The organism is Streptomyces sp. MCA2, from assembly GCF_023544705.1.
Classification (GTDB): Bacteria; Actinomycetota; Actinomycetes; order Streptomycetales; family Streptomycetaceae; genus Streptomyces; species Streptomyces decoyicus.
On record NZ_JAMJFM010000012.1, the window covers coordinates 110680 to 165884 of the forward strand.

55 protein-coding genes and 1 riboswitch (2 of these 56 only partly in view) are annotated in these 55205 nt (G+C 71.8%); of the genes, 30 read left to right on the forward strand and 25 right to left on the reverse strand.

Annotation, left to right across the window (positions count from 1 at the left end):
* The 4 genes from M8I34_RS12740 to M8I34_RS12755 form a co-directional block, all read right to left on the reverse strand.
* A protein-coding gene (locus M8I34_RS12740; RefSeq protein ID WP_250049574.1) for a CHAD domain-containing protein crosses the window boundary here: on the reverse strand, nt 1-1283 show its 5' portion. The gene continues 58 nt to the left of window position 1, outside the view; only the first 1283 of its 1341 coding nucleotides appear in the window; the start codon lies at nt 1281-1283; its stop codon lies off the left edge, out of view.
* Entirely contained in the window at nt 1246-3528 is a 2283-nt protein-coding gene (locus M8I34_RS12745; RefSeq protein WP_250049575.1) for an RNA degradosome polyphosphate kinase, read from the reverse strand. Before M8I34_RS12745 ends, M8I34_RS12740 begins: the two co-directional genes overlap by 38 nt.
* Nucleotides 3529-4054: 526 nt before the next feature.
* Nucleotides 4055-5098 (reverse strand): ABC transporter permease, encoded by a 1044-nt coding sequence (locus M8I34_RS12750; RefSeq protein WP_250049576.1) that lies wholly within the window; start codon nt 5096-5098, stop codon nt 4055-4057.
* Entirely contained in the window at nt 5095-6186 is a 1092-nt protein-coding gene (locus M8I34_RS12755; protein WP_374210901.1) for an ATP-binding cassette domain-containing protein, read from the reverse strand. Before M8I34_RS12755 ends, M8I34_RS12750 begins: the two co-directional genes overlap by 4 nt.
* A 102-nt stretch (nt 6187-6288) precedes the next feature.
* Here M8I34_RS12755 and M8I34_RS12760 point away from each other — a divergent pair, with 102 nt between their 5' ends.
* Nucleotides 6289-6936: a GNAT family N-acetyltransferase gene (locus M8I34_RS12760; RefSeq protein ID WP_250049578.1), complete on the forward strand. Its 648-nt coding sequence runs from the start codon at nt 6289-6291 to the stop codon at nt 6934-6936.
* Between the two features lie 132 nt (nt 6937-7068).
* Here M8I34_RS12760 and mshD read toward each other — a convergent pair whose 3' ends face one another.
* Nucleotides 7069-8007 carry a mycothiol synthase gene (gene mshD / locus M8I34_RS12765; RefSeq protein WP_250049579.1) on the reverse strand — a complete coding sequence of 313 codons (939 nt, stop codon included), beginning with the start codon at nt 8005-8007 and terminating at the stop codon, nt 7069-7071.
* 154 nt (nt 8008-8161) lie between these two features.
* Here mshD and M8I34_RS12770 point away from each other — a divergent pair, with 154 nt between their 5' ends.
* On the forward strand, nt 8162-9970 hold the full coding sequence (locus M8I34_RS12770; protein WP_250049580.1) for a bifunctional UDP-sugar hydrolase/5'-nucleotidase: 1809 nt from the start codon (nt 8162-8164) through the stop codon (nt 9968-9970).
* Nucleotides 9971-10164: 194 nt separating this feature from the next.
* On the opposite strand, the gene M8I34_RS12775 is transcribed toward M8I34_RS12770, so the two are convergent.
* Nucleotides 10165-10770, reverse strand: coding sequence for a CGNR zinc finger domain-containing protein (locus M8I34_RS12775; RefSeq protein WP_250049581.1), 606 nt, complete (start codon nt 10768-10770; stop codon nt 10165-10167).
* Nucleotides 10771-10836: 66 nt separating this feature from the next.
* Between M8I34_RS12775 and M8I34_RS12780 the strand changes: the two genes are divergently transcribed.
* Nucleotides 10837-11670 (forward strand): alpha/beta hydrolase, encoded by an 834-nt coding sequence (locus tag M8I34_RS12780; protein WP_250049582.1) that lies wholly within the window; start codon nt 10837-10839, stop codon nt 11668-11670.
* Nucleotides 11671-11882: 212 nt separating this feature from the next.
* Here the strand turns inward: M8I34_RS12780 and M8I34_RS12785 are convergent, their stop codons facing one another.
* Nucleotides 11883-12809, reverse strand: a complete 927-nt coding sequence (locus M8I34_RS12785) for an aminoglycoside phosphotransferase family protein (RefSeq protein ID WP_250049583.1) — start codon at nt 12807-12809, stop codon at nt 11883-11885.
* A 189-nt stretch (nt 12810-12998) separates the two neighbouring features.
* Here M8I34_RS12785 and M8I34_RS12790 point away from each other — a divergent pair, with 189 nt between their 5' ends.
* Nucleotides 12999-13574, forward strand: coding sequence for a hypothetical protein (locus M8I34_RS12790; protein ID WP_250049584.1), 576 nt, complete (start codon nt 12999-13001; stop codon nt 13572-13574).
* On the opposite strand, the gene M8I34_RS12795 is transcribed toward M8I34_RS12790, so the two are convergent.
* A complete protein-coding gene (locus M8I34_RS12795) occupies nt 13553-14410 on the reverse strand; it encodes an SDR family oxidoreductase (RefSeq protein WP_250049585.1) in 858 nt (285 codons plus the stop codon). The two genes, M8I34_RS12790 and M8I34_RS12795, sit on opposite strands and share 22 nt — an antisense overlap.
* A gap of 306 nt (nt 14411-14716) precedes the next feature.
* Between M8I34_RS12795 and M8I34_RS12800 the strand changes: the two genes are divergently transcribed.
* The gene (locus M8I34_RS12800; RefSeq protein ID WP_250049586.1) at nt 14717-16096 is read left to right on the forward strand and encodes a DUF2993 domain-containing protein; all 1380 of its coding nucleotides are present in this window, start codon (nt 14717-14719) and stop codon (nt 16094-16096) included.
* A gap of 57 nt (nt 16097-16153) precedes the next feature.
* On the opposite strand, the gene M8I34_RS12805 is transcribed toward M8I34_RS12800, so the two are convergent.
* From M8I34_RS12805 to M8I34_RS12835, 7 genes are all read right to left on the reverse strand, one after another.
* Nucleotides 16154-17644, reverse strand: coding sequence for a HAMP domain-containing sensor histidine kinase (locus M8I34_RS12805; protein ID WP_250049587.1), 1491 nt, complete (start codon nt 17642-17644; stop codon nt 16154-16156).
* Complete coding sequence (locus M8I34_RS12810) at nt 17641-18378, reverse strand: response regulator transcription factor (protein WP_244419411.1); 738 nt, start codon at nt 18376-18378, stop codon at nt 17641-17643. Before M8I34_RS12810 ends, M8I34_RS12805 begins: the two co-directional genes overlap by 4 nt.
* Nucleotides 18379-18538: 160 nt before the next feature.
* Entirely contained in the window at nt 18539-19651 is a 1113-nt protein-coding gene (locus M8I34_RS12815; protein WP_250049588.1) for a S1C family serine protease, read from the reverse strand.
* Between the two features lie 115 nt (nt 19652-19766).
* Nucleotides 19767-20792, reverse strand: coding sequence for a LacI family DNA-binding transcriptional regulator (locus M8I34_RS12820; RefSeq protein WP_250049589.1), 1026 nt, complete (start codon nt 20790-20792; stop codon nt 19767-19769).
* Between the two features lie 78 nt (nt 20793-20870).
* On the reverse strand, nt 20871-21725 hold the full coding sequence (locus M8I34_RS12825) for a response regulator transcription factor (protein ID WP_250049590.1): 855 nt from the start codon (nt 21723-21725) through the stop codon (nt 20871-20873).
* 1056 nt (nt 21726-22781) lie between these two features.
* Complete coding sequence (locus M8I34_RS12830; RefSeq protein ID WP_250049638.1) at nt 22782-24683, reverse strand: ABC transporter ATP-binding protein; 1902 nt, start codon at nt 24681-24683, stop codon at nt 22782-22784.
* Nucleotides 24684-24793: 110 nt separating this feature from the next.
* Nucleotides 24794-26527, reverse strand: a complete 1734-nt coding sequence (locus M8I34_RS12835; protein ID WP_250049591.1) for an ABC transporter ATP-binding protein — start codon at nt 26525-26527, stop codon at nt 24794-24796.
* 204 nt (nt 26528-26731) lie between these two features.
* On the opposite strand from M8I34_RS12835, the gene M8I34_RS12840 reads away from it, so the two are divergent.
* The 7 genes from M8I34_RS12840 (at nt 26732) to M8I34_RS12865 (ending at nt 31364) form a co-directional block, all read left to right on the forward strand.
* Complete coding sequence (locus M8I34_RS12840; protein WP_279614458.1) at nt 26732-26977, forward strand: MoaD/ThiS family protein; 246 nt, start codon at nt 26732-26734, stop codon at nt 26975-26977.
* A gap of 10 nt (nt 26978-26987) precedes the next feature.
* Nucleotides 26988-28385: a hypothetical protein gene (locus tag M8I34_RS12845; RefSeq protein ID WP_250049592.1), complete on the forward strand. Its 1398-nt coding sequence runs from the start codon at nt 26988-26990 to the stop codon at nt 28383-28385.
* 105 nt (nt 28386-28490) lie between these two features.
* The gene (locus M8I34_RS12850; RefSeq protein ID WP_250049593.1) at nt 28491-29192 is read left to right on the forward strand and encodes a DUF2993 domain-containing protein; all 702 of its coding nucleotides are present in this window, start codon (nt 28491-28493) and stop codon (nt 29190-29192) included.
* A 227-nt stretch (nt 29193-29419) separates the two neighbouring features.
* Nucleotides 29420-29527: a putative leader peptide gene (locus M8I34_RS41875; RefSeq protein WP_350252853.1), complete on the forward strand. Its 108-nt coding sequence runs from the start codon at nt 29420-29422 to the stop codon at nt 29525-29527.
* A gap of 194 nt (nt 29528-29721) precedes the next feature.
* Complete coding sequence (locus M8I34_RS12855; protein WP_250049594.1) at nt 29722-30567, forward strand: sulfurtransferase; 846 nt, start codon at nt 29722-29724, stop codon at nt 30565-30567.
* Between the two features lie 42 nt (nt 30568-30609).
* Nucleotides 30610-30897: a DUF1416 domain-containing protein gene (locus tag M8I34_RS12860; RefSeq protein ID WP_030085405.1), complete on the forward strand. Its 288-nt coding sequence runs from the start codon at nt 30610-30612 to the stop codon at nt 30895-30897.
* A gap of 179 nt (nt 30898-31076) precedes the next feature.
* Complete coding sequence (locus M8I34_RS12865; protein ID WP_030085403.1) at nt 31077-31364, forward strand: DUF3099 domain-containing protein; 288 nt, start codon at nt 31077-31079, stop codon at nt 31362-31364.
* Between the two features lie 91 nt (nt 31365-31455).
* Here M8I34_RS12865 and M8I34_RS12870 read toward each other — a convergent pair whose 3' ends face one another.
* Nucleotides 31456-31821, reverse strand: coding sequence for a DsrE family protein (locus tag M8I34_RS12870; protein WP_250049595.1), 366 nt, complete (start codon nt 31819-31821; stop codon nt 31456-31458).
* A 318-nt stretch (nt 31822-32139) separates the two neighbouring features.
* On the opposite strand from M8I34_RS12870, the gene M8I34_RS12875 reads away from it, so the two are divergent.
* From M8I34_RS12875 to M8I34_RS12900, 6 genes are all read left to right on the forward strand, one after another.
* On the forward strand, nt 32140-32727 hold the full coding sequence (locus M8I34_RS12875; RefSeq protein WP_030992653.1) for an FABP family protein: 588 nt from the start codon (nt 32140-32142) through the stop codon (nt 32725-32727).
* A gap of 41 nt (nt 32728-32768) precedes the next feature.
* Nucleotides 32769-32842: riboswitch (cobalamin riboswitch) on the forward strand.
* 122 nt (nt 32843-32964) lie between these two features.
* On the forward strand, nt 32965-34059 hold the full coding sequence (locus M8I34_RS12880; RefSeq protein WP_250049596.1) for an iron ABC transporter permease: 1095 nt from the start codon (nt 32965-32967) through the stop codon (nt 34057-34059).
* Nucleotides 34059-34883: an ABC transporter ATP-binding protein gene (locus M8I34_RS12885; protein WP_250049597.1), complete on the forward strand. Its 825-nt coding sequence runs from the start codon at nt 34059-34061 to the stop codon at nt 34881-34883. The genes M8I34_RS12880 and M8I34_RS12885 overlap by 1 nt, the downstream gene beginning before the upstream one ends.
* A 10-nt stretch (nt 34884-34893) precedes the next feature.
* The gene (locus M8I34_RS12890) at nt 34894-35931 is read left to right on the forward strand and encodes an ABC transporter substrate-binding protein (protein ID WP_250049598.1); all 1038 of its coding nucleotides are present in this window, start codon (nt 34894-34896) and stop codon (nt 35929-35931) included.
* Between the two features lie 48 nt (nt 35932-35979).
* Nucleotides 35980-36417 carry a Fur family transcriptional regulator gene (locus M8I34_RS12895; RefSeq protein WP_030085386.1) on the forward strand — a complete coding sequence of 146 codons (438 nt, stop codon included), beginning with the start codon at nt 35980-35982 and terminating at the stop codon, nt 36415-36417.
* Between the two features lie 31 nt (nt 36418-36448).
* Nucleotides 36449-37429: a folate-binding protein YgfZ gene (locus tag M8I34_RS12900; RefSeq protein WP_250049599.1), complete on the forward strand. Its 981-nt coding sequence runs from the start codon at nt 36449-36451 to the stop codon at nt 37427-37429.
* Between the two features lie 59 nt (nt 37430-37488).
* Here M8I34_RS12900 and dtd read toward each other — a convergent pair whose 3' ends face one another.
* The gene (dtd, locus tag M8I34_RS12905) at nt 37489-37914 is read right to left on the reverse strand and encodes a D-aminoacyl-tRNA deacylase (RefSeq protein WP_250049600.1); all 426 of its coding nucleotides are present in this window, start codon (nt 37912-37914) and stop codon (nt 37489-37491) included.
* 175 nt (nt 37915-38089) lie between these two features.
* On the opposite strand from dtd, the gene M8I34_RS12910 reads away from it, so the two are divergent.
* The 4 genes from M8I34_RS12910 to M8I34_RS12925 all read left to right on the forward strand — a co-directional run bounded on the left by M8I34_RS12910 (nt 38090) and on the right by M8I34_RS12925 (nt 41318).
* A complete protein-coding gene (locus M8I34_RS12910) occupies nt 38090-38824 on the forward strand; it encodes an ABC transporter substrate-binding protein (protein WP_250049601.1) in 735 nt (244 codons plus the stop codon).
* Between the two features lie 51 nt (nt 38825-38875).
* Nucleotides 38876-39895 carry an asparaginase gene (locus tag M8I34_RS12915; protein ID WP_250049602.1) on the forward strand — a complete coding sequence of 340 codons (1020 nt, stop codon included), beginning with the start codon at nt 38876-38878 and terminating at the stop codon, nt 39893-39895.
* A 154-nt stretch (nt 39896-40049) separates the two neighbouring features.
* Nucleotides 40050-40481: an ankyrin repeat domain-containing protein gene (locus tag M8I34_RS12920; protein ID WP_244419426.1), complete on the forward strand. Its 432-nt coding sequence runs from the start codon at nt 40050-40052 to the stop codon at nt 40479-40481.
* Nucleotides 40482-40751: 270 nt separating this feature from the next.
* On the forward strand, nt 40752-41318 hold the full coding sequence (locus M8I34_RS12925) for an NADPH-dependent FMN reductase (RefSeq protein ID WP_250049603.1): 567 nt from the start codon (nt 40752-40754) through the stop codon (nt 41316-41318).
* 203 nt (nt 41319-41521) lie between these two features.
* Here M8I34_RS12925 and M8I34_RS12930 read toward each other — a convergent pair whose 3' ends face one another.
* Both M8I34_RS12930 and M8I34_RS12935 read right to left on the reverse strand, forming a co-directional pair.
* Entirely contained in the window at nt 41522-42352 is an 831-nt protein-coding gene (locus M8I34_RS12930) for a class I SAM-dependent methyltransferase (protein WP_250049604.1), read from the reverse strand.
* A 33-nt stretch (nt 42353-42385) separates the two neighbouring features.
* Entirely contained in the window at nt 42386-42796 is a 411-nt protein-coding gene (locus tag M8I34_RS12935) for a VOC family protein (RefSeq protein WP_250049605.1), read from the reverse strand.
* A 203-nt stretch (nt 42797-42999) separates the two neighbouring features.
* Between M8I34_RS12935 and M8I34_RS12940 the strand changes: the two genes are divergently transcribed.
* Nucleotides 43000-43602 carry a TetR/AcrR family transcriptional regulator gene (locus tag M8I34_RS12940; protein ID WP_250049639.1) on the forward strand — a complete coding sequence of 201 codons (603 nt, stop codon included), beginning with the start codon at nt 43000-43002 and terminating at the stop codon, nt 43600-43602.
* On the forward strand, nt 43602-44030 hold the full coding sequence (locus M8I34_RS12945) for a VOC family protein (protein ID WP_250049640.1): 429 nt from the start codon (nt 43602-43604) through the stop codon (nt 44028-44030). The genes M8I34_RS12940 and M8I34_RS12945 overlap by 1 nt, the downstream gene beginning before the upstream one ends.
* Nucleotides 44031-44124: 94 nt before the next feature.
* Here the strand turns inward: M8I34_RS12945 and M8I34_RS12950 are convergent, their stop codons facing one another.
* The 3 genes from M8I34_RS12950 to M8I34_RS12960 all read right to left on the reverse strand — a co-directional run bounded on the left by M8I34_RS12950 (nt 44125) and on the right by M8I34_RS12960 (nt 46064).
* Nucleotides 44125-45117, reverse strand: a complete 993-nt coding sequence (locus M8I34_RS12950) for an aldo/keto reductase (protein ID WP_244419431.1) — start codon at nt 45115-45117, stop codon at nt 44125-44127.
* A gap of 213 nt (nt 45118-45330) precedes the next feature.
* Complete coding sequence (locus M8I34_RS12955; protein WP_250049606.1) at nt 45331-45648, reverse strand: transcriptional regulator; 318 nt, start codon at nt 45646-45648, stop codon at nt 45331-45333.
* Nucleotides 45645-46064, reverse strand: a complete 420-nt coding sequence (locus M8I34_RS12960) for a hypothetical protein (protein ID WP_250049607.1) — start codon at nt 46062-46064, stop codon at nt 45645-45647. Before M8I34_RS12960 ends, M8I34_RS12955 begins: the two co-directional genes overlap by 4 nt.
* A 461-nt stretch (nt 46065-46525) precedes the next feature.
* On the opposite strand from M8I34_RS12960, the gene M8I34_RS12965 reads away from it, so the two are divergent.
* Complete coding sequence (locus M8I34_RS12965) at nt 46526-47389, forward strand: putative protein N(5)-glutamine methyltransferase (protein ID WP_250049608.1); 864 nt, start codon at nt 46526-46528, stop codon at nt 47387-47389.
* An 86-nt stretch (nt 47390-47475) separates the two neighbouring features.
* Here M8I34_RS12965 and M8I34_RS12970 read toward each other — a convergent pair whose 3' ends face one another.
* Nucleotides 47476-48732: an MFS transporter gene (locus M8I34_RS12970; RefSeq protein ID WP_250049609.1), complete on the reverse strand. Its 1257-nt coding sequence runs from the start codon at nt 48730-48732 to the stop codon at nt 47476-47478.
* Nucleotides 48733-48799: 67 nt separating this feature from the next.
* On the opposite strand from M8I34_RS12970, the gene M8I34_RS12975 reads away from it, so the two are divergent.
* From M8I34_RS12975 to M8I34_RS12990, 4 genes are all read left to right on the forward strand, one after another.
* Entirely contained in the window at nt 48800-49804 is a 1005-nt protein-coding gene (locus M8I34_RS12975; RefSeq protein ID WP_250049610.1) for a helix-turn-helix transcriptional regulator, read from the forward strand.
* Nucleotides 49805-49973: 169 nt separating this feature from the next.
* On the forward strand, nt 49974-50420 hold the full coding sequence (locus tag M8I34_RS12980) for a helix-turn-helix domain-containing protein (RefSeq protein ID WP_250049611.1): 447 nt from the start codon (nt 49974-49976) through the stop codon (nt 50418-50420).
* Between the two features lie 33 nt (nt 50421-50453).
* Nucleotides 50454-51089 (forward strand): hypothetical protein, encoded by a 636-nt coding sequence (locus M8I34_RS12985; RefSeq protein ID WP_250049612.1) that lies wholly within the window; start codon nt 50454-50456, stop codon nt 51087-51089.
* A 189-nt stretch (nt 51090-51278) separates the two neighbouring features.
* Nucleotides 51279-51623 carry a DUF2516 family protein gene (locus tag M8I34_RS12990; RefSeq protein WP_030992697.1) on the forward strand — a complete coding sequence of 115 codons (345 nt, stop codon included), beginning with the start codon at nt 51279-51281 and terminating at the stop codon, nt 51621-51623.
* A gap of 85 nt (nt 51624-51708) precedes the next feature.
* Here the strand turns inward: M8I34_RS12990 and M8I34_RS12995 are convergent, their stop codons facing one another.
* Entirely contained in the window at nt 51709-53103 is a 1395-nt protein-coding gene (locus M8I34_RS12995) for a PP2C family protein-serine/threonine phosphatase (RefSeq protein ID WP_250049613.1), read from the reverse strand.
* 328 nt (nt 53104-53431) lie between these two features.
* Nucleotides 53432-54511, reverse strand: coding sequence for an NlpC/P60 family protein (locus M8I34_RS13000; protein WP_250049614.1), 1080 nt, complete (start codon nt 54509-54511; stop codon nt 53432-53434).
* A gap of 415 nt (nt 54512-54926) precedes the next feature.
* Between M8I34_RS13000 and pstS the strand changes: the two genes are divergently transcribed.
* On the forward strand, nt 54927-55205 hold the 5' portion of the coding sequence (pstS, locus tag M8I34_RS13005; RefSeq protein ID WP_250049615.1) for a phosphate ABC transporter substrate-binding protein PstS. The gene runs 834 nt beyond the window's last position; only the first 279 of its 1113 coding nucleotides appear in the window; its start codon is at nt 54927-54929; the stop codon falls past the right edge of the window.

The following is a 55205-nucleotide window of genomic DNA, read 5'->3' on the forward strand; positions in this document are numbered from 1 at the left end:
GCCTCCACCTCGTGCCGCTGGTCGGCATGCAGCACTCCCAGGGCGTACGCCGTGGCCGGGGCGATCCGCGGGGTGCGGGCCGCCGCGGCGGCGGCCGCGGCGGCCTCCGCGGCGTCGCGGTGCCACTCCAGCGCCCGGCCGGCCTCCGCCAGGCGGGTGTCGGCGTACTCCGGCGCGAGCACCTCCCGGGCGTAACGGCTCAGCCGCACCAGCATCCGGACCTGGTGCCAGGGTGCGTCCTGGCGCTGGTCGGCGGAGAGCGCCGCGGCGTTGTACGGGTAGCCCGCGCGGGACAGCGGCAGTGCGGCGACCGCCTCGACGAGCTGTCGGTGCGCCTGCTCGGCGAGTGGCGGCAGCGCCTCACCGGCCGAGCGCTCGGCGGCCGTACGGGCCAGCGGCGCCTCGGAGGCGAGCACCGCCACGGAGTCGGCGACGGCGTGGAAGCGGGACGAGCCCAGGGCCTGCAACGCGGCGGAGTGGGCGCGGGTGCGGGCGAGGGTGAGCTGGCGGTCCAGCAGCGCTCCGGCCCGCGCGGCACCGGCCGACAGCGCGCCGTCATCCGGTTCGGCGGCGGGAGCCGACGACGTGGCGGGCGTACCGGCGGCCCGTGCGGCCGGTCCGGTGGCGGAGCTCGTGGTCGTACGGTCGCCCCGTTTGCCGCGGTCCGGCCGGCCCTGGCGGTCGGACCGGTCGGGGCGCTCGCCGCGGCCCGTCAGCCGCTGAAGTGCCGCCATGAGCCGCTCGCGGCGGGCGGCGCAGGCCTGTTCGCGGGCGAGGGTGCCGGACAACCAGCCCAGTTCGGAACGGAGTTGGTCGGCCCAGGCCTCCTCGGTCAGCGGGCGGAAGGTGTGCAGGGTGGCGCTGATCCGGCGGGCGGCCCGGCGCAGCTGCCAGGCGGCCTCGCCGGCGCCCTCCGCGTCGGAACCGCTCTCCCGGTGCAGGCGCAGGCTGCGCAGGAAGTCCGCGGACTGCTGGTGCAGATACCCGGCGAGCACCTCCTCGGCCGTACGGGCGGCGAGGACGGTGCTGATGTCGCCGCCGGGGCCGGTGCCGTCGTCGCCGGGGGAGCCGGTGTTCATAAGCGGCCGGTGCACGGAGCCGTCCCGTCCGCAGGAGGCGCCGTCCGGCCCGTGGATGCCGTCGTCGCCTCCGTACGGGCCGTCCACCACCGCGGAACGGGCTCCGGGCGCTGCGCCGAAGTCGTATCCGGTTCCGATGAGGCCCGCCGGCCCTCCGGTCGGCTGGTCATGTCGCTGGGCCACGCCGGCGCCTCCGGGCGTCAATGAGCATTTCCTGAATGTTGCGCAGCGGCGCGCCGTCCGCGTCCACCGCATGCCGGGTCCAGTCGCCGTCCGGGCCCAGGTGCCAGGAGGACGTGGAGCCGGACATCCCCGTCTCCAGCATCCGGTTCAGGGAGGCGCGGTGCGCCGGGTCGGCGACCCGCACCAGTGCCTCGATCCGGCGGTCCAGGTTCCGGTGCATCATGTCGGCGCTGCCCAGCCATACTTCGGGCTCGCCGCCGTTGCCGAAGATGAAGACCCGGGAGTGTTCCAGGAAGCGGCCGAGGATGCTGCGGACGCGGATGTTGTCGCTCAGGCCGGGGACTCCCGGGCGCAGCGCGCAGATTCCGCGTACCAGGACATCGACCGGCACGCCGGCCTGGGAGGCGCGGTAGAGCGAGTCGATGACGGCCTCGTCGACCATCGAGTTGACCTTCATGCGGACGTAGGCAGGACGGCCCGCCCGCTGGGTCGCGATCTCCTTCTCGATGCGCTGCACCAGGCCGTCCCGCAGGGACTTGGGGGCGACCAGGAGACGGCGGTAGGTCTCCCGGCGGGAGTAGCCGGAGAGCCGGTTGAAGAGATCGGAGAGGTCGGCGCCGACCTGCGGGTCGGCGGTGAGCAGGCCGAGGTCCTCGTAGAGCCGGGCCGTCTTGGGGTGGTAATTGCCGGTCCCCACATGGGAGTAGCGGCGCAGCATCTCGCCTTCCTGGCGGACGACGAGGGAGAGCTTGCAGTGTGTCTTGAGGCCGACCAGGCCGTAGACGACATGGCAGCCGGCCTCCTCCAGCTTGCGCGCCCACTTGATGTTGGCCTGTTCGTCGAAACGGGCCTTGATCTCGACGAGGACGAGCACCTGCTTGCCGGATTCCGCGGCGTCTATCAGGGCGTCCACGATCGGCGAGTCGCCGGAGGTGCGGTAGAGCGTCTGCTTGATCGCGAGCACGTCCGGGTCGGCGGCGGCCTGCTCCAGGAACGCCTGGACGGAGGTGGAGAAGGAGTCGTAGGGGTGGTGGAGGAGGACGTCGCGGTTGCGCAGGGCGGCGAAGATGTCCGGCGCGGACGCCGACTCCACCTCGGCGAGGTCGCGGTGGGTGCCGGCGACGAACTTGGGGTACTTGAGCTCGGGCCGGTCCAGCGCTCCTATGCCGAAGAGGCCGGTCAGGTCCAGCGGGCCGGGCAGCGGATAGACCTCGGCGTCGGAGATCTTCAGCTCCTGGACGAGCAGGTCGAGCACGGCCGGGTCGATGGACTCCTCGACCTCCAGGCGCACCGGGGGCCCGAAGCGCCGCCGCATCAGCTCCTTCTCCAGGGCCTGGAGGAGGTTCTCCGCGTCGTCCTCCTCGACCTCCAGGTCCTCGTTGCGGGTGACCCGGAACATGTGGTGCGCGCGCACCTCCATGCCCGGGAACAGCTCCTCCAGGTGGGCGGCGATGACGTCCTCGATGGGGACGTAGCGCTGCGGGGAGGCCTCCAGGAAGCGGGAGAGCAGCGGCGGCACCTTGACCCGCGCGAAGTGGTCATGGCCGCTGACCGGGTTGCGGACGACGACGGCCAGGTTCAGCGAGAGGCCGGAGATGTACGGGAAGGGGTGCGCGGGGTCCACGGCCAGGGGCGTGAGCACCGGGAAGATCTGCTGGCGGAAGAGGGTGAACAGGCGGGCCTGCTCCTTCTCGGTCAGCTCGGGCCAGCGGATCAGATGGATGCCGTGGTCGGCGAGCTCGGGGGCGATGTCCTGCTGGAAGCAGGCGGCATGCCGGGCCATGAGCTCGCGCGAGCGGGTCCAGATCAGGTCCAGCACCTCGCGGGGCTGGAGTCCGGACGCGGAGCGGGTGGCGACGCCGGTGGCTATCCGTCGCTTGAGTCCGGCCACCCGGACCATGAAGAACTCGTCCAGGTTGCTGGCGAAAATCGCAAGGAAGTTCGCCCGTTCGAGGAGGGGGGTGGCCGGGTCCTCGGCGAGTTCGAGGACGCGCTCGTTGAAGGCCAGCCAGCTGCGCTCACGGTCGAGGAACCGGTCGCCGGGCAGCTCCTCGCCGTCCGCGCCCACCACGCCCTCGTCCTCGTACGCATCGGGATCGGCGTCCAGGTCGGGCTCCAGTCCGGGCACCGTGCCCCGGACCGCCTGCGGGCGGTGCGCGGCGATGGAGCCCACGGAAGGCTGAGCCGAGGGGGCCGCGGCCCGCGGGGGCTGCGGGGTCGGCGTCTCGGGCTGGGCCTGTGCCTCAGCGCTGGGCTGCTGGTTCATGACCTTATTCTTCCGCGTCCTGGGGGTTCCAGGCGCGTCAGGGAATGGCGGCGGCGCGAGATGGAGCCTCGGGTGGGGGACGTTCGGCACAGCGGGCTGCATTCACCGATGCTCGCAAGCGACATTGAATCGCCGGTAAAGCGGATATGGCGGCCAGGCAAGCGGGGTGCTACTCCCAGGCGTTTTCCGGGGCGGCCGGAGGCTGTTGCCGGGGGCCGGTGGCCGTGCCCGGGGCCGGGAGGGCTCCTGGGGCGGTGCGGTCCGGGGACCGGTACCGGGTGCCGCCGCCGGGGCGCGTCCCCCTGTGCTTCCCCCGGGGCAGCCTTTGTCACACGCATGGTGCCTCCCGGGATGCGGAGCGCCGTGGCCCCGCGTCCCGGGCGGCGTGCGGGGGCTGCCGCGGCAGCCCCCGTTTCCCGTCTTTGTTTCCCGTCTTTTGCGCCCGGGTCCGGCCGCCGCCCGGACCCGGGCCCGCCCGTTTTTCGGCCGGACCGCCCCCCGTTCCGTTTCAGCCGGGCCGCCCGTTTCAGCCGTGCCGGCGCCGCATCACCCGGAAGGCGATCACCGTCAGCACCGCCGCCACCGCCAGCACGATCCCGGCCTCGGTCCACGCCAGCGGCCAGTGGTGCGACACCGGGTGGTGCTCCATGTACTGGCCGGCCACATCGTGCTGCCGCAGACAGGTCTCGTAGCCGGGGGAGGGATCACACGGGGAGTCGGACAGCCGGGCGCCGGACCGGGTGTAGTTCCCCTGGCCCACCTTCCACGCGTCGTCCGGCAGCTGGCCCGCCCGGCCGTTCGGGAACTCGGCCGTCTCGGCCGGCAGCAGGTACGGCCTGAGCTGGGACAGCGCAACCTGTACCACCACCACGGCGGCGAGCGTGACGCCCATCGACAGCACCGTACGGCGCAGCAGCAGACCGGCCAGTACGCCGACCGCCAGGGCCAGCAGGGAGTAGGCGACCGGCACCGGGCCGAGCGACGGGAAGCCTAGGGCCGAGTACCAGTAGAAGCCGGAGACCTCGTCGCCGGCGACCTGCCAGAGCCAGCTGAAGACCAGCGAGAGCCCCGTGGTGGCGGTGAGGACGATCAGCGCGGGCAGGCCGGTCTTGGCCGCCAGCCAGCGCAGCGGGCCGACCGACTGGGTCAGTACGAGCTTGTCGGTGCCGGCCTCCAGCTCCCGGGCGATCAGCGGGGCGCCGAGGAACAGCCCGATCAGTGCGGGCAGCAGCACCAGGCCCACTTCGACGAGCCGCAGGGGCGAGCCGTAGGTGTTGCGGAACTCGGTGACCGCCTCCTGGGTGTCGGCACAGCGCGGGACGAGGGAGATCTGCGAACAGCCGGCGATGTGGTGGGAGTCGATGAACCCGGCCATCTGGCCGCGCAGCACCGCGCAGAAGACCGCGCCGGCGACCGCCGCGGCCAGCAGTACGCCGAAGACCAGGCGGTGCTGGCGCCAGACGAGCCACACGAGCCCGCCCAGCGGCCCACGGCCGTCCGCCTGGCGGGTGCCGCCCGGATCGCCTGTGGTGCCGCGCCCGTTCGTGCCGGGGTGTGCCGTGGTGGTCATGCTGCCGCTCCCTTGCCGCTGTGGTGGTCGTACCGTGTGCCCGCCGCGCCGCCCGGCGGGCCTTTCCAGCCGCCCGTACGGCCTGTGGGGCCGGGCGGTCCGTTGCGCGGCATGCCGGGAATCCCCGGCTTGTTGCCCGGCCGGCGGCGCCACCGCGCCGAGACCGGCTCCGCGCTCGGCGCTATCAGTGCGGGCGCGTCGGGCGCGCGCAGATAAGCGAGCAGAAGTTCCTCCAGGGACGGTTCCACGGTCTCCCAGGGCCCGGCGGCGACCGCACCCTTGCGCCGTACGACGGCGGTGAAGTGGCGCCCTGACGTCTGTGTGTCGATGACCGTGTGCGCCGCGACCGCGGGCGGCAGCGCCCCGTCCCGGTGCGCCCCCAGCACCAGGGCATGCGCCCCGATGACGTCGTCGATCTCGCCCGCGAGCCGCATCCGGCCGCCGCCCAGCACCAGCAGATAGTCACAGACCCCGTCCAGCTCGGCGAGCAGGTCCGAGGACAGCACGACGGTGGTGCCGTGCTCGGCGGCCTGGGCCAGCAGCAGTGCGGTGACCCGGTGCCGTACGAGCGGATCGAGGCCGGCCAGCGGCTCGTCCAGCAGCAGGAGTTCGGGCCTCCTGGCGAAGGCGAGGGCGAGCCCGAGGAGGGTGCGCTGCCCGCCGGAGAGGGCGCCGACCCGAGCGTCGAGGGGCATCCGGCCCTCCTGGACGACGCGCTCGGCGCACCGCCCGTCCCAGCGGCCGGGGTTGAGCTCGCGGCCCAGCCGCAGCGTCTCGGCGACCGTCAGCCGGGGGTAGAGCGGCTTGCCCTGGGTGAGGTGGGCGACCCGGGCGCGGCCCGCGGCGGTGTCCGGGGCCGCGCCGCCGACCCGTACGGTCCCCTCGCTGGGGCGGATCAGGCCGGAGGCCAGCGAGAACAGGGTGGTCTTCCCGGCGCCGCCGGGCCCGACCAGGGCACAGATACGGCCGGCCGGCAGCCGGAAGGTGCAGTCGCGCAGCGCCCAGCGGCGGCGGTGGCGCCGGCCGAGGCCGATCGCCTCGATGGCGGTGCGCCCCGAGGCCCGGCCGGTCACCTCGTCCGTGGCCATCGGCCGCATCACCCGTCCCCCTAAGCCATTCCACTAATTAAGTAGTGAAAGGGTGGGGGAAATGGGCTGCACCTGTCAACCTCCGCTGCATACGCTTCCGATGTGCCCCCTACTTCCGCACCTGTGACGCCGCCGCTGCCGTACACCCCCGGCTACCCGATACGCACCGAACGCCTGGATCTGCGCCCCGTCCTCCACGACGACTTCGCCGCGATCCACGCCTACCAGCGCCGCCCCGAGGTCTGCCGCTACCTCTACTGGGGCCCCTACGACGAGGCCGGTTCGCGGACCTCCGTCGACGCCAAGACCACCCGCACCACGCTGCGCGAGGACGGCGACGTCCTCCAGCTCGCCGTCGTCGTCCGCGAGAGCGGCACCCTGGTCGGCGACGTCACCTTCTTCTGGAAGAGCCGGGCACACCGCCAGGGCGGCATCGGCTACGTCTTCCACCCGGACCACGCCGGTCACGGCTACGCCACCGAGGCGAGCCGGGCGCTGCTGAAACTGGGCTTCGAGGAGCTGCACCTCCACCGCATCCAGGCCGAGTTGGACGGGCGCAACACCGCCTCGGCCCGGGTGCTCGAACGGCTGGGAATGCGCCGGGAGGGCCATCTGCGGGAGAACGAGTTCCTCGACGGGGAGTGGAGCGACGAGGTCGTCTACGCGATGCTGGCGCGCGAGTGGCGGGCGCAGCAGGAGGAGCGGGAGGAGCAGCGGCAACAGCCGGACGAGCACGCCCGGCAGCAATGACAAACGGGGCGGGCCCTGGTGGGCCCGCCCCGCGGCAATCGCCTTCCGTCCCTCTCAGGTCTCCGAGCGGTACATCAGAGCCGTCTCACGTCTCCGAGCGGTACATCAGATCCCTCTCACATCAGAGCCGTCTCACGTCTCCGAGCGGTACATCAGATCCGTCTCGTGCGTGGCGAACCCCATCCGCTCGTACACGCTCACCGCCGCCGCGTTGTCCGCGTCGACGTACAGCATCGCCGTCGGCAGCCCCTGACCGGCCAGATGCCGCAGTCCGACCGACGTCAGCGCCTTGCCCAGACCGCCGCCCTGGGCGCCGGGGCGCACCCCGAGCACATAGACCTCACCGAGGCCGTCGTCGGCGTGCACCTTGGTCCAGTGGAAGCCGATCAGCCGCCCGTCCTTCTCCGCCAGGAAGAAGCCCTTCGGGTCGAACCACCCCGCGGCCTTGCGGTCGTCCAGATCGCGCTGGATCAGCGAACCCTGCTCCGGGTGGTGCGCGAAGGCCTCCGCGTTCACCTCCAGCCAGGCCGCGTCATCGGTGCCGGGCTGGAAGGTCCGTACGGACACCCCCTCGGGCAGCACCGGCTCCGGCAGCTCCAGGTCCGTCAGCGAGCGCCGCATCTGCCGCAGCTCCCGGAACATCGTCAGCCCCAGGGTCTGGGCGAGATGCCGGGCGGCCGGATGCCCGCCGTGCGCCCACACCCGCAGCCGGCGCCCGGACTGCTCCAGCAGCTCGCCGCCCAGCGCCCGGCCGTGCCCGCGGCCGCGGTGCCCCGGGTGCACCACCAGCTCGGCGGCCGGTGCCTCCACCGGGTCGTTGTCCTCCAGTTGCCCGTAGGCGACCAGCTCATCGGCCTCGTCGCCGTGCGAGTACACCAGCACATGGCGCACGCCCGCGCGGACGCCTCCGCGCAGCTGAAGCCGCCCCTGCTCGGACACGGCGGGCTGCCCGTCCGTACGCGCGGCCCGCTCGATCAGATCGAGGACGGCCTCGGCCTCTTCCGGCGCGAGCTCGTCGACCACCTGGATCCTGCGGCCGGCCCGGCCCATCTCCTGTGCAGCGTCAGTCATGTGTGAAGCGTACGACCCTGCCGGGTTCCCGGCGGGGCACCACCCGCGGCTCCTCGCCCTCCCGGCAACCAGCTCGTAACCCGGAGACCCCTGTTGCGCTACGCGCGTCGACAATAAGCTGCCGTCCGCTCAGGACCATCCAGGAGGGGAACACATGCCAGCGACTCCGCAACGGCGCCGCACCGTACGAAGATTGACGATCGGCGCCGCCGTACTGGCCGCCGCCGGGCTCACCGCCACCGCCCTGCCGGCCGGTGCCGACACCGGCCACGCCGCCCGCGCCGGCCGCACCGTCGATGTGCAGCTGCTCTCCTTCAACGACTTCCACGGCAATCTCGAACCGCCGCAGGGCTCCTCCGGCACGGTCGAGGAGGTGCAGCCGGACGGCAGCAAGAAGAGCGTGGCGGCGGGCGGTGCCGAGTACCTCGCGCAGTCCCTGCGGACGGCCCGTAAGGGCCACCCCTACTCGGTCACCGCCGCGGCCGGCGACCTGGTCGGCGCCAGCCCGCTGCTCTCCGGTCTGTTCCACGACGAGCCGACCATCGAGGCGATGAACAAGCTGGGCCTGGACGTCACCTCCGTCGGCAACCACGAATTCGACGAGGGCCGGGCCGAATTGACCCGCCTCCAGAAGGGCGGCTGTCACCCGAAGGACGGCTGCTACGAGAAGGGCAAGAAGTTCCGGGGCGCGGGCTTCCCGTACCTGACCGCCAATGTCACGGACGAGAAGTCCGGCAAGCCGCTGCTCAAGCCGTACACCGTCTGGAAGCACAAGGGCGTCAAGATCGGCTTCATCGGGGTGACGCTGGAGGGCACCCCGGACATCGTCAACGCCGACGGCGTCAAGGGCCTGAAGTTCCACGACGAGGTCGAGACGATCAACAAGTACGCCAAGGTGCTGAACAAGCAGGGCGTGAAGTCGATCGTCGCCCTCATCCACGAGGGCGGCCTGCCCGCCTCCACCTCGTACAACTACCAGTGCGACAGCCCCGGCCCCGGCGACGGCATCTCCGGGCCGATCACCGACATCGCCAAGCACGTCACGCCGAAGGTCGACGCGCTGGTCACCGGCCACACCCACCAGGCCTACAGCTGCACCATCCCGGACCCGTCCGGCAGGCCGCGCACCGTCACCTCCGCCGCGTCCTACGGCAAGCTCTACACCGACACCACGCTGACCTACGACCGCCGCACCCGCGACATCGTGCGGACCACGGTCAAGGCGCCCCATGCGGCCAACCACGTCGTCGACCGCACCCAGCCCAAGGCCGCGGACATGACGTCGCTGATCACCCGCTGGAACAAGCTGGCCGCGCCGGTCGCGGGCCGCCCCGTCGGCCATATCTCCGCCGACATCGCGGGCCGCGGCGCCAACGCCCCCGAGTCACCGCTCGGCGACGTCATCTCCGACGCCCAGCTGGAGGCCACCAAGGCGGACGGCAAGGGCGGCGCCCAGCTCGCCCTGATGAACCCCGGCGGGGTGCGCTCCGACCTCGCCTTCAAGGCGTCCGGCTCGGAGGGCGACGGCGTGGTCACCTACGGCGAGGCGTTCACGGTCCAGCCCTTCACCAACATGATGAACGTCGTCGACCTCACCGGCGCCCAGCTCCTCACCGGGCTCCAGCAGCAGGTCAGCGGCCCCAACGAGGCCTCCCCGAAGATCCTCCAGGTCTCCGAGGGCCTGGCCTACACCCTCGACATGACCAAGTCGGGCGCCGCGCGCGTCGTCAAGGACTCGGTGAAGCTGGACGGCGCCGCCCTCGACCCGGCCAAGACCTACCGCGTCGCGATGAACGAGTTCCTGGCCGGCGGCGGTGACGGCTTCGCCGCCTTCAAGGACGGCAAGAACAAGTACGTCGGCCCCTCCGACCTGGACGCCTTCACCGCCTACCTGACGGCCCACTCCTCGGCGGACAAGCCCCTCACCCCGCCCAAGGCGGACCGCATCACGGTCGTGAAGTAGCCAGCAACCCGCTCAGAACCTCCCACCGGCGTCGGGCACCGCCTCGACTCCCTCGGACACCACGTCCCCGCTCCGGCCATGCGCCGGGGCGGGGGCGTGTTCGTCGGTGGGGCCGCTCGCTGTCTTTCGTGAACACACGAGGGCAGTGGGGCGACGCACTCGCGGGGCGACGAAGCCCTGCGCATGACCGACCGTCAAGAAGACACGCTCCGGGTGGTGTCCGGGCTGTTGCGGGACCGTCGGGCGCGGTGGTTGGCGACGTTGCGCCGGTTGCCGCACACCTCGGGCATGCAGTAGCGACGCTTGCCGGCCTTGCTGGTGTCGACGAACATGCCCTGGCATCCGTCGGCAGCGCAGTGCCGGAAGCGGCCATGGCTCAGGGTGCGCAACGCTCCCAGCAGCCCGACGCCCGCGAGGACGGCCAACTCGTCGGCGAGCGAGGCCTCCGGCCGTGCCGCGACGCACCACTGCCATCGACCTTCGCCGTCACGGAACAGGGAGGGGCCGAGACCCGCGCGGGCGACCAGTCCGGCCGCGGCGTCCACGACGTCCTCTTCGGCGGGCGTCTCCAGGAGGGCGCGGATCTCCTGCCGCAGCGCTCGCACCTGATCGAGGTCGTCCTGCGTCGGTCCGCGCCCGTCGGCCAACGCGTCCGGGTGCAGACCGCGTTCCGCCAGAAACGTGGTCAGGGCGGCCGGGTCGGCCAGCACTTCGCCGGCGCTGCGCACGCTGGGGGAGGTGTTGACGAGGTCGGTCGCGACCCCTGCCCCCAACGCGTAATCGGAAAAATCGAATTTCACGCCTTACTCCATGCTAGGGTAACCGGACAAAGTCAATTTTACCCCTTAGCTAGGGAGTGGGTTGCCGTGCTCGCGCAGACTGCTGCGATGTGGAAGCTGGACCAGCGCGTCAGTGTCTCGGGAGGCGAGGTCGCCACCGGCGTCTTCGGTCAAGGCCCCCCGGTCGTCCTCGTTCACGGCACGCCGGCCTCGTCCTACCTGTGGCGGGGCGTGGTCCCCCTCCTCGCCCGCGAGCACACCGTGCACGTATGGGACCTGCTCGGCTTCGGCGGCTCCCGCACGGCCCCGGGCGCCACCCCCTCGATCGCCCGGCAGGCCCGCACCCTGGCGGAGCTGACCGAGCACTGGGGCCTGGCGGAGCCCACCCTGGTCGGCCATGACATCGGCGGCGGGATCGTGGCACGGGCCCATCTCGTCGAGCGGGTACCCGTCCGCCGGCTGGTACTGCTGAACGCCGCCCTCCTGGGTCCCTGGAACACCCCGTTCACGGAGCACCAGCAGCGTCACTCGGACGTCTACCGCACGATGCCGGCCGACATCTTCGGCGACCTCATCGCCGCCCGCTTCCGCACCGCCACCCACCACCCGATGACCCAGGAGACGGCCGACGGCTATCTCGCCCCGTGGGCAGGCCGCGACGGACAGCAGCGCTGGCTCGACCAGGTCATCGCCGTCAGCCACGAGGACACCCGCGAAGCCGTGGCCCGCCTCGGCGAGATCACCGTTCCCACCCTGGTCCTGTGGGGTGAACAGGACGAGTGGCTCGACCCCGCCACCAGCGACCGCATCGCCGCCGCCATCCCCGGCGCCGTCCAGGAGACCCTCCCCGGAGCGGGCCACTTCGCTCCCGAGGACGACCCCCGGGGCACCGCGAAGGCGCTGCTGCGTTTCTTCGCCTGAATTGGGTTGTGGAGGACGTGGGTTGTGGGTGACGTGGGTTGTGGATGACGTGCGGATGCGGGTGACGCGCGTTGCGGAGGACGTGGGGTGCGGAGAACGTGCGTGTGACGCAGGGTGCGGAGGAAGCGCGTTGCGGAGGACGCAGGCGCAGAAAGGTGGCGGCGGGCAGGGCAGGGCCGGTTGTCTCTGGCCGGCCCGCCGCCGCACCACTCTCAGCTCGCCCCGAACCACGTCTCCGCGAGGGACTCCAGGGTCGGCTCGGGCGGGGCGGGGAGTTCGCGGAGGTACCAGGGCAGATTGCTGTAGACGTGCAGCAGGGTGTGGGCGAGGAGTTCGCCGGGGGTGAAGGACTCCCCGTAGGCGCGGAAGATGCGCGACAGCAGACGGGGGTCGCCCCGGGAGACGAAGAGGCCGACGGCGACGAAGTCATAGGCGCGAGGCCCGATCATGGCCGGTTCGAAGTCGAGGAGTCCCGTCAGGCGCCAGTCGTCCGAGGGGTCGACGGTCAGATGCTGACGCATGAACTCGGTGTGCAGCAGGACGCCGGGCGGCCCGGCGGGCAGTGCCGCCGACGCGAGGAAGCCGGGGATCTGTGCCAGCCAGGGTTCGGGCAGGTCATGGGCGCGCTGCCGGTCGGCCGCCGTGCCGCGCTGCCGGTCGGTGAAGGCCCCCCAGTCGCCGGGGCCGAGCACATCGGCGAGCGGTGCCGGGTCCAGGGCGTGCAGGGCGGCCAGGGTCTCACCGGCCTCGGTGGCGATCCGGTCCTGGTCGGCCGCGGGGATACGGGGCCAGGCGACGGCCAGGTCCGTGCCGCGCAGCCGGGACATCAGCACATAGCGCCAGCCGTTCTCGTACTCACCGGCGTCGTGGACATAGGGCGTGGGGACGGGGAGGCGCCCCTGGAGGTGGGCGAGCACCCGCGCCTCGGCGATCCCGTCGTCGGCAGCGGCGGCGGGGAAGAGCTTGAGGACGTAGCGGTCCCCGACGGCGTAGACGGGCTGGGAGCCCGTGGGGAAGCGGGACAGGGGGCCCGCGCGGACGCCGAGCCGGGCGCACAGGGCGGCGGCGCCGGGCCGCATCACCGCTTCGTCGGGGACGATCGCGTCCCATTCTTCGTCCGTGTCCACGCGAGGCAGCATGCGCGGACGGTAAGGCGGTGAACGGGGAGGCGGCAAAGGCTTTTCCCGCGCGACGGCAAAGGGCTCTGCGGCGCGGCATCGGGGGCATCAGGGCTCCACCTAGGGGGAGTTGGGGATCCGCCGTACGGGGGAAGGAGCCGGGCCCGGAGGAGGACGCCGCTCGACCGCGGCGCTCGTAGCGTGCGGGACATGACTTCTGTGCGGAGCAAGGCTCCGGTGGTACCTGCGGCTTCGGCGCGGCACCTGCGCCGGCGGACGGCGTTGTGGGCGTATGCGGCCTTCGGCTGGCTGACCGCCTCGTTCGTATGGCATCTGTGGATGGGCATCGACTACCGGTCGGCGATGGGCGGGCAGGACAGCGTCCCCGTGTGGGGATTCCTCGCGTACGACGGGCTGATCACCGCGATGTCCGCGGCCGGCGCGGTCCTCTCACTGGCGACCGTCCGGCCGTGGGGCCGCCGCCTCCCCCCGTGGGCGGTGACCGTCCCCCTCTGGTTCGGGGCGGTCCTGCTGGTGGTACGAGGAGTGCCGGGCCTCGTGGAAGACCTCACCATGGTCACCGGGCTCACCCCGTACGGCCTGCTGGGGCTGGCGGAGCGGCCGGCCGACCTCTCGTCCGGGGAGTTCTGGACGGGCATGGTGATCAATGCGTATTTCTTCGTGGGCGCGGTGGTACTGCTGCCGCTGGCCGTGCTCCATGGGCGGAGCCTGCGGGCCGCCGGGCGCGCCGGCGGCCCGGCCGTTCAGGAGAAGTCGGCGGCGTGACCCTGTGCCCAGCGGGCGAACGTCCGGCCCGGCCGGCCGGTGACCCGCTCGACGGCGTCCGAGACGGGGAAGGGCGGCGCGTCGACCGTCCGGCCGAACATCCGGACGAGTTCCAGCGCGGCCTCCCTGGTCAGATGCCGCCCGGTCATCGCCTCGGCCGCTTCCTCCTCGGAGATCCGCTCGACGCGGGTCGCGCGCCCGGCCGCCCGCCCGATCTCGGCGACCTGCTGCGCCACGGTCATCCGCTCCGGACCGGTGACGACATACGCCTTGCCCAGATGCGCGCCGCTGCGGTCGAGCAGGGCGACGGCCGCGACATCGGCGAGGTCGGCCTCATGGACGGGGACCCCTTGGGCGTCCGGGTGCGCCTCGCGCACCACACCCGACGCACGGATCGACGGGGCCCAGGCAAGGGCGTTGGTGGCGTAGTTGCCGCCGCGCACGAAGGTCCACTCCAGGCCGGAGTCGCGCACCGCGCGCTCCAGACCGGCGTGCAGCCGGGCGATGAAGTTGTCCTCGTCGGCCGGGGTATCGGTCACGGCCATCGAGGAGTTGAGCACGACCCGGCGCACCCCGGCCTTGACGGCGGCGTCGAGCAGCGCGGCCGCGGCCCGGTCGCCGCCGGCCGCGAGGTTGAGGAACAGCGCCTCCGCGCCGGCCAGCAGCGGTCCGAGGTCGTCCGTGCCGGTGAGGTCGGCGCGGACCGTCTCGGCCTCGGCCGGCAGGCCCGCGCGCGCCGGATCGCGGGTCAGCGCGCGTACCGCGGCGCCTTCCGCGAGGAGCCGGCCGACAAGACTGCGGCCGATATTGCCCGTTGCGCCGGTTACCACGATCATGGAACTGCCTTCGTGAGACGTCATGGGATGACTACCGTCTTCCGTTTGTCGGTCGAGAGCGGAATGAGCGGAATGAGTGGAAGGGAAGGAGTAAGTGCGGTAGATAAGGCGGAGAGTGCGACAGATATCAACAGACCCCAACAAGGTGCGCACGGCCGCTCAGGTCACCAAGAGAGGTGACGGTAGTTCAGGTCACCCCACAAGCGCGGCAATTTTTTATCAAGTCCGGCGGGACAAGCTTCGCGTATCCGACTTACCACCAGTACAACTTGCATTCAAGGGTCCCGCCCGTGGTGGGATGTACGGATGCGAACCCCCACGCGCATATCGTCGCCGCCACCCTCGCCCGCCACCCGGCACCACTCCGCCGACGCCGCGACGGGCGCCGCGAACGACCCCACGGGCGACACGAGAAAGCTCGACACGGTCAACCCCTACGCCGATCTGGCAGCCCTCGCCGACCCCGAGCCGGAGCCCGAACCCGACCCGGCAGCCGACGCGTTCGACGCCGCCGGCGCGCCCCGCCGCCGCACCTACCTCAACGAGCGCGACGACAGCGACGACCCGCTGGGCCTCGGACTGCGCTCGGACGACGACACGGACGGCCCGGCCTGGAAGCCGCCGAACCACCGCCGCAAGAAGCGCGGCATCAGCCGTTTCGCCGCCATGTCGATCACCGTGAAGCTGCTGGTCGCCGTCCTCGTCGGGACGTCGTTCCTCGCGCTCTTCGACCGGTTCGCGGTGCTGTACGCGCAGAACAAGGCCGCGGAAAAGGTGAAGGATGCCCTGCATCTGAACGCCACTCCCGAGGTCGACATCGCGGGATTCCCCTTCCTCACCCAGGTCATGGGCAAGCACGTCGACCAGGTGAAGGTGACGATTCCCGACCTGGCCGCCGACCGGGTTTCCCTGGCGAAATTCGAGGCCACCGCCAACGACGTCCGTATCGACGGCGATCTGCCCACCTCCATCAAGGGCGCCACGATCGGCACCATGCACGGCAGCGTGCTGCTCGCCTTCGACGACATGAATCGCGAACTGGGCGCCTCGCAGGTGAAATTCAGCGAAATGGGCCCCAATGCGGTCCGCGCGGTCGGACAACTGCCGATCGCCGGCCATGAATTGCGGGTACGGGCCGAGGCACGCATTCAGCGGGCCGGTGACCGCGGTATCTCCACCGACATCAGCCGGATGCGCCTGGACATCGGCGATATCGCCGTCTACCGCCCCGGCACCGGCAAGGAAGAGGGCCTGCGGCTGACCCGCAAGACCGCCGCCGAGCTCAGCCACCAGGCCGCCAAGATCAAGGCGATGCTGGGCGTCCCGGCGATCGCGGACCGGATCGGCATCCCCAAGGCGTACATCCAGGACGCGCTGAACAACGAGCAGAAGCTGCACGAGCTGACCGGGTCGCCGCGCTTCATCCAGAAGCTGATGAAGGTCAACCTCGTCGACGTGGTGGCGGACCACCCCTGGATGCTTCAGAAGGTCGGCATCGACCCGAAGATCCTCGGCGCGCTGACCGGGCTCACCAAGCCGCAGCTCGCGGACCGGCTGTCGCTGTCCTTCCAGCTCCCCAAGGCGCCCGGGGACGTCCGGCTGCGGCATATCTCCGTCGAGCGGGACGGCATCCGCGCCGACCTCTCGGGGTCGAATCTGCCGTTCGGGGACGCCGCGAAGAAGTAGGGAACACCGCAGGGGCCGCAGGAGCGGCGGCGTGCGTGGGGCACGCCGCCGCTCCTGCTATTGCGGCCCCTGAGGCGGTTCCTGGGGCCGCGGCGGCTCCGGAATCCCGGGCGGCGGTGTCGCGGCGCCCGGCAGCGTCAGGACCGCCTCCGTGCCGCCGACGTCCGCGGACCGCAGCCGCACGGCGCCGCCCGCCTGCTCCGCCGTACGCGCCACGATCGACAGCCCCAGACCACTGCCCGGCAGGCTGCGGGCGGACGGGGAGCGCCAGAACCGCTCGAAGACATGCGGCAGTTCGTCCTGCGGAATACCCGGACCGTGATCGCGCACGGTCAGCTCGCCGCCGGCCAGCCGGACCTCGACGGTGCCGCCGGGCGGGCTGAACTTCACCGCGTTGTCCAGCAGGTTCACCACCGCCCGCTCCAGCGCGGCGGGCTCGGCCCGTACGTACCAGGGGGCGAGGTCCGCCGCGATGGTCAGCGACGGGCCGCGCAGCCGGGCCCGCTCCAGCGCCGATCCGACGATCTCGTGCAGCGCCACGACCTCGACGGCGCTCTGCCCCGGCTCGGAGGGCCGCGACAGCACCTGGAGATCGCCGATCAGCGCCGCCAGCTCCCCCATCTGCGCCTTCACCGACGCCAGCAGCGCCACCTTGTCGGCGGACGGGATCGGCCGGCCGGACTGCTCGCTGCGCACCAGCAGATCGATATTGGTACGCAGCGAGGTCAGCGGCGTACGCAGCTCATGGCCCGCATCCGCGATCAGCTGCTGCTGGAGATCACGGGAGGCGGCCAGCGCCGCGGTCATGGAGTTGAAGGAGCGGGAGAGCCGGGCGATCTCGTCCTCGCCGTCGACCGGAATGCGGATGGCGAGGTCCTGGGTGCGGGCGACGTGTTCGACGGCGTCGGTGAGGCGGTCGACGGGCTTCAGACCCGCACGGGCCACCCACAGGCCGGCCGTCGCCGCACCGAGCACCCCGACCCCGGCGACGATCAGCAGCACCAGCGCGAGCTGGTCGAGCGGCTGGGTGACCTGCTCCATGGGCACCGCCACCGAGATGGCCAGCCGTTTGCCCTGGGCGTCGGTGAGCGGGCCGCCGTACTGCTTGGTCCACACCCGCATCTCGGCCCCGCCCTCGGCCTTCGTGGTGTGCACCGTGCTCTCCAGCCGCCCGTCGGCCACCGCCGTGTCCGGGCGCTGCGCGGGGATGGCCGCCTTCTCCGGCGAGGTGCAGACATAGCCGCCCGCCGACACCAGCTGGATGGTGTACGGCGTGGGCTGGAAGCGCACCCCGTCGTCCGGGTTGGCGCAGTAGGCGCTGAGCGCCTGGACGTAGCTGGGGTTCACCTCGACGCGGCTGAGCTGCGCGTCGAGCTGCTCGGTGAGCCGGTCACGGGTGATCAGCCAGCAGGCGGCGGCCGAGAGGGCCACCGCGATGGCGACCGCCACGGCCGTGAGCATCGCCAGCCGGGAGCGCAGCGGCAGCTGCCGGAAGCGGTCCATGGGACTCGGCCGCCTGTTGTTCCGCGTGGTCTCGCTGGTGCTCATTCCGCACCGCCGTCCGCCCGCAGGACGTAGCCGACCCCCCGCACGGTGTGCACCAGCCGCGGCTCGCCGCCCGCTTCCGTCTTGCGGCGCAGATACATCACGTACACATCGAGGGAGTTGGAGGTGGGCTCGAAGTCGAAGCCCCATACGGCCTTCAGGATCTGCTCACGGGTGAGGACCTGCCGCGGATGGGCGAGGAACATCTCCAGCAGGGTGAACTCCGTACGGGTCAGCTCGACCTGCCGGCTGCCCCGGGTCACCTCGCGGGTCGCCAGGTCCATCCGCAGATCGGCGAAGCTCAGCGTCTCGCCCTCCTCGGGCGGCGCACCGGCCGCCGCCGCGTACGAGCTGCGGCGCAGCAGCGCACGGATCCGGGCGAGCAGTTCGTCCAGCTCGAAGGGCTTGACGAGGTAGTCGTCGGCACCGGCGTCCAGACCCGTGACACGGTCGCCGACCGTGTCACGGGCGGTCAGCATCAGGATCGGCACCCGCACCCCGCTCGCCCGCAGCCTGCGGGCGGCGGTCAGCCCGTCCATCCGGGGCATCAGGACGTCCAGCACGATCAGTTCGGGGTCGTAGGACGCGACCTTCTCGACCGCGTCCAGACCGTCGACCGCCTGCTCGGTCCCGTACCCCTCGAAGACCAGCGAACGTTGCAGGGCCTCCCGGACCGCGGGCTCGTCGTCGACGATCAGGATGCGGGCGGGATGGTCACCGTGCTCGGCGGGGCTCATGCGTGACTACCTCGGGTGGGATACGGAACGGCTGGCCTTCAGCCTTGCACGGCGCGGGGCGCTCCGAGAGGGGTAACGCGACGGGGGCCCTCCGGACGACGTCCGGCCGGTCCGTCCCGGGGTGTCCCGTGCCGGGGTGACGGGGGTGACGGGTGGGCGGTCAGACGCCGCTGTTGCTGCCGCCGTCCCCGCCGCCGCGCAGCGCGTCGAGGTCGGCCTTGACGGTGTTGATCGGGATGGCGAAGCCGAGGCCGACGCTGCCTGCCGTGCTGCTCGTCGCCGAACTCGGCGAGTACATCGCGGAGTTGATGCCGACGATCTGCCCCTGCATATTGATCAGGGCGCCGCCGGAGTTGCCCGGGTTGAGCGAGGCGTCGGTCTGGATGGCCTTGTACGAGGTCTTCGACGAGCCGGTGTCGCCGTTGTACTCGTTGCCGCCGAACTCGAACGGCCAGCCGCCCCGGCCGCCCTGCCCCCCGTCCTGGCCCCCGCCCTGTCCCCCGTCCTGGCCCTGTCCCTGCTCCTTGGGGACGGTCACATCCCGGTTGAGGGCGGAGACGATGCCGCTGGTCACGGACCCGGTGAGGCCCTCGGGGGAGCCGATCGCCACCACCTGGTCGCCGACCGAGATCTTGTCGGAGTCGCCGAGCGAGGCCGCGGTCAGGCCCTTGGCACCGCGCACCTTGATCAGCGCCAGGTCCTTGCCGGGGTCGGTGCCGGTGACCTCGGCCGTCTTCCGGCTGCCGTCGCTGAAGGTCACGGTCACCGTGTTCGCGCCGGCCACCACATGGTTGTTGGTGACGATCTCGCCGTCACTGGTGATGACGACACCGGAGCCGGTGGACTCGCCCCTGCCGGTCTGCGCCTTGATCTCCACGATCGCCGGGCTGACCGCCTTGGCCACCCCCGAGACGCCGCTGCCGCCGGTCCTGCCCGCGTTGACGAGCGGGGTGGAGGGGCCGTTCTGCGCCGACTGGGTGGTGGCGCCGGCGATCAGTGCCGCGCTGCCACCGCCGATGAGACCGGAGGCGAGTGCCACCGCCGCGATCAGCGCGACCGGCCGGCGGACCCGGCGCCGCGCCCGGGGCGCCTGCGGCTCGGGGTCGTACGGGGGCGGCGGCGGAGGCGGCGGGAATGCCCGCTCCCCGGCGCCCGGGGCGCCCTGCGCGGCCCCGCCCGCCTCATGGCCGGAGGGGTGGCCGTAGTCGTTGCCGTCTGCGTACGGCCGGTCCTGGGGCAACTCATCGCCGCTTCGGCGGTAGCTCTCGGTCATGGTGATGACTCTGCCGCCGGTCCATGAGAACGGCCTGAGAGTGTCCTGAGAGACCCGACAGAAGCGAATATGCCCGGAATAAAGACCTCCGGATCAGCGGTGCTTCCCGGCTCCCTCAGCCACCGCAGCCGCAGGAGCGCCGCACCACCAGCCGCGACGGGAACTGCCGCAGCCGCTCCCGCCGGGAGCCCACCACCCGCAGCCCGTCGTCCAGCACCAGGTCCACCGCCGCCCGCGCCATCGCCTGACGGTCCGAGGCGACCGTGGTCAGCGGCGGATCGGTCAGCCCGGCTTCCTTCACGTCATCAAAGCCGGCGACCGCCAGCTCGCCGGGCACATCGATGCGCAGCTCGCGGGCGGCCCGCAGCACCCCGATCGCCTGGTCGTCCGTCGCGCACATGATGGCCGGCGGCCGGTCCGGGCCCGCCAGCAGCTTCAGCGCGGCCTGGAAGGCGTCGTAGCGGTTGTACGGCGCCTGGAAGTAGCGCCCGTCCGTGGGCTTCCCGGACTCCAGCATGGCCCGCCGCCAGCCCTCGACGTGGTCGGTGACCGGGTCGCCGGACTTCGGGGTCTCCTCCGTGCCGCCGAGGAAGGCGACATAGGGGTGGCCGTGCTCCAGCAGATGCCGCGTCGCCAGCTGCGCGCCCCAGATGTCGTCCGTCATCACGGCGACATCGTCGATGGCGTCCGGGCGCCGGTGCAGCAGCACCACCCGCGCGTCCCAGGCGTCGATCTCTGCGGCGGCATGCTCACTGGGCCCCTGGCTGATCAGGATCAGCCCCGACACCCGCATCCCGAGGAACGCGCGCAGGTAGTGCACCTCGCGCTCGTCCAGATAGTTCGCATTGCCGACCAGGACCATCTTCCCGCGCTCGGCGGCGGCCTGTTCGACGGCGTGCGCCATCTCCGCGAAGAACGGCTGCCGGGTGTCCGGCACGATCAGGCCTATGAGGTCGGTACGGCGGGACGCCATCGCCTGCGCGACACGGTCCGGCCGGTAGCCGAGCTCCTTGATGGCGGCGAGCACCCGCTCGCGCGTGGCCGGGGCGACCGGCCGTGGTCCGTTGTTGATGACGTAACTGACAACGGCGGTGGATGTACCCGCCAGTCTTGCCACATCATCCCGCGTCACCTTGGCCACGCGCGGCAGTCTACGCGGGTGGTGCAAGGGTGTGTGCGGCAGTTCTCCGCGGGTTCACGGGCCTGCCGCACCGCCCTGCTACCTCCGGCCGGCCCGGACGCCGTGCGGGTCCACGCCCCCGGTGACCGCCTTCCCGGAGCCGTCACCGCTCTCGGGCGCCCGGCGCTCGGCCGGTGCCCCGTCCGGGGAGGACTGCGCCGCCTTCGCCGCGTCCTCCTTCGCCTTGGCCTCCTTGGCCTTGGCCTCCGCCGCCCGCTCCACCTTCTCCGGTGTCACGAAGCGGTAGCCGACGTTACGGACCGTGCCGATCAGCGACTCGTGCTCGGGCCCGAGCTTCGCCCGCAGCCGCCGCACGTGCACATCGACCGTCCGCGTACCGCCGAAGTAGTCATAGCCCCACACCTCCTGGAGGAGCTGGGCGCGGGTGAAAACCCGGCCCGGGTGCTGCGCCAGGTACTTCAGCAGCTCGAACTCCTTGAAGGTCAGGTCCAGGACCCGCCCCTTCAGCTTCGCGCTGTAGGTCGCCTCGTCCACCGAGAGATCACCGTTGCGGATCTCCATCGGACTGTCGTCGGTCGTGATCTGCTGGCGGCCCATCGCCAGCCGCAGCCGCGCCTCGACCTCGGCGGGGCCGGCCGTGTCCAGCAGGACGTCGTCGATCCCCCAGTCCGCGGTGACGGCGGCGAGTCCGCCCTCCGTCACGACCAGGACCAGCGGACAGCCGGGGCCCGTGGACCGCAGCAGCTGGCACAGCGACCGTACGTGCGGAAGGTCGCGGCGGCCGTCGATCAGTATGACGTCGGCCCCCGGGGTGTCGATGAGGGCCGGGCCCTCGGCGGGAGCCACCCGCACACTGTGGAGCAGCAGGCCGAGCGCCGGGAGCACCTCCGTGGACGGCTGGAGTGCATTGGTCAGCAGCAGAAGGGAACTCACTTCCGACCACCTACCCGGTTCTCGGGGTGTTCCATCCTCTGCTGCGTGCGGTCCTGCCTGCTTCGCTCGCCCATGACGTCTGGTTCCTCCTCGGTCCCTGCGACGGGGCTCCCGGCCTCGGCCGGGGGAGTCTGCGGCACTGCTTCGTACGGTCCTCACAGCCGCGGCTCGCGTGGCTGAAAGCACAAAAGGACCCGGGGGCAACGCTGCCCGGATCCTTCATGCCCAGCAGAATAGCTCAGATGCTCCCCGGACCCGAGGCCGATTCGGCAGCTTCTTGTGTTCCGTCGATCACTTCGAGTGGTCATCGGGGCCAATGTTGACCACCGACGGGGTGGCGACCGAGGCGGGCCGCCACCCCTCGCAATCCCCCATTTGAAGCGGCTGAGGATGCCTTCGGCGGCACCCGGGATCGCGTCCTCGCGGGCGGCTTCGGCGGTGCCCGCGAAAGTCCCACATTTCCTTCGCGTCTTCCCACGATGCGGACAGTTGTGGTCTCCCACGTTGTCGGCCGGCCCGCCGTGGTTCGTCTCGCCGTTGCGCCTGCGGCGGGCCGGTTCGCTGCGCTTTGCTTTGCGCCCCACGTTTTTGTCTTTCCCGCCGTGGTTGGTTGTTCGCCGTTGCGCCTGCGGCGGGCCGGTTCGCTGCGCTTTGCTTTGCGCCCCACGTTTTTGTCTTTCCCGCCGTGGTTGGTTGTTCGCCGTTGCGCCTGCGGCGGGCTGGGGTCGCTGCGCGAGGCTGCCGGGTGCGGTGCCGCTCCTCCGGACTTCGTCCTGCGGCGCGTCCCCTCCCGTGGGGGGATGGGGAAGGCCGGTGGGGCTGCTCGTGGAGGGTCCGGCGCACCTCGTAGATCACTTGGAAACGGCCACGCCGGTGGCCCGCCCCCACTCACTTTCACTTTTTCCACTCACGGGAGGGGACGGGCCGGAGGCCCGTCACCGCACCCACAGCCCCGCGCAGCGGACCCGCCCGCCGCAGGCGCAACGGCGAGCGCACCGCGCAGCGGGCGACAAACGGCGAACAACCACCACGGCGGGAAAGCCAAAAACGTGGGAATCAGCCCGTCTCCGTGACGGGCTCCGCAAACTGGGCCGCATAAAGGCGCGCATACGCGCCGTTGGCCGCCAACAGCGCGTCGTGGGAGCCCTGTTCGACGATCGCGCCGTTCTCCATCACCAGGATGACGTCCGCGTCGCGGATCGTGGAGAGCCGGTGGGCGATGACGAAGCTGGTGCGGCCGCTGCGGAGCTGGGCCATCGCGTGCTGGATGAGTACCTCGGTGCGGGTGTCGACCGAGCTGGTGGCCTCGTCCAGGACCAGGATCGCGGGCTCGGCGAGGAACGCGCGGGCGATGGTGATCAGCTGCTTCTCGCCGACGGAGACATTGCTGCCCTCGTCGTCGAGGACCGTTTCGTAGCCGTCCGGCAGGGTGCGTACAAAGCGGTCGACGTGGGTGGCCCTGGCGGCCGCCACGATCTTGTCCATCGAGATGCCCGCGGGGGCTCCGTAGGCGATGTTCTCCGCGATCGTGCCGCCGAAGAGCCAGGTGTCCTGGAGGACCATGCCGATGTGGGAGCGCAGGTCCTCGCGCGACATCGCGGCGATGTCGGTGCCGTCGAGGGTGATCCGGCCGCCGCGCACCTCGTAGAAGCGCATCAGGAGGTTGACGAGCGTGGTCTTGCCGGCGCCCGTCGGGCCGACGATCGCCACCGTCTGGCCGGGGTGGACGGCCAGCGACAGGTCCTCGATGAGCGGCTTGTCGGCCGCGTAGCGGAAGGAGACGTCCTCGAACGCGACCCGGCCCTCGACACGGTCGGGCCGGGCGGGCCGGGCGGCGTCGGGTTCCTGCTCCGTGGCGTCGAGGAGTTCGAAGACCCGCTCGGCGGAGGCGACGCCGGACTGGACGAGGTTGGCCATCGACGCGACCTGGGTGAGCGGCTGGCTGAACTGCCGGGAGTACTGGATGAAGGCCTGGACGTCGCCGATGGAGAGCGCCCCGGAGGCGACCCGCAGCCCGCCGACGACCGCCACCAGCACATAGTTGAGGTTGCCGATGAACATCATCGCGGGCTGGATGATCCCGGAGATGAACTGGGCCTTGAACCCGGCGGCGTAGAGGGCTTCGTTCTGTTCGCGGAACAGCTCGGCGGACTCCCGCTGGCGGCCGAAGACCTTCACCAGGCTGTGGCCGGTGTACATCTCCTCGATGTGCGCATTGAGCTTGCCGGTGGTCTTCCACTGCTGGACGAACTGCGGCTGGGCCCGCTTGCCGACCTTGGTGGCGACGACGACGGAGACCGGGACCGTGACCAGGGCGACCAGCGCCAGCAGCGGCGAGATCCAGAACATCATGAGGAGCACACCGACGATGGTCAGCAGCGAGACGACGATCTGGCTGAGGGTCTGCTGGAGCGTCTGCTGGATGTTGTCGATGTCGTTGGTCGCCCGGGAGAGCACCTCACCGCGCTGCTGCTTGTCGAAGTAGCTCAGCGGCAGCCGCGCCAGCTTCTCCTCGACCTGCTCCCGCATCCGGAAGACGGTCCGCTGGACGACCCGGGTGGCGATCCTGGCCTGGACGAAGCCGAACAGCGAGGCCGCCACGTAGATCAGGGTCACCCAGAGCAGGACCGTGCCGACGGCGCCGAAGTCGATGCCGTGGCCGGGGACCACCGGCATGGTGCCGATCATGTCGGCCAGCCCGCCCTGGCCGTGGGCGCGCAGCCGGTCGGCGGCCTGGGCCTTGGTGAGGCCGTCCGGCAGCTCGCGGCCGATGATGCCGGACATGATCAGGTCGGTGGCGTGGCCGAGGACCTTGGGGCCCACGACCGTGAGCGCCACGCTCAGTGCGCCCAGCACCAGCGCGACGGAGATGATGCCGCGCTCGGGCCGCATCTGTGCCAGCAGCCGTTTGCCGGAGCCCTTGAAGTCCATCGATTTCTCGGTGGGCTGGCCGCCCATCATCCGGGCGGGTCCGGCCGCCGGGGCCGGCCCCCGGGCCGGTGCCTTGGGCGTCTCGTCGGTGGCCTCCGGGGTCCCGGCCCGTGGGGCCGCCCCCTTGTCCGCGGTGGTCACGCCGCCTCCTGCTCGGTGAGCTGGGAGAGCACGATCTCCCGGTAGGTCTCGTTGCCGGCCATCAGCTCGGCGTGGGTGCCGGTGCCGACGACCCGGCCCTCGTCCAGGACGACGATCCGGTCGGCGCCGCGGATCGTGGCGACCCGCTGGGCGACGATCACGACCGTGGCCCGGTCGGTCTCGCGGGCGAGGGCGGCGCGCAGCGCGGCGTCCGTCGCGTAGTCCAGGGCGGAGAAGGAGTCGTCGAAGAGGTAGATCTCGGGGCGTCGCACCAGGGCGCGGGCGATCGCCAGCCGCTGGCGCTGGCCGCCGGAGACATTGCCGCCGCCCTGGGCGATGGGGGCCTGGAGGCCGCCTTCCATCCGCTCGACGAAGTCCCGCGCCTGGGCGGTCTCCAGGGCGTGCCACAGCTCGTCGTCGGTGGCGTCCGGATTGCCGTAGCGCAGGTTGGTGGCGACGGTGCCGGAGAAGAGATAGGGCTTCTGCGGGACCAGGCCGATGGCCTTGGCCAGCGTCTCCTGGTCGAGGGTGCGGACGTCCTCGCCGTCCACCAGTACCGCGCCGCCGGTCGCGTCGAACAGCCGCGGGACGAGCCCGAGGAGGGTCGACTTGCCGGAGCCCGTGGAGCCGATGACGGCGGTGGTCTCGCCGGGGCGGGCGACCAGCGAGATGTCCGTGAGGACCGGCTGCTCGGCGCCCGGGAAGCGGAACTCGACGCCGCGCAGCTCCAGTTCGCCGTGGCGGCGGAGTTCGGTGACGGGGTTCTCGGGCGGGGTGACGCTGGAGTCGGTCGCCAGGACCTCCTGGATGCGCTCGGCGCAGACCTCGGCGCGCGGCAGCATCATCACCATGAACGTCGCCATCATGATCGACATCAGGATGTACATGAGGTAGCTGAGGAACGCCGTCAGGGCGCCGATCTGCATGGCGCCGCTGTCGATCCGCAGTCCGCCGAACCAGACGACGGCCACGCTGGAGACGTTCACGATCAGCATGACCAGCGGGAACATCATCGACATCAGCCGGCCGGCGCGCAGCGACACGTCGTAGAGACCGGTGTTGGCCCCGGCGAACCGCTCGCGCTCGTGCCGGTCGCGGACGAAGGCACGGATGACGCGGATGCCGGTGATCTGCTCGCGCAGCACCCGGTTGACGGTGTCGATGCGCTCCTGCACCCCGCGGAACAGCGGACGCATCCGCCGCACGATCAGTGAGACGAGCATCCCGAGGACCGGGACGATGACCAGGAGCAGGCCCGACAGCGGCACATCCTGGTTCAGCGCCATGATCACGCCGCCGACGCACATGATCGGTGCCGAGACCATCATCGTGAACGTCATCAGCACCAGCATCTGGACCTGCTGGACGTCGTTGGTCGTGCGGGTGATCAGCGAGGGCGCGCCGAACGTGCCCACCTCACGGGCGGAGAAGGACTGCACCCGGTCGAAGACCGCGGCACGGATGTCCCGGCCCAGCGCCATGGCCGTACGGGCACCGAAGTAGACGGCACCGATCGCGCAGACGATCTGGAGGAACGTGACGGCCACCATGAAGCCGCCGACGCCGAGGATGTAGCCCGTGTCCCCCTTGACGACACCGTTGTCAATGATGTCGGCGTTGAGGGTGGGCAGGTAGAGGGTTGCCAGGGTCTGGATCAGCTGAAGCAGCACGATCAGGGATATCGAACGCCTATGGGGCCGCAGATGCGCCCGCGCGAGTCGGACCAACACCCCATGAGGGTAGGCGAACACTTGCCCTCGGCAATCGAATTTACGGAGTCCGCCCGGCACGGGCGGGTCCCTCCGCCGGATCGTGCCCGGAGCCGGATCACCCGTCGCGTACGCCATCATGGAGGCGGCAACGACGGGGTACCGCCACCACGGGGCGCCCCCGACCGACACGACGAAGAGGCCGCCGTGACAACAACTGGCACCGTGCGCTACTGGGCCGCGGCCAAGGCCGCCGCCGGCACGGCTGAGGAGCCGTACGCGGCGGCGACGCTCGCCGAGGCGCTCGACGCGGCGCGCTCGGCGCATGCCGCCAACCCCGAGTTCGCGCGCGTCCTGCTGCGCTGCTCCTTCCTGGTGGACGGCGATCCGGTCGGCACCCGCGACCACCAGGCGGTGGCGCTGGCCGAGGGCGGCACCGTCGAGGTCCTGCCGCCGTTCGCGGGAGGGTGAACACACGACCATGAGCGACAACCAGCCGCAGCACCACCACCCCTACGAGCCGCACGATCCGTACGCCCGGCAGGACCCGTACGCCCAGCAGGCGCCGCAGTCCGCACAGCCGCCGTACGGCCAGGCAGGCCAGGCAGGCCAGGCGGGCCAGGCACCGTACGAGCCGCAGGCGCCCTACGGACAGCAGCCGTCGCAGGGACAGCAGACGCCGTACGGCCGGCAGCCGTCGCACGGGCAGCAGGCGCCGTACGGACAGCAGCCGTCCTACCCCCAGCAGGCGTACGACCCCTCCGCGCAGCAGCAGCCGAGGCCCGAGCAGCCCGGACGCGGCCGGCACGGGCGCGCCCCGTACGGAGGTGACCCGTACGGGCGCGGCCAGTACGGGTACGACGCATACGGACAGCAGCAGCCACAGCATCCCCGGCAGCCGCAACAGCAACCGCAGCAGCCGCAGCGTCCGGTCTACGGGCAGGAGGGCTACGGCAGCCCGCACCCCGCGGAGACCGCGCCGCTGCCCACCCAGCACCAGACCGCCCGCCCGGACGGCGAGCCGTACGCCCGCCAGCACCCCCAGCAGGCCAGGCCGGCGCCCGCCGCGCCCGCACCGGCCGCCACGCCGTCGGTCTCCGCCGCGTCGGTCTCCTCCGCGCCGCTCGCGCCCAACCAGCGCGCCCGCGCCGAGGGCCGCTCGCCGATCATCCCGCCCGGGATCCAGCCGGCCGCGCTGACCGCCGGCCTCGCCCTGCTGCTGGCGCTGACCGCGCCGCTCGGCCGCCCGGTGCTCGCCGTACCGGTGGCGCTGCTCCAGGCCGTCACCGCCGCCGGCTGGTTCCGGCTCAACGGCATGTGGCCGGCCCGCCAGGGCATCGCGCTCGCCTTCCTGGGCGGGCTGACCACCGATGTCGCACTGCTGGCCACCGACCGCGAGAGCGCGCCCCTGGTCGGCATCGGCACGCTCGGGGTGTGGTGTCTGCTCGTCCTCGTCCTCCAGCTGCGCAATCGCAGCAGCGCCGACGAGCGGATGTACGCGCTGACCGCGGGCCTGACCTCGTCCGCGCTCGCGGTGCTCGCCGCCGGGCAGCTCGCGGCGGCCTCGCATGCGGTGACGGTCGGCGCGGCCGCGGTCGCGGTGGCCACGCTCGCCCGTGCGCTGCCGCTGCCCGTCCCCGCCTCGATCGGCATCTCCCTGGTGGCGGCCGCGGGTGCCGGTATCGGAGCCGGCCAGCTGACCGGCCTCGGGGCGTCCGGCGCGCTGCTGGGCCTGGCGGCCGGCGGCTGCGCCCTCATCGGCCTGCGGGTGGCCAGCTACGACTACCCGTCCCGCTTCGTCCACATGACGGCCGGTGTGGCCCTGCCGCTGGCGCTGGCCGCGCCCGCGGTGTACGTCCTGGGGCGGACGCTGGGGTAGCCCCCGCAGGCCGATATCCGCAGGTCCGTGAGCGATACGGAGCGCAGGCAGGGGGCCTGTACGGACGCGGCCGTGATCCGGCCCAGGTGTGGGGGAAGTGGTTCGATGCGTGCACTTCGCGTGCTGTTGATCATCATCGTCATATTCGGCGGGCTGTTCGTGGCCGCCGACCGGGTGGCGGTGAATCTCGCCGAGGACATGGCCGCGGACAAGATCCGCAGCAGCCAGGGGCTGGGCAGGACCCCGGAGGTCGCCATCAAGGGCTTCCCGTTCCTGACCCAGGTCGCCGGCCGCAGCCTCCAGGAGGTGGACGCCGACCTCGGGGGCATCGAGGCCCGCGCCGAGGGGCACACGCTGCGCATCGACCAGCTGTCGGCACAGTTCCACGACGTCACGCTGACCAGCGACTACACCTCCATCGAGAGCGCCGCCACGGCCACCGGCAACGCCCGGCTCAACTACGCCGACCTGACCAAGGCGGCGGGCGGCGGCGTCAAGATCACCTACGCCGGGCAGAAGAACGGCCGCAGCCAGGTCAAGATCTCGCCGAACCTCCCGCTCCTCAGCTCGCTGGACGTGACCGGCTCCCTCACGATCGTGGGCGGCAACACCGTGCGGCTGCGCGCCGACGGCCTCCCCGCGATGTGCAAGGCCGTCCCGGGCTGCGAGAGCAAGGTGCGCGCCCAGACCGACCACGACTGGAAGCTGGACCAGCTGCCCGGCAACCTGAAGCTGGAGAAGGTCGTGACGATGCCCGACGGCATCTCGATCTCCGCCGCCGGCAAGAACGTCAAGCTCCCCGGCTGACCGGACGCCCGCGGCGGGCCGCCCCACCGGTCCGCCGTCCGATCCGCACCGCCGTCCAATTCCTGAGACGCCCGAGTCCGTACGCCAGACCCCCCACCGGCGTACGGGCGCCGGAGGCCCGTGGGCGACCGGCCGACGCAGCACCCCATCCCACATCGCGGACAAACGCGTCTCGCCATTCGACACGCCGGTGACACGCCCCGCTCCGCGTCCCTACGATCGGTGGCATGCAGAGCTCATTGAGCGGTCTCCGTCCGCGGGGACGTGCGGTACTGACGAAGCGGCGGGCAGTAGACCTGTGCCGCGTCGCCGCCATGCTCTGTCGCCCTGTCTGACGGGCCTTGCGCACCCTCCCCCAGCTCCCGCTGGGAGGTGCTCCCAGCCCCCGGCCGGCCGTCGAGGCCGTGCCCTCACGCGTCCCGGCGCAGCGCCGCTCCGGAACCCCCGTCCGGAAGCCACCGGCGCACACCCGTCGTACCCGCGTGCATCTCTGCCACTACCCCCCGCAACTGCCCCGGAGGAGAAGAACATGAGCCGTAGCGACGTCCTCGTAGACGCCGACTGGGTCGAGGCCCACATCGACGACCCGAAGGTCGTGATCGTCGAGGTTGACGAGGACACCTCGGCCTACGACAAGAACCACATCAAGAACGCCGTCCGGATCGACTGGAAGCAGGACCTCCAGGACCCGGTCCGCCGTGACTTCGTCGACCAGGAGGGCTTCGAGAAGCTGCTCTCCGCCAAGGGCATCGGCAACGACGACACGGTCGTCCTCTACGGCGGCAACAACAACTGGTTCGCGGCCTACGCGTACTGGTACTTCAAGCTGTACGGCCACGAGAACGTCAAGCTGCTCGACGGCGGCCGCAAGAAGTGGGAGCTGGACTCCCGCGACCTGGTCGACGGTGCGCAGGTGCCCGAGCGCCCGGCCACCGCGTACCAGGCCAAGGCCCAGGACAGCTCCATCCGTGCCTTCCGTGACGAGGTCATCGCCGCGATCGGCGACCTGAACCTGGTCGACGTCCGCTCGCCCGACGAGTTCTCCGGCAAGCTCCTCGCCCCGGCCCACCTCCCGCAGGAGCAGTCGCAGAAGGCGGGGCACATCCCCACCTCCCGCAACATCCCGTGGTCGAAGAACGCCAACGACGACGGCACCTTCAAGTCCGACGCCGAGCTCAAGGCGCTCTACGAGGACGAGGGCGTCGACCTGTCGAAGGACACCATCGCCCTGTGCCGCATCGGTGAGCGCTCCTCGCTCACCTGGTTCGTGCTGCACGAGCTCCTCGACCAGCCGAACGTCAAGAACTACGACGGCTCCTGGACCGAGTACGGCTCGCTCGTCGGCGTGCCGATCGAGCTCGGCGCCGCCAAGTAAGCAAGCAAGCTTCTCCTCCGAACCCCTCAAGGAAGTACCCCTATGTGTGGAGCACAGGCAGGCGGCCCGGACGCCTCGACCATCAAGCCCGGTGAGACCACGATCCAGGGCAGCGTGACCCGCGACGGCGAGCCCGTCACCGGTTACGTCCGCCTCCTGGACAGCACCGGTGAATTCACCGCCGAGGTTCCCACCTCCGCGACCGGACAGTTCCGCTTCTACGCGGCCGAGGGCACCTGGACGCTGCGTGCGCTCGTCCCGGGCGGCACCGCCGACCGCACCGTCGTCGCCCAGCAGGGCGGTCTGGCGGAGGTTGCCATCGCTGTCTGACGGCGGACGTGGCCGCGCTCCGCAGTAGGGGCCGTCGCCACGATGCGGACGGCCGGAGGGCCGCACCCCGGGGGTTTGGACGCCTTGGCCGGGGATGCGGCCCTCCGTGCCGTTCACGGCCCCGGCGAGGTGTCCCCCGCCGACTTCTGTCCTGCCCCGCGCGGACTTACGGTGGATTCATGGACGCGCACCGCCGGTCGCCCGTACAGCGCCGCCATCGCAGGTACTTCGTCCTGATGGGCGTGTGCCTGGTGCTGTTCGTGCTGGCCTGGGGCGTGGTGCGGCTGTGGTCGGTGCCGGCCGCGGTGGGCATGTGCGTCGTCGCCATGGTCATTCCGCCCGTCGCGGCGATCATCGGCAACCGCCGGGAGCCCGGAGAGCGCTGGTGGGACGAGTCCGGCGACCCCGAGTCCGACCGCTGGTGGCGCGAGCTGGACGACCGGGGCGACGACAAGCACCCCCAGTAGGCGCGCGAGGGCGCCCACGGGCTTGAGCCCACCGGCGCCCTCAGTACACCGGCGCCCTCAGTACGCCCGCGCCCTCAGTACGCCCGCGCCCTCAGTACACCAGCGCCTGGACGTCGTCCGGCATGATCTCGCTGACGAACAGCTGGGAACCGGCGATCCCGGCCCCCTCGATCAGATCCTTCTGCTCGATGTCCCGCCGGGCCGCGCACTGGGTGCAGACGGTGATCGCGCCGCCACCGGCGCGGATCCCGTCGATCAGCTCCGGCAGGGGCGCCGCATGCGGCAGCTCGAAGTCCGCCGCCCGCCCCGGCAGCGCGAACCACACCGACTCCCCGGTCAGCCACAGCGACACCTCGACGCCGCTGGACACCGCCACCGCCGCCACCGTGAACGCCTGCGAACACCGCTCGGGCGCATCCGCACCCGCCGTTACCTTGATCACGAGCTTCTTCGCCATGGGGCAAGAGTAGGCGCGGTGGACCTCACAGCGCCGTTGTCCCCGCCGCCGACTAGACTCTCAGGCGGTCCGTACACCCTCACTCCGTTCAAGGAGCGCGCTCGTGCTTGAGGCATTCTTCACCACCCTGCTGGTTCTGGTCGGCATCGCCGTGGTCGCGTTCGCCGGTCTGACCTGGAAGAAGCTCTACCAGGGCCAGCGCTGAGCCATCGCTTGACCGGCTCCACCGGCTCCGCCGGGTGGCGCAGCCCGCCGGCCTCATGGGAGCGTCCCGTGCGCCCCTGCCGATTCCCCTCCACATAGATCGTCTGAGCTCTCATGATCGAGATCCCGTCCGACCTGAACCCGGCCCTGGTGCCGCTCGCCTTCCTCCTCGGCAACTGGGAGGGCGCCGGCGTCGCCGAATTCCCGGGCACCGAGAAGTGCAACTTCGGGCAGGAGGTCAGCTTCACCCACGACGGCCGTGACTTCCTCGAGTACACCTCGCACAGCTGGGTGCTCGACGCCGAGGGCAAGAAGGTCCGCCCGCTGGAGAGCGAGAGCGGCTTCTGGCGTATCGACGCGGACCGCAAGGTCGAGATCGTGATGAGCCGCGACCAGGGCGTGGTGGAGGTCTGGTACGGCGAACTGGCGGATCAGAAGCCGCAGATCGACCTGGCCACCGACGCCATCGCGCGCACCGCCGCCTCCGGCCCGTACAGCGGCGGCAAGCGGCTCTACGGCTACGTCAACAGCGACCTGATGTGGGTCGGCGAGAAGTCCACCCCGGACGTGCCGCTGCGGCCCTACATGTCGGCGCATCTGAAGAAGGTCGCCGACCTCCAGGAGTGGGCGGAGAACCTCCCGGACGACATGCCCGACGGCGTCTCCTTCTTCCGTCCCGACGGCACGCCCTACAACCCGTAAGCACAACGGGAGAGCCCCGCTCTCCCCGCCAGCGCCCCGCGGGGGAAGCCGGTCGAAGTCCGGCGCTGACCCGCAACGGTAGGCGGAAGGTCTCCTTCCGCAAGCCCGATTGCCCGTGGTGCGCGACGCTTCCGCTCAACTCGCCGTGGACTGCGAGGGGACGCGCCGGACCAGCGCGGTCCCGGGCCGCCCTCGGTACGTACGGACGCGGCCCGACCCCGAGGCGGCCGACCGACCGTGGCGAGCCCCACCACCCATCCGACGACGGCGGGGACCGGCGCACCGCCGCCGCCCCGGCGGCTGCCGCTGCCGCCCCTGGTCGCCGTCCTCACGGCCGTCCTGCTCGGCTCCCTGCTGTGCGGGGCCGGCCTGGGCGCCGCCGGGCTGAGCTGGGCCCAGGTGGTGCGCTATCTGGGCGCCGGGCTGACCGGCGGCACCATCTCGCCGGACGAGGTCTCCGCGTACACCATCGTGTGGGAGCTGCGCTTCCCGCGGGCCGTCCTGGCGGCCGTCGTCGGCGCCGGGCTCTCCGCCATCGGTGTCGCCGTGCAGGCCCTGGTCCGCAACGCCCTCGCCGATCCGTTCGTCCTCGGCATCTCCTCCGGCGCCGCCGTCGGGGCCAACGCCGTCCTGCTCTTCGGCACGCTCGGCGCACTGGGCGTCTGGGCGCTGTCGGTGTCGGCGTTCGTCTCCGCGCTGATCGCCATGGCCCTGGTCTACGCGGCCGCCCGCACCGCCCACGGGCTCACCCCGCTGCGTCTGGTGCTGACCGGCACCGCGATGTACTACGGCTTCTCCGCCGTCACCACCCTCATGGTGTTCAGCGCCGACCGCGGTGAGGCGGCCCGCTCGGCGATGATGTGGCTGCTCGGAAGCCTGAGCGGGGCCGGCTGGAACTCGGTGCCGATCGCCGCCGTCGCGGTCGCCGCCGCGCTGGCCCATCTGCTGCTCTCCGCGGGCCGGCTGAACGCGCTGGCGATGGGCGACGAGACCGCGGCCGCGCTCGGCGTGGACGCGCCCCGGCTGCGCCGCGAACTGTTCGTCGTCGCGGCCGCCGTCACCGGCGCGGTGGTCGCGGTCAGCGGCGCGATCGGCTTCGTCGGGCTGATGGTGCCGCATGTGACGCGGATGCTGGTCGGTGCCGGCCACCGCCGGGTGCTGGCCGTCGCGCCGCTGCTCGGCGCGGTGCTGCTGGTGTGGGTGGATCTGCTCTCGCGGGTGCTGCTGGCGCCCGTCGAACTGCCGGTCGGCGTGCTCACCGCCGTCATCGGCGTGCCCTGTTTCGTCCTGCTGATGCGGCGGCGCGGCTACACCTTCGGAGGCGGCGCCTGATGCGGCTCGACATCACCGGCCTGTCCGTGGAGGTGGCCGGGAACCGGCTCGTCCACGACCTCACGCTACGGGCCGGCAGCGGCCGGATGGTCGGCCTGGTCGGCCCCAACGGCAGCGGCAAATCGACCCTGTTGCGCTGTGTCTACCGCGCGCTGCGCCCGGCCGCCGGGACCGTACGGCTGGACGGCGCGGACCTGCACGCCATGGACGCGCGCGAGGGGGCGCGGCTGCTGGCCGCGCTGCCCCAGGAGGCCAGTACGGAGTTCGACTTCACCGTGGCCGAGGTCGTCGCGATGGGGCGGCTGCCGCATCAGCGCGGCGCGGGCCGGGCGAGCGCCGAGGACCGTGCGCGGTGCGCGGGGGCGCTGGCCCGGGTCGGCGCGGACCATCTGGCCGGGCGCGGCTTCCTCAGCCTGTCCGGCGGTGAGAAGCAGCGGGTGCTGATCGCCCGCGCGCTGGCCCAGGACCCGCAGGTGCTGGTCCTCGACGAGCCCACCAACCACCTGGACATCGCCCAGCAGTTGGAGGTGCTGGCGCTGGTCAGGGCTGGGGGCACCGCCCGGACGGAGTCCGGGGGGCGGCTGACGGTGCTGACCGCACTGCACGACCTCAACCTGGCGGCCGTGCACTGCGACGAGCTGTACGTCATCGACGGCGGCCGGATCGTGGCCGCCGGCCCGCCGTACGACGTCCTCACCCCGGAGCTGCTCGCCGAGGTCTTCGGCGTCCGCGCCCATCGCGTACGGCATCCCGAATCGGGCGCCGTCCAGCTGCTGTTCGACCGTCTCGCCGCCCCCGCCGCCACCCGCGCCGCCGACTCCTGAGGACCCCGCCATGCGCCGCTCCACCGCCCCGTTCACCGTCCTCGCCCTCGCGCTCGCCCTGACCGGCTGCGGCGCGAAGGTCTCCGGCGACGGCGGCGACGACGCCGCCGGCCGGCACCCCGCCAAGGCCTCCGGCCGCTACCCCGTCACCATCGAGAACTGCGGCACCCGCACCACGTACGACAAGGCCCCGCGCCGGGTCGTCACCAACGACGTCGGCATCACCGAGATCATGTTCGCGCTCGGCCTGGAGAACCGGATGGCCGGCTACGTCATGCCCGACGACAAGGGCGATCTCGACGGCCTCCCCTGGAAGGCCGCGTACGACAAGGTCCCCCGGCTCTCCAAGAAGGCGCTCACCAAGGAGATGGCCCTCGACGCCCGTGCCGACCTGGTCTTCGCGGGCTGGAACTACGGCTTCGGCGAGGACAACGGCCTGACCCCCGCCGCACTGAAGAAGCTCGGCATCGGCAGCTATGTCCTGACCGAGTCCTGCCACAACGGCACGGACGGCGCCGCCCGCGGCGTCATGCCGCCCCTGGAGGCGCTCTACACCGACCTGACGACGCTCGGGAAGATCTTCGGCGTCGAGGACCGGGCCGAGGTCCTGGTGAAGAAGTACCAGAAGCAGGTGGCCGACGCCGCCGCCAAGGCCCCCGCACCCGCCCGGCGTCCGTCCGTCTTCCTCTACGACGACGGCCGCGACAAGCCGTTCACCTCGGGCAAGTACGCCGGACCGCACGACATCATCACCAAGGCCGGCGGCGACCACGTCATGAAGGACCTCAAGGACTCCTGGACGACGGTGGGCTGGGAGACCGTCGTCGACCGCGACCCCGACGTCATCGTGATCAACAACTACGGAGACACCTCCGCCGCGCGGAAGAAGGCGTTCCTGGAGTCCTATCGGCCGCTCGCCGGCGTCTCGGCGGTCAAGCACCACCGGATCTACGTCATGGACTACGCCGAACTCGTCGAGAGCCCCCGCAACCCCGCCGCCGTCAGCGACCTGGCCCGCTATCTGCGCGGTGTACGGAAGGGCGGCTGAGGCGGGCAAGCCACGCACACCCGCCGCCCGCCCTTCTACACTGGCTGTGTGGTGACCACCGACTGGCAGAGCGACCTCCGCAGGCGCGGATACCGCCTGACCCCGCAGCGTCAGCTCGTGCTGGAGGCTGTGGACAGACTGGAGCATGCCACCCCTGACGACATCCTCACCGAGGTGCGCAAGACGGCGGGCGGCGTGAACATCTCCACGGTCTACCGGACCCTGGAACTCCTCGAGGAGCTGGGCCTGGTCAGCCATGCCCACCTCGGGCACGGCGCCCCCACCTACCACCTCGCCGACCGCCACCACCACATCCATCTGGTGTGCCGGGACTGCACGGACGTCATCGAGGCGGATCTGTCGGTGGCCGAGCCGTTCACGGCGCAGCTGCACGAACAGTTCGGCTTCGATACGGACATGAAGCATTTCGCGATCTTCGGGCGCTGTGCGGCCTGCCGCGACAAGGCGGCGGAGGGCGACGGCTGAGGCTGTCACCGGCGAGTCGTAGGCTGGCCCCATGCTGCGACACACTCCCGCCAGCCCTCTTCTGTCGCTGCCCGGCGCCGTCCCCGCCGAGGCGCCCGACGAAGGCGTCGCCGCGCACTACGGCGACCTCTTCCGTGAGCAGCGCGCCCTCGCCGACGGCTCCGGCTTCGTGGACCTCTCCCACCGCGGCGTGGTCACCGTCACCGGCGCCGAACGGCTGAGCTGGCTGCACCTGCTGCTCACCCAGCACGTCAGCGACCTCGCGCCCGGCCACGCCACCGAGGCGCTGATCCTCTCCGCGCACGGCCACATCGAGCATGCGGTCTACCTCGTCGACGACGGCGAGACGACCTGGATGCACACCGAACCGGGCGGCCAGGAGGCGCTGATCGCCTACCTGGAGAGCATGAAGTTCTTCTACCGGGTCGAGGTCGCCGACCGCACGGACGAGATCGCCGTCGTCCATCTGCCGGCCGGCTCCATCGCCGAGGTGCCCGAGAACGCCGTCGTACGCGAGACCGCGCACGGCCGCGATCTGTTCCTGCCGCGCACCGACCTGGAGTCCTTCGCCGCGGCGAAGGGCCCGGCGATCGGCGTCCTGGCGCTGGAGGCACTGCGCGTCGAGGCCCACCGCCCCCGGCTGGGCCTGGAGACCGACCACCGCACCATCCCCCACGAGCTGGGCTGGATCGGCACCGCCGTACACCTCCAGAAGGGCTGCTACCGCGGCCAGGAGACCGTCGCCCGGGTCCACAACCTGGGCAAGCCGCCGCGCCGGCTGGTCTTTCTGCACCTGGACGGCAGCGAGGTCCATCTGCCGCCGCACGGCACCCCCGTCCGCCTCGCCTCGGACGGCGAGGAGGGCCGGCAGCTCGGCTTCATCACCACCTCGGCCCGCCACCACGAGCTCGGCCCGATCGCGCTCGCCCTGGTCAAGCGGAACGTCCCGGTGGACGCGCCATTGATGGCGGGCGGCACGGCGGCGGCACAGGAGACCGTCGTCGAGCCGTAGGACCGCCCCCGGACGTACGGCCGCCCGGGTGCCCCGCGCGGGGCACCCGGAGTGCGGGCCTACACCTCGACCAGCACCGTGAACGGCCCGTCGTTCGTCAGGGACACCTTCATGTCGGCTCCGAAGCTGCCGGTCTGCACCTGGGCACCCAGCGCCCGCAGCTGTGCGACGACCTCGTCGACGAGCGGCTCGGCGACCGGCCCCGGGGCCGCGGCGTTCCAGGTGGGACGGCGGCCCTTGCGGGCGTCACCGTAGAGAGTGAACTGGCTGATCACCAGGAGCGGCGCCGCGGTGTCCGAGCAGGACTTCTCGCCCTGGAGAATCCGCACCGACCACAGCTTGCGGGCGAGCTGCGCCGCCTTCTGCGGGGTGTCCTCGTGCGTGACCCCCACCAGCACGCACAGCCCCTCACCGACGATCTCCCCGACCGTCTCGCCCGCCACCTCGACGCGTGCGCCGTCAACCCTCTGCACCACAGCTCGCATACCCGCCATCATGCCGGGCGGCCCACCTCCTTCGGACAGCCGTGCCCCTACGGGGGCCGTTCGGGTGCCATGGCCCTGCGGAAGGACCGCCCAGAGTGGCACGATGCGTGCACGTGGTGCGTTTCATGGACAACATGCCCAGGAAGCGGCACCGGACGAGGGGACGGAACGATCCATGAGCACTCTCGGCGCCGGACAGACACCCGGTCCCGTACCACCCGCCCGTACGACACCGAACGGTCGGACGACCTCCACCGCCCCCACGGCAGACACCACACGTCCGGCAGCCACCCCACCACCCCCCACCGCCCTGACCACCACGGCAACGGCTCGCGTCGAGCCGCCCGGCACCGAGGACGGCCCCATGCTCCAGGCAGGCCAGGCTCAGCAACCCCGCCCCCCGCAGCAGCGCGACCACTGCCGTCCGGCCACCACACCCGATCTGTCCGGTCTGGGACTGCCCGAGCTGCGGGTGGTACGACGCGACTCACAACAGGAAGAGGCCGATCTCAGCTATCTGCGGCGGCTGTTGCAGGGCCGGATCGACATCCTGCGGGCCGAGCTCGCCCGCCGCAGCGCCCAGCACTCACCGCTCCTGGACCGGCTGCCGGAGATCCTGACGGACCTGCCGTCGCGGCACCGCTCCTCGGCCCGGCACGTGACGGTCGGCACGCCGCACAGCGAGGAGTACCGCAGGCTCGCCGAGGAGATGCTCGGCGAGGTCGAGCTGTCCGATCTCACCGCGCGTACGGACCAGGAGCTGCATGACGCCATGGGCCGGCTGATCCGCTACGAGCAGCAGGTCTCGCGCCGCCGTCAGTCGTTGCAGCGCACCACCGACGATTGCAGCGCGGAAATTGCCCGCAGGTACCGTGAAGGCGAAGCGCAAGTAGACGACCTGCTGTCCTGACCGGGCCACAAGCCTCCGGGGGGCGACAGATCACCTCCCGGAAGGCCGCCGATGACCTCGCCCACGCCGATATCCGCACCGACCCAGGAAGCCCCTGGCTCCCCCGGGTCCACGGAAGGTGCGCCTGCTCCCGTCTCCCCCGTCCTGGCCGAGGTCGTCCGCTCCGGCTTCGTCGAGGGCCGGCACCGCGGCTCGCTGGTGGTGCTCGCCGCCGACGGCAGCGTGGAGTGGTCGCTGGGCGAGGCGTCCGCCCCGGTCTTCCCCCGCTCCACGAACAAGCCGATGCAGGCCGCGGCGGTGCTGCGGGCGGGCCTGGACCTCTCCGGCGAGCGGCTGGCCCTGGCCGCCGCGAGCCACTCCGGCGAGCCCTTCCACCTCGCTCTCGTACGGACCATGCTGGCCGAGCACGGTCTGACCCCCGGCGATCTCCAGACGCCGGCGGACCTCCCGCTGGACCAGGAGGAGGCGGAGGCGTACCTCGCCGCGGGCCAGGTCCGCGAACGCCTCACGATGAACTGCTCCGGCAAGCACACCGCGATGCTGGCCGCCTCCGCGCTCAACGGCTGGCCGCTCGCCTCGTACCTCGACCGGGCGCACCCGCTGCAACAGCTGGTGGCCGACGGTGTCCGCACCGCGAGCGGCGAGGACACCGCGCACGTCGGCACCGACGGCTGCGGGGCGCCGCTGCTGTCCCTGTCGCTGACCGGCCTGGCCCGCGCCTTCCAGTACTTCGTCCAGGCCGCGCCCGGCACCCCTGAGCGGCGGGTCGCGGACGCGATGCGCGCCCACCCGGAGTACGTCGCCGGCACCCGGCGCCCCGACACCTGGCTGATGCAGGCCCTCCCGGGCACCCTCGCCAAGATGGGCGCCGAGGCCGTCCAGGCCCTGGCCCTCCCCGACGGCCGCGCCCTCGCCTTCAAGATCGACGACGGTGCCACCCGCACCCTCGGCCCGGTCCTCGCCCGCACCCTGCGCCTGATGGGCCTCGACGCCCCCGTCCTGACCCGCCTGGAGGACGCCCCGCTCTTCGGCGGCGCCGCGCGGGTGGGGGAAATCCGCGCGACGTTCTGACGGGTGCGGCTGTGGCCGTGTGCAGCGGGTAGGGGCAGCCACAACGACCGCCTCGCCACGGCCGGCACCGGCACTCGTGCCCGCCGGCCTGCATAAGGTGGCGATGACACAGTGCACGCACGCAACCACCCACGACAGCAGGAGGCCGGCGACCATGAGCGACGCGAATCCCGAGCCGCAGGGGCCCGAGGCGATCGAGCACGCGCACGACCCCGAGGTGTTGCAGCTCGCGGCGAAGGTGTTCGAACTCGCACGGCACGGCGACACCGACACCGTCGCCGCGTACGTGGACGCGGGCGTCCCCGCCAACCTGACGAACGACAAGGGCGACTCGCTCGTGATGCTGGCGGCGTACCACGGCCACCCCGCCACCGTGGAGGCCCTGTTGCAGCGCGGTGCCGACGCCGACCGCCCCAACGACCGCGGCCAGACCCCGCTGGCCGGCGCGGTCTTCAAGGCCGAGGACGAGGTCATCAAGGTCCTGGTGGCACACGGCGCGGACCCGTCGGCGGGCACCCCCTCCGCGATCGAGACGGCCCGGATGTTCGAGAAGACGGAGCTGCTGAAGCAGTTCGGGGCGGAGTGATCCCCCGGGCGGCCCGGCAGACGGCCCGGTGGGCGTGACCCGGCAGATGGCCCGGTAGGCGGCCCGGCAGACGAGCCCCCGACGGACGGCCCGGTGGGGCGAGGCCCTGCCGGGCCGTCCGCAGGAGAGACCCGAGGCATGGCACTCCACGCCGCCCGAGGCAGGGCACCCGGGGATGCTTGACCTCAAGTTCGCTTGAGGTCCTAGCGTCGAGTCCCGACGGCACCACGCCGCTCACCGACTCACGTGTCACCCCACGAAGGGCCCCACATGTCCGAGCACCCCTACCGCCTCGCAGTGATCATCGGCAGCACCCGGGAGGGCCGGTTCGCGCCCGTCATCGCGAACTGGTTCACCCGGCACGCCGAAACCCACGCACACATCGACGTGGACGTCATCGACCTCGACACCGTCCGCCCGTACGAACTCCGTTACGGCAGCGAGGAGTACGAGTCCTTCGCCAAGCGCGTCGACGAGGCGGACGCGTTCGTCGTGATCACCCCGGAGTACAACCACTCGTTCCCGGCCCCGCTCAAGCACGCCATCGACCTGCTGCACCGCCAGTGGCAGGCCAAGCCGGTCGGCTTCGTCTCGTACGGCGGGATCTCCGGCGGCCTGCGTGCCGTGGAACAACTACGGCTGGTCTTCGCCGAGTTGCATGCCACCACGGTGCGCGACTCGGTGAGCTTCACGCTGGCGGGCAACCTCTTCGACGACGCGGGCCGGCTGCGCGACCCGGCCCCCGCCACCCAGGCCGCCGACACCCTGCTCGACCAGCTGACGTGGTGGGCGGTGACCCTCCGCGAGGCCCGCGCGGCCCGTCCGTACGGCGGCTGACCCGTCCGTCAGCCCGGTCACCGGCGCCCGGCCCGGCCCGGCCCGTCGGCGCGGCCACACTGCCGCGACCGCCGCCGGGCCGGGCGCCGCGCGCCGGGCCGGGCGCCGCGCGCCGCGGCGGCCGCCGCGCGCCGAGGCCCGAGGGCCGCCGCTCCCGTGACGCGCCTCCGCCGCCTCCGGCCGTACCGGCGCCCCCGCACCCCTCAGGAGCCGCGCCGCACCGCCGTCGCGACATGCACGCGCATCGCGCACGGAACACGGCCGTCCGGCAGCGCCATCGCCGCCGACTCCGCCTCGAAGCGGGCCCGCAGCCCGGCGGTGACCGCGGGATCGAGCATTCCCAGGTCGTAGGTGGTGCCGACGGTCCGCCAGACCTGCTCGGGCGGACCGGACAGGTCGATCCGTACGGTCTCCCACTCCACGGGTCCGAACCCGGCCGGACGGAACACCGCGTCGAAGCCCTCGCGGTCCCGCACCCGCCGGTCCCCCAGCGGCGGCATCCGTCGCCCCGCCGGCGCCCCCTGGAACAGCGGCTTCAGCAGCCGCACAAACAGCTCGTAGGCCTCACCGCCGGCCGGCCCGCCCCCCACGACCACGGCCAGCGTCCCGCCCGGCTCCAGCACCCGCGCCAGCTCCGCCGCGACCTGCTCCGCCTCGCTCATCAGCATCAACGCCATATGGGAGACACAGCCGTCGAACCGGCCGTCCTGGAAGGGCAGTTGCTGTGCCCGCGCGACCCGGAGGTCCGCCCGCCCGACGCCGGGGCGGCCCCGCGCCAGGGTCAACTCCTCGGCGGACAGGTCGATCCCGGCGAGCGCGCGCCGGGCACCGGCCTCCCCCGCAGCGAGGAGTTCCAGCAACAGCCCGTCGCCGCAGCCGAGATCCAGCACCCGGCCGCACGCCGCCACCCGGTCCCGCAGGATCTCGTAACTGGAGCGGCCGCCCTCGGCCCGCCCATGGGCCATCGCCTGCACGGTCACCGCGGGATGCGCGGCATGAAAGGTCCGCAGAAACTCTTCCTGAACCGTCGTCATCCACCGATCCTAGGAGCCCGCCGCTCCCCACCCTCAGTCCTCCGGGGGCCGTTCCTGGAGCGCCCAGCCGTTGCCGTCGGGGTCGCTGAAGTAGACGAACGAGTTCCATGCCCCGCCGGGGCCGTCGGCCATCGCCCCGTTCTCGACATGCTGGACGGGGCCGGCGTCCACCCCTCGTGCGACCAATTGCGCGCGGGCCGCGGCGATATCGGGGACCACCAGCTGGATCCCCTGCACCGACCCGGGCCGCACCTCCGTGACACCGTCGCCCGCACCGATGACGATCGAGCAGCCCGACCCCGGCGGCGTCAGCTGCACGATGCGCACCTCGTCGCCGACGCGCATGTCGTGATCGACGGCAAAGCCCATCTGCTCGCTGTAGAAGTGCTTCGCCCGTTCCACATCGGCCACCGGGATCGGCACCAGTTCGAGCTTCCAGTCCATGGCGCGCCGTCCTTCCGTACGGGCGGCGGCCCTGAACAGCGGCCGTCGGCACCGGCCTTGTCGCGCTGCAAGAAGTCTAAGGAGTGGGGGACGGATGCGCCCGGCCATTGACGGAGTGAGTACTCACTCCGTAGCGTGGAGCCATGACACCCCCACCCTCCCGCCGACGCGCCCCCGGCATGAGCGTCGAGGAGCGCCGGGCCATGATCGTGGCCGCCGCGCTGCCGCTCGTGGCGGAGTACGGCGCGGCCGTCACCACCAGCCAGATCGCCCGCGCCGCCGGGATCGGCGAGGCCACGATCTTCCGGGCCTTCAAGGACAAGGACGAGGTGCTGGACGCGTGTGTCGCCGAGGCGGTCGGCACGGACCACTTCCTGCGCGAGCTCGCCTCGATCTCCCTGGACGAGCCGCTCGCCGGACGGCTGACCGAAGCCGCCGAGGCGCTGCGCGCCCATCTGGAACGCCTGGGCACCGTCATCGGCGCCCTCCACGCCTCCGGGCACCGCCGCGGCCGCGAGCCCGGGGCCGGTCCGCGGGACTCCGACCGTCCTCGGCGGGACGCCGACGGTCCGCCGCGGGACAGCCGGGCCGAATCCGTCACCGTTCTGCGCAATGCCGTCGTCGAACTGATCGAGCCCGACCGGGCCGCGTTCCGCCTGAGCCCCGAGAAGGTCGCCGCCGCGTTTCTGGGCCTGCTCTTCACCCGGCTCCAGACGCCGGCGGCGGAGGCCGATGCCCCGCTCACCCCCGACGAACTCATCGACGTCCTGCTGCACGGCGCCCTCCACCACCCCGGGAGCACCTGATAACCGTGACCCTCAACCACACCATCGTCCCGGCCACCGACCACCGCGCGGCCGCCCACTTCTTCGCCTCGGTCATGGACCTGCCGGAACTCCCGCCGGCCGGCCGCCTGGGGCACTTCGCCCCGGTCCGGGTGAACGAGACGCTCACCCTCGACTTCATGACCGTGCCGGACGCCGAAGGCCATCACCTCGCCTTCGACGTCGACCCCGAGACCTTCGACGGAATCCTCGCCCGCATCCAGGCCGCCGGCATCCTTTACGGCAGCCACCCCGCCGAGCCGGACAACGGCCGCACCGATCATCCGCTGTGCGCCCGCGGCCTGTTCTTCCGCGACGACTCCCACAACCTCTACGAGGTCATGTCGCGGGAGGAGGCCATGCCGCGGGACACGGTCCTCTCGCGGGACGAGGCCATGCCGCCGGCGTGAGCGAACGCCCCCCCCGGCCCTCGGAGTTCTCCCGCCCGCGCCACCGGTTACCGGCACTGGCCACCGGCACCGCCGACCACCGGCCCCCGCTCCCTCACCTGTTGACGAACGCCATGCTGGACTCGTCGTACCGCGTACCGGCGATCCGGCCGGCCGGTGCCGCGGCGTCGATCGCGGCGAGTTCTCCGGCAGTCAGCTCGACGGCGAGCGCTCCGAGGTTCTCCTCCAGGTACTTCTCCCGGCGGGTGCCCGGGATCGGCACCACGTCGTCCCCGCGGTACTGCACCCAGGCCAGCGCGAGCTGCCCGGCGCTGACGCCCTTCTCGGCGGCGAGTGCGTCGAGCCGGTCCACGATGGCCAGGTTCTGCTCCAGGTTGCCGTCGGCGAAGCGCGGCTGGCTGCGGCGCACATCGGACTCCGGCAGCCCCTCCACCGAGGTGTAGCGCCCGGTCAGGAAGCCCCGGCCGAGCGGCGAGAACGGCACCAGGCCGATGCCGAGTTCCCGGCACACCGGCGCGATCTCCTGCTCCAGATCACGGGTCCACAGCGACCACTCGCTCTGCAACGCGGCGATGGGATGCACCGCATGCGCCCGCCGGAGGGTCGCCGCGCCCGCCTCGGACAGCCCGAGGTGCCGCACCTTGCCCGCCGCGACGAGTTCGGCCATCGCGCCGACGGTCTCCTCGATCGGTACGTCGGGGTCGACGCGGTGCTGGTAGTAGAGGTCGATGTGGTCGACCCCGAGCCGGCGCAGCGATGCGTCGCAGGCCTCCCGTACGTAGGCGGCATCGCCCCGGATCGCGGTCGGCTCACCGAGCCGGTTGGCGAACCCGAACTTCGTCGCCAGCACCACCTCGTCCCGTCGGCCGGCGATGGCCCGGCCGATCAGCTCCTCGTTGTGCCCCGCCCCGTAGAAATCGGAGGTGTCCAGCAGACTGACACCGAGGTCGAGCGCCCGGTTGATGGTCGCGACCGACTGCGCGTCGTCCGACGCGCCGTAGCCATGGCTCATCCCCATGCAGCCGAGCCCCTGCGCGGAAACCACCAGCGCACCGAGGTGACGCGTCGGAATGTTCATCGTGGTCATGCTGCTGCTACCTCCTGGACGTACGGCGGACGGATCCGGATCGCGGAGGGACCCCGATCCCTCCTTGCTCCCTGAGCTCCCGGCACCCGCTCGGCGGCCTGTTCCGGAAACCCGTCCCGGACGCTATGAGTTGAAGTGCGCTCGAAGTCAACAAGGCTCATCAGGGCGCGGGAGTCGGGCACTTGGCGTCCTCCGTCTGCCGCCCTCCCCCGTTCAGTCGCCGTCGCCCGCTATCGCCCGCAGGGCCTGGCAGTGCGCGGCGAAGGCTGCACGGCCGGCGGGCGTCAGGGCGAGCCAGGTACGCGGGCGCTTGCCGACATACCCCTTGGTGACGGCGACATAGCCGGCCTTCTCCAGAGTGGCGACCTGCCGCGACAGGACCGAGTCGCTCACCTCGACGGTGTCGCGGACGAAGGCGAACTCGGCTTTGTCGGCGGCCGCCAGGGTCGCCACGATGGAGAAGCGGACGGGTGCGTGGATCACCTCGTCGAGCCCGTGGCGCGGATGCGCCCCATGAAACGGGTCCGTCACCGCCGGGCCTCCAAGTAACCGCCTATCAGCCCGGGAAGGGCAACCACCAGTGCACCGGGCACCCACCACGCCACAGCCCCGGGGAAATACCAGAAGCCCAGGAGCAGCACCGCGACATAGAGCAGCGTCCACACCCCCATCAGGCCGGCATGCCACCACCCGAACCCGCGCCGGGAAACCCGCTGCCGGACTGCATAGACCGACAACGCGGTGACGGTAACACCCCCGATACCGGTGCCGATCGCCATCCCGTACGGATGGGCCAACAGCCCGACAGAGAGCACCTGGGCCGCGGACGCGCAGCCGAAGATCACCAGATACCGGACGTACCACTTCGTGCCGTCCCGGACCGTCGCGCTCAGCTCCTGCGCACGGGCCAGTGCGGCCGCCGCGTCCTTCGAGGCGTACTCCACCATGCCGTTCCCCCCTGACTGCCGCTCTCACGGCTTCCTGCATTCAGCGTGACAAGTACTTTCCGATATGACAAGCACTTTCCAGCCATTGAATGGAAGCGCGAACTGCCTTACGCACAGGGGGTGGTAGCCACCAAGCGGACCTGCACCTCGGCCGCCCGCACTCGAGGGGCCGGCACCACCTGCCCCCTGACACCGGCATCGCGGCGCCCCCACGGAGTCCGCGCAAAGGCAGGGCACGGCACCCGGCCCGCGCCCAGACCTCTGTGCGCCGCGACCCAGGTCAGGTAATGTGGCGGCCTCAGTAGTGGACCGACCGAGGAGGTGAGACCGATTCCCCGCCAGATCAGGCAGGCGCTCCCGGCTCACGCCCGTACGGTCCACCCGATGCAGGTGGCCGTCCGACACACGTGACCCGGGAAGCGCCCTCGGCGCCCCGAAAGGCTCACATGCCGTCGTCTCCGATGTCGTTCTCCCCATCAGCGCTCTCCTCGCCTCTCCCGGCACCCGATTCCGCACCGCTCTCCCGCGCCGCCGTCGTCACCACGCTGCGCGCCGCCGGCTGTGTCTTCGCCGAGGACGAGGCGGAGCTGCTCCTCTCCACCGCGCGTACGGCGGACGAACTCGCCGCCATGGTGGAGCGGCGCGCCCTCGGCCTCCCCCTGGAGCACGTCGTCGGCTGGGCGGAGTTCTCCGGGCGGCGGATCACCGTCGATCCCGGGGTCTTCGTCCCGCGCCGCCGCACCGAGTTCCTCGTGGGCCAGGCCGTCGGCCTCGGCCGCCGGACCGCCGCGCGCACCGGGCGGCCCCCGGTCGTCGTCGACCTGTGCTGCGGATCCGGCGCGGTGGGCACCGTACTGGCCGCCGCCCTGGACCGGGTCGAGCTGTACGCCGCCGATATCGAACCCGCCGCGGTGCGCTGCGCCCGCCGCAACCTCACCCCCGTCGGCGGTGAGGTCCACGAGGGCGACCTCTTCGACGCGCTTCCCGCCCGCCTCCGGGGCCGTATCGACATCCTGGTGGCCAACGTGCCCTACGTGCCGAGCGAAGAGGTCGGGCTGCTGCCGCCCGAGGCCCGCGAGTACGAGCCGCTGGTGGCGCTCGACGGCGGCGCGGACGGCCTCGACGTCCTGCGGCGAGTGACCGCGGACGCCCCGCAATGGCTCGCACCAGGGGGCCATCTGCTGGTCGAGACGAGCGAACGCCAGGCACCGCAGGCCGTCGAGGCCTTCACCCGCAACGGTCTGCTGCCCCGGGTGGCCGACTCCGACGAGCTCTACGCCACGATCGTCATCGGCACCCGGGGGCCTGCCGAGAGGGCCGGATAGCTCCGCCCTGACCCGACGAGAGGTGAGGCGGGCGGCGTACGGCGTACCGGTCGAGGATCACGCGGGGCCCCGGTCGAGGCGGTGGCTCACTGCGCGTCCTCGCGTCGGGCGCCGCGCCGGGGCGTGTCCGTGGCGGCGGGTTGCGGCGGGACGCCCGGACGCGCCTCGGGGGCGGCCGGCCGGCGTTCCTCGTGCCGGCCCAGCGCCGCGAGGGTCAGGGTCACGGTGACCGAGGCGGCCGCCAGCAGTGTCATCGCCGTGGCCGGGGAGGTCAGTTGGGCCACCGTGCCCGCCAGGGCCGCGCCGACGCCCTGAAGGGTGGACATACCGACGAAGTGCAGGCCGAGGGCCTGGCCCGCGAGGTCGTCGGGGGTGAGGGACATCAGGCGTTCCTGGAGGACGAGGCTCGCGCCGTAGCCGACGGAGGCGACGGCGGTGGCCACGGCCGACAGCGCCACTCCCGGCTGGAGGACGAAGAACAGGTACGGCGCCGCCAGCAACAGACGCAGCGGGACCGCCAGACGGGGGCGCCACGCGGGCGGTACCAGGCGGCCCACCGTCACATCGCCCATGAACATGCCCAGCGCCCCGCACGCGAACAGCGTCCCGGCCGCCCCGGGGGCGTAGGAGACGAAGAGCGAATCGCAGCCGACCACCAGGCCGTTGGGGATCCACAGGCCCAGGTACGTCAGACGGCGGGGGCGCGAGGACCACAGGAGGGCGTTGGTGCGCCAGGTCGCGGAGACGGACGGGCGGCCCGAGGAGCGCGGCGGACGGGCCGTGAGCCCCAGGCGGGTGCCGAGGGCCGACAGCACGTACAGCGCCGCCGCCAGGAGCAGGCACGTCCTCGGGGTCAGGAGCGCCAGCAGCGCGCCGCCGGTCGCAAAACCGGCCACCTGCATCAGACCCCAGAGCATGTTGAATACGGAACGGCCCAGGACATAGCCGTTTTTCGGCAGGATTTCGTTCAGCAGTCCCGCGCGCACTCCCCCGCCCAGGGACGCGATCAGGCCCTGCGCCAGTACGACGGCGAAGACCGCCGCGACCGGCAGGCCGGGCAGCGCCAGCACCGCCGTACCGGCCGCGAAGACGAGGGCGAGGCCGGAAAGGATCGCGCGCGGGGGCAGGCGGTCGGCGCCCGAGAGCAGGAACGTGGCTCCCAGCAACTGCGCCAGCTGCGGGCCGAACATGCTCACCGCCGACAGGAGCGGGGAGCCGGTGGCCCGGAAGACCAGCGTGCCGAGGGCCAGGCCGCCGATCGTCTGGGCCGCGGCGTGGGCGGCGAAGGAGAGCAGGAACGGGGTGAACTCCGGGGTGCGGAACAGGGTGCGGTAGCTGCGCATGCGTCGGAGTCTCGGAGCCGCCCGGGGCCGTGTTAACTGTTTCGCCGACACGCGAAAGGTCGTACGCATGGGCTTATGGCAGATCGACACCGACACCCTCGCCCGCAGCCGGTTCGTGCTCTCGCCGTTCGCCGAGACCTTCGCAAGCCTGAAGCTGCTGCACGCGGGGACCGGCGCCCACCCGGGCGAGGCGGCCTGGCTGCGCGCGCACCTGCCCGGCTACCGCGCGCGCCTCGCGGCCGACCCGGTGACCGCGCTGCTCGTGCGGGCGGCGCTCGGCACGTCCTGGATCGCCGACTTCTGCTGCCCCACCTCGTGCGTCGGGGAGAGCTTCGAGGACAGCGTGGCCCGGGTGCGGGCGGCGGGAGCCGGGGAGGCGCGCGCCGACCTCCGCGTGTCCCTGCGGGGCCCGCTCCCCGCCGCCCTGGAGCGGGACGACCTGCCCGAGCGGGCGACCGCACTCCTGACGTACGTCTGGGAACAGACCGTACGGCCGTACTGGGAGCGTCGGCGGCGCGTCCTGGAGGCCGACATGGTCGCGCGGACCGCGCGGGTGAGCCAGGGCGGCTGGGCCGCCGTGCTGGACTCTCTGCGCCCGGGGACGCGGTGGCTCGGGGAGAGCCGCTTCCAGGTCAACCTGAACGCGTACCCGCCACGGGAGATCGCCGCCGGGGCCGAGCTGCTGTTCATGCCGGTGACGCCGAGGGCCGGGTGGGTCTCGTGGGAGGGACGGGAGCGGTACGCCGTCGTCTACCCGTGTCTCGGGGTGCTCGCCGAGGACCACGACCGGCGGCCCGTCCCGGCCGGGCTCGGGGCGCTCCTCGGGACCGCGCGGGCCGGATTGCTGATGCTGCTCGGGACGCCGATGAGCACGACCCAGCTGGTCGCCGTGACCGGGCAGGGGCTGGGGTCGGTGGGCCGGCATCTGCGGGTGCTGCTGGACGCGGGGCTGGTGGAGCGGCAGAGGGCCGGGCGATCGGTGCTGTACGTGCGGACGGCCGCCGGGGAGGTGCTCGTGGAGGCGTCGGGGGCCGGCACCGGCGACCGGGAGCCGGAACCGGGGCTCCACTAGCCGGGTCCGGCCGGTGGCTCCGTCCTTGCTCGGTCACTTCCACGCGGTCACTTCCACTCGGTCACTTCCGGGGGCGGCCGTTCAGCCGCACTCGCCCCACCCACCCGACCAGACCACTCCAGCTAGCACCTTGCTTGCAATAGTTAGCACTTCGAGGCACCATCGACGTATGGCATCACTCAACGTCGGCAATCTCGGCGAGTTCCTGCGGGAGCAGCGGCGCACGGCGCAGCTGAGTCTGCGGCAGCTCGCGGATGCCGCCGGGGTGTCCAACCCGTACCTCAGCCAGATCGAGCGCGGATTGCGCAAGCCGAGCGCGGAGATCCTCCAGCAGCTCGCCAAGGCGCTGCGGATATCCGCGGAGACGCTGTACGTCCAGGCCGGGATTCTGGACGAGCGGAAGGGCCTGGACGGGGTCGAGGTGCAGACCGCGATACTCACCGACCCGGCGCTGAACGAGCGACAGAAGCAGGTTCTGCTACAGATCTACGAGTCCTTCCGCAAGGAGAACGGGCTCGGGAGCGGCGGCAAGGACACCGTTGTGAGCGGACCTGAGGACGGGCGCGGCGCGGACTCCCTTGAGACAGAGGCCGACGGCGGCCCGCACGCCACCTGAGCAACCGATTTCGTTTCCAGGAGGAATAACGTCATGGCCATCAACACCGATGACCTCCGCAAGGCCCTGAGCGACGCGACCCCGCTGTACGCCCTGGCCGGCACCGTCGACCTGGCTGCCGAGAAGCTCGGCGAGGTGCCGCAGTTCGTCGACAAGATCCGGGTCGAGGCGCCCAAGCGCTTCGAGTCCGTGCGCAGCACCGACCCCAAGGACGTCCAGGCACTGGTCACCAAGCAGGCCAAGGACGCCAGGGACAAGCTGACCGAGCTGCTGGGCTCGCTGGACGGCGACCTCAAGAAGGTCCGTGACCAGGCGCAGGAGCTGGCGCTCCAGGGCGTGGGCCGCGCGGCCGAGGCCGTTGTCCGGACCCGTGAGGGCTACGAGGAGCTGGCCGAGCGCGGTCGCGGCGCGGTGGCGACCTGGCGCGGCGAGGCCGCCGACCAGGTCGAGGACCTCGCGGTGGCGATCGAGCCGGAGCCCGCGCCGAAGTCCGCGCCGAAGCCGGCCGTCAAGAGCGCTCCGAAGCCCCAGACGGCGAACGGCGCCAAGGCGGACACCAAGGCCACCCCGTCGACGCAGCCCAAGCCGGCCGCGCCGAAGAAGCCGGTCGCGCAGCGCAAGCCGGCCCCCGCGCCGGCGAAGAAGAGCACCCCGCCGTCCGCCAAGTGAGGGCGCAGGGCACACGCAGCGAGGGTGGCGCGCACGCGCGCACCTCTCGCTGAGGCCCCCATTCCGCGGGCCGGGCCGGGCACACTTCGGGTGCCCGGCCCGTTGTCCGGGTACGGTGGGGCCGCATGGGCGGCATACAGGCCGCCGCGGACCGAGCAGGACACGACCGGCGAACGGGCGGTGTATGGCGTGCTGATTTACGGGTTCCAGAGCATTCTGAGCTGGGTGCAGCTCGCCCTGGGTGTCTATGCCGCCGTGATGCTGATCGATGCGGCCGTGCGCCGCGAGGACGCCTATCGCGCCGCGAGCAAGCAGACCAAGGGCATGTGGCTGATCTTCCTCGCCCTTGCCACGGCGCTGCTGTTCATTCTCCCGATCATGTCGTTCCTGCCGGTCATCGGCGTGATCGCGGTGATCGTGTACACCGTCGACGTACGCCCGGCGCTCCGGGAGGTCACCGGCGGCGGCCGTGGCCCGCGCCGCGGCGGATCCAGCTCGGACGGGCCGTACGGGCCCTACAACGGCGGCCGCTGAGCCCAGCGGGAGGCCCCCGAGAAGACCGGGCCCCCTCGACCGCGGGGCCGCGGCCCGCTGACGGCACCGCGGGGCCGCAGTCCCCTCAGCGACGGTCCAGCAGCAGGACGGCCACGTCGTCCGTCAGCTCGCCGCCGTTCAGGTCGCGCACTTCCCTGACCGAGGCGTCCAGCAGCTCCTCGCCCGTGAGACCGGCGGCCATCTGCCGGCTCACCAGCTCGGTCATGCCCTCCTGGCCGAGGCGCTGATTCCCCTTGCCGATCCGGCCCTCGATCAGGCCGTCGGTGTACATCATCAGGCTCCACGAGCCGCCCAGCTCCACCTGCCGGCGCGGCCAGCGGGCATGCGGCAGCAGGCCGAGCGCCGGGCCGCCGAATTCGTACGGCAGCAGCTGCGGGCGCTCACCGGCCTGGGCCAGCAGCGGTGCGGGGTGGCCGGCCAGGCACAGCCCGGCGCGGCGGCCGTCCGCGGAGATGTCGACGGTGCACAGCGTCGCGAAGATCTCGTCGTCCGCCCGCTCGTGCTCCAGCACTTTCTGGAGGGTGGCCAGCAGCTCGTCGCCGGAGAGCCCGGCGAAGGTCAGCGCGCGCCAGGCGATGCGCAGCTCGACGCCGAGGGCGGCCTCGTCGGGGCCGTGGCCGCAGACATCGCCGATCATCGCGTGGACGGTGCCGTCCGGGGTGCGGACGGTGTCGTAGAAGTCGCCGCCGAGCAGTGCGCGGCTGCGGCCGGGTCGGTAGCAGGCGGCGAACCGCAGATCGGAGCCGTCGAGCAGGGGCGTGGGCAGCAGACCGCGCTCCAGCCGGGCGTTCTCCTGGGCCAGCATCCGCGACTCGGTGAGCTGGCGCTGCGCGAGGTCGGCGCGTTTGCGCTCGACGGCGTAGCGGACCGCGCGGCTGAGCACCGCGCCGTCGAGCTCGTCGCGGAAGAGGTAGTCCTGGGCGCCGACGCGTACGGCATCGGCGGCGCGCTCGGCGTCCGTCTCGTAGGTGAGGACGAGAACGGCGTGCGAGGTGGCCATCCGCAGCACGTCGCGCAGCATGCCCAGCTCGTCGCCGGGGGCGTTGCCGTGGCCCGGGGCGCGTTCCGTGCGGTCGTGGGGCTGCCGCGGGGGCAGGTCGAGCAGGATGCAGTGCACATCGTCGGTGAGCAGCCGCTCGGCCTCGGTGAGGTTGCGGGCGGTCCGCAGGCGTACCTTGCGGCCCGCCCAGTCCCACATGTCGGGGACATGGCTGTTGGGGTCCTCGCCGATGAGGAGCAGGGTCAGGCCCTGCTGGGGCACCCCGCGGTCGGCCGAAAGTCGCTGTTCGGCCGGCTGCTGCGGGTCGGACGCCGGAGAGCCCTGCGAGGCCGGGTGAGCCGTCGCGTCTCCCGCGCCCGGCGCGCCGGCGACCTGCGCGGTATCCGCGCAGGCGTCGTCCACCGGTCCTGCCTGGTGCGGCAGCACGACCGTCCGCTGGTGCGGTACGGGTACGGGCATTGCTCTGCTTCCTTCCCTCCCCCCGAGGGGTGCGGCGGACGCCGACGGCGCACCACCGTGCCCGGCTCCCCGCCGCTCGTCGGTCAAAGGAGCGGAGGCGCACACCGGGCACTGACAGGCGACCATAGCGTCAGTACGGAGGGGGATGGAATGCCCGGCGGCAATCGGCCATCGTCATATGCCGCACCTGATAAGCCATTTGACCTGGGGAGGGATGAATGGGTAATGACGAACATCACCCCGCTTGAGTGCATTCAGCTACGCACCGGCAACCCTCGGACAGCAAACAATCCGGTCATTTATCGTGCGTGTGATCTGCACCATCGCGTCAGCGCTCACCGTCGGGGCGGACGACGCCGAGGATCGGCATCGAGCCGGCGCCGGTGATCGTGACCTGCCGGCCGGGCCGCGGCGCATGCACAATCGCGCCATTACCGAGATACATGCCGACATGGCTGGCATCCGAGAAATAAATGATCAGGTCGCCCGGCCGCATGTCCTTGAGGGCCACCCGGGGCAGCTGCCGCCACTGCTCCTGCGAGGTCCGCGGAATGGTCCGGTCCCCGGCCTGCCACGCCCGCAGGGTCAGCCCGGAGCAGTCGAAGGTGTCAGGACCTTCCGCGCCCCACACATAATCCTTGCCGATCTGCGCGGTGGCGTACGAAATCGCCTTCTTACCGGGGGCCGACGCCTTGTTGCTGATGTCTTTCAGTACGCCGGAGTCCAGCCACTTCTGCTGCTGCTTGAAGGCCAGCTCGTCCTCCAGCTTCTTCAGCCGGTCCTTTTCCTTGTCGGCCAGCCGGGATTCCAGCTTCTTTGCCGCTTCAATCTTTTTCTTGATGTCCCGCTGGGCGCTTTCCTTCTTCTTGCGGTTCGCCTCCAGCTTCTCCCAGCGGTCCGTGGCGGCGTCCGAATACGTCTCCAAGTCGCCCTTGAGACGGGAAAGTTGGCCGATCACCCGCTTGGCGGCGTGCTGCGCCTTGCGCGCCAGGGTGGCGTTGTCGAGAAAGCCCTCCGGAGCGGCATTGAGCATCAGCTTCGCCTCGGCGGGCAGCCCCCCGCCGCGGTACTGGGCACTGGCCAGCGCGCCCGCCTGCCGCTTGAGGGCGGCCAGCCGGTGCTGGGTGGTGTCGATGCTGCGCGCCAGCTTGACGATCTCCTTCTGCTGGAGCTCGACCTGTTCCTCGGCGGCGTTGTAGGCATCGGTGGCCTTCTCCGCCTTGCGGTAGAGGGCATCGATCTTCTTGCGTACGTCGTCGAGACGCCGGGCGTCGGCGTCCGAGGCCGCTGCCACGTCGGCGGCCCGCCCCGTCTCCGCGGACGGATTCTTCGGGTCATCGGCGTAGGCGGCGGTCGCCGTACCGCCCAGCAACCCCGTCACGCACAGGACGACAGCGGTGCACGCCACGAGCCGTCCGCCCCTTGCGCCCCATGCTCCCCGCCCACCCCGTACGTTCCGAACGCCCTGCTGTGCCCCCTGGCTCCCCACCAGCCACCTCCGGTCGTTCCGCACCGATTCGCGTGTCCCTCAGGCGCGGATGCTGCCATACCGGCCGGTAATTCAACAGGGCGACGGGCCGTTTCGCGCAAGCCGGCGAGCGCTCCTCCCCCCGCACCCATCCGATGGCCGAGGTTCACCGTGCGTTCACTCCCCTCCATCGGCCGCTTCACCTGATCTGCCTAATTTCAGCCGTACCGAGTGCGCGCCATGCCCGATGTGCAAGCGCGACACGGCTAGCTGGCATCGCAGACCGCGGTGACCACCGCCACTCACCACCTCGCACGCCGACGCAGCGGCGCGCCCCAGGAAGGAACTTTCGACAGTGAAGCTTCAGCGCAAGAACCGGGTTCGCGCCCTCGCCGTTGGCGCTCTCGCGGTCTCCGGTGCCCTGACCCTGACCGCGTGCGGCTCGGATGACACCTCCGGCGGCGGCGGTGCGGCCGCCAAGACGTCGAACATCAAGTGCGAGGGCAAGGGCAAGCTGCTCGCCTCCGGCTCGTCCGCGCAGAAGAACGCCATGGACGTCTGGGTGCAGGCGTACTCGGGCGCGTGCAAGGACACCGAGATCAACTACCAGCCGACGGGCTCCGGCGCCGGCGTC

What these genes read in the sequence shown, in the direction of transcription:
- M8I34_RS12975 (WP_250049610.1), top strand. Translation starts at nt 48,800, where the DNA reads ATGGGCTTATGGCAGATCGACACCGACACCCTCGCCCGCAGCCGGTTC.
- M8I34_RS12935 (WP_250049605.1), bottom strand. Translation starts at nt 42,796, where the DNA reads ATGGACTGGAAGCTCGAACTGGTGCCGATCCCGGTGGCCGATGTGGAA.
- M8I34_RS12755 (WP_374210901.1), bottom strand. Translation starts at nt 6,186, where the DNA reads ATGGCCACGGACGAGGTGACCGGCCGGGCCTCGGGGCGCACCGCCATC.
- mshD (WP_250049579.1), bottom strand. Translation starts at nt 8,007, where the DNA reads ATGACTGACGCTGCACAGGAGATGGGCCGGGCCGGCCGCAGGATCCAG.
- M8I34_RS12950 (WP_244419431.1), bottom strand. Translation starts at nt 45,117, where the DNA reads ATGACCACGATGAACATTCCGACGCGTCACCTCGGTGCGCTGGTGGTT.
- M8I34_RS12980 (WP_250049611.1), top strand. Translation starts at nt 49,974, where the DNA reads ATGGCATCACTCAACGTCGGCAATCTCGGCGAGTTCCTGCGGGAGCAG.
- M8I34_RS12920 (WP_244419426.1), top strand. Translation starts at nt 40,050, where the DNA reads ATGAGCGACGCGAATCCCGAGCCGCAGGGGCCCGAGGCGATCGAGCAC.
- M8I34_RS12750 (WP_250049576.1), bottom strand. Translation starts at nt 5,098, where the DNA reads ATGACCACCACGGCACACCCCGGCACGAACGGGCGCGGCACCACAGGC.
- M8I34_RS12875 (WP_030992653.1), top strand. Translation starts at nt 32,140, where the DNA reads ATGATCGAGATCCCGTCCGACCTGAACCCGGCCCTGGTGCCGCTCGCC.
- M8I34_RS12845 (WP_250049592.1), top strand. Translation starts at nt 26,988, where the DNA reads ATGAGCGACAACCAGCCGCAGCACCACCACCCCTACGAGCCGCACGAT.
- M8I34_RS12785 (WP_250049583.1), bottom strand. Translation starts at nt 12,809, where the DNA reads ATGCTGCCTCGCGTGGACACGGACGAAGAATGGGACGCGATCGTCCCC.
- M8I34_RS12815 (WP_250049588.1), bottom strand. Translation starts at nt 19,651, where the DNA reads ATGACCGAGAGCTACCGCCGAAGCGGCGATGAGTTGCCCCAGGACCGG.
- M8I34_RS12810 (WP_244419411.1), bottom strand. Translation starts at nt 18,378, where the DNA reads ATGAGCCCCGCCGAGCACGGTGACCATCCCGCCCGCATCCTGATCGTC.
- M8I34_RS12985 (WP_250049612.1), top strand. Translation starts at nt 50,454, where the DNA reads ATGGCCATCAACACCGATGACCTCCGCAAGGCCCTGAGCGACGCGACC.
- M8I34_RS12800 (WP_250049586.1), top strand. Translation starts at nt 14,717, where the DNA reads ATGCGAACCCCCACGCGCATATCGTCGCCGCCACCCTCGCCCGCCACC.
- M8I34_RS12770 (WP_250049580.1), top strand. Translation starts at nt 8,162, where the DNA reads ATGCCAGCGACTCCGCAACGGCGCCGCACCGTACGAAGATTGACGATC.
- M8I34_RS12915 (WP_250049602.1), top strand. Translation starts at nt 38,876, where the DNA reads ATGACCTCGCCCACGCCGATATCCGCACCGACCCAGGAAGCCCCTGGC.
- dtd (WP_250049600.1), bottom strand. Translation starts at nt 37,914, where the DNA reads ATGCGAGCTGTGGTGCAGAGGGTTGACGGCGCACGCGTCGAGGTGGCG.
- M8I34_RS41875 (WP_350252853.1), top strand. Translation starts at nt 29,420, where the DNA reads ATGCAGAGCTCATTGAGCGGTCTCCGTCCGCGGGGACGTGCGGTACTG.
- M8I34_RS12855 (WP_250049594.1), top strand. Translation starts at nt 29,722, where the DNA reads ATGAGCCGTAGCGACGTCCTCGTAGACGCCGACTGGGTCGAGGCCCAC.
- M8I34_RS12870 (WP_250049595.1), bottom strand. Translation starts at nt 31,821, where the DNA reads ATGGCGAAGAAGCTCGTGATCAAGGTAACGGCGGGTGCGGATGCGCCC.
- M8I34_RS12865 (WP_030085403.1), top strand. Translation starts at nt 31,077, where the DNA reads ATGGACGCGCACCGCCGGTCGCCCGTACAGCGCCGCCATCGCAGGTAC.
- M8I34_RS12790 (WP_250049584.1), top strand. Translation starts at nt 12,999, where the DNA reads ATGACTTCTGTGCGGAGCAAGGCTCCGGTGGTACCTGCGGCTTCGGCG.
- M8I34_RS12860 (WP_030085405.1), top strand. Translation starts at nt 30,610, where the DNA reads ATGTGTGGAGCACAGGCAGGCGGCCCGGACGCCTCGACCATCAAGCCC.
- M8I34_RS12900 (WP_250049599.1), top strand. Translation starts at nt 36,449, where the DNA reads ATGCTGCGACACACTCCCGCCAGCCCTCTTCTGTCGCTGCCCGGCGCC.
- M8I34_RS12965 (WP_250049608.1), top strand. Translation starts at nt 46,526, where the DNA reads ATGTCGTTCTCCCCATCAGCGCTCTCCTCGCCTCTCCCGGCACCCGAT.
- M8I34_RS12890 (WP_250049598.1), top strand. Translation starts at nt 34,894, where the DNA reads ATGCGCCGCTCCACCGCCCCGTTCACCGTCCTCGCCCTCGCGCTCGCC.
- M8I34_RS12925 (WP_250049603.1), top strand. Translation starts at nt 40,752, where the DNA reads ATGTCCGAGCACCCCTACCGCCTCGCAGTGATCATCGGCAGCACCCGG.
- M8I34_RS12960 (WP_250049607.1), bottom strand. Translation starts at nt 46,064, where the DNA reads ATGGTGGAGTACGCCTCGAAGGACGCGGCGGCCGCACTGGCCCGTGCG.
- M8I34_RS12910 (WP_250049601.1), top strand. Translation starts at nt 38,090, where the DNA reads ATGAGCACTCTCGGCGCCGGACAGACACCCGGTCCCGTACCACCCGCC.
- M8I34_RS12885 (WP_250049597.1), top strand. Translation starts at nt 34,059, where the DNA reads ATGCGGCTCGACATCACCGGCCTGTCCGTGGAGGTGGCCGGGAACCGG.
- M8I34_RS12930 (WP_250049604.1), bottom strand. Translation starts at nt 42,352, where the DNA reads ATGACGACGGTTCAGGAAGAGTTTCTGCGGACCTTTCATGCCGCGCAT.
- M8I34_RS12745 (WP_250049575.1), bottom strand. Translation starts at nt 3,528, where the DNA reads ATGAACCAGCAGCCCAGCGCTGAGGCACAGGCCCAGCCCGAGACGCCG.
- M8I34_RS12940 (WP_250049639.1), top strand. Translation starts at nt 43,000, where the DNA reads ATGATCGTGGCCGCCGCGCTGCCGCTCGTGGCGGAGTACGGCGCGGCC.
- M8I34_RS12830 (WP_250049638.1), bottom strand. Translation starts at nt 24,683, where the DNA reads ATGGGCGGCCAGCCCACCGAGAAATCGATGGACTTCAAGGGCTCCGGC.
- M8I34_RS12970 (WP_250049609.1), bottom strand. Translation starts at nt 48,732, where the DNA reads ATGCGCAGCTACCGCACCCTGTTCCGCACCCCGGAGTTCACCCCGTTC.
- M8I34_RS12850 (WP_250049593.1), top strand. Translation starts at nt 28,491, where the DNA reads ATGCGTGCACTTCGCGTGCTGTTGATCATCATCGTCATATTCGGCGGG.
- M8I34_RS12795 (WP_250049585.1), bottom strand. Translation starts at nt 14,410, where the DNA reads ATGATCGTGGTAACCGGCGCAACGGGCAATATCGGCCGCAGTCTTGTC.
- M8I34_RS12805 (WP_250049587.1), bottom strand. Translation starts at nt 17,644, where the DNA reads ATGAGCACCAGCGAGACCACGCGGAACAACAGGCGGCCGAGTCCCATG.
- M8I34_RS12995 (WP_250049613.1), bottom strand. Translation starts at nt 53,103, where the DNA reads ATGCCCGTACCCGTACCGCACCAGCGGACGGTCGTGCTGCCGCACCAG.